This window comes from Synechococcus sp. HIMB2401, assembly GCF_042883245.1.
In the GTDB taxonomy this organism is placed as follows: Bacteria; Cyanobacteriota; Cyanobacteriia; order PCC-6307; family Cyanobiaceae; genus Parasynechococcus.
Map to the genome: position 1 here is coordinate 221,231 of NZ_JBDJKK010000002.1, position 56,175 is coordinate 277,405.

Here is a 56,175-nt window from a genome sequence, read left to right on the forward strand (position 1 = left end):
TTCAGGAAGCACATCCCGGGGAATGCCGAATCCCTGGAGCTGCCACTCAATCCGGCTGAGAAACAACCCGGCTCCCGCATCCGTGTGGTGATCGGCATGACGAATGCTGCCGCCATTGGCCGCCACCCAACCCGCCAATTCGCTGACCAGGCCCGGCCGATCGGGGCAGATCATCTGAAGGATGACCGTGGCGTCACTCACAACAACGCTTTGAAAAACAAAATTCTCCCGCGCAGGAGGGGCTGGTTAAAGTCGCAGAGAAATTTTCGATCACCATGCTGAAGGCTCTGAGCCGCCTTGCCGCGTTCTGCCTCTGCGTCGCTTTGAGCCTGGGTCTGATGGCCCCGGCTGCTGCCAATGCTGCCGGGATCAGTCCTGACGACCTGGGCGTGATCCGCCGCCAGGCCGCAGCCTTTGAAGACGCAAAGACCCGTCTGCCTGATCTGGCCCGGCTGGTGAGTGAAAAGGATTGGGTGTTCACCCGCAACCTCCTGCATGGCCCCATGCAGGAAGTGAGCCGGGAAATGTCATACATCAATCAGCGCCTCGACAAGAGCGAGCGCAAGGAAGCCACCAAGGTGGCCCGCTCCTTGAAAGAAGCTCTGGCCGATCTGGATGAAGCGGCACGCCTGCAGGACTTCAGCCGCCTGCAGAAGTCCTACAGCGCCGTGGCTGCCGGGTTTGATGCTTACAGCGATCTGATCCCCGCTGAGGCCTTCAACTGACCCGCTCCATTGGAGTGATTGGTGCCGGGGCCATCGGCCTCGGCATCGCCTGGCATCTGGCCCAGCAAGGGAACGATGTTTCTGTTTACGACCCTCGCCTGAACCATTCCGTTGATCGCGAGGGATCAGCAAACGATTTGAGTGGAACATCGGCATCCCTCGGGGTGCTGATGGGCCACGTGTTTCGCCGCAGCAGCGGGCGGGGCTGGAGGCTGCGCCGCCGGAGCATGGAGCTCTGGCCGCAATGGATCGAAACGCTGCAGGCTCACCAGCCAGATCTCAGGCTCCATGCGGGCCTGCTGCAAATCGCCGAGGACGAACAAGCGGCTGAGCGGATGGAAGCGCTGGCCGCCCAGCGCGTTGACCTGGGCCTGCAGATGGTCACCAACGCCGACCTGGCAGCGGTCTGGCCGACGGCCAGGCACGGTGGCCTGCACTCGCGCCACGACGGTCGTGTGGATCCCCTTCTGCTGCAACGGGCCCTGCGACAGGCGCTGGCAGAGCAAAGCGTGGAGCTGAATGCCACGGCGGTGATCCGTCTGGAGCGCAACGACAACCACTGGCATGTGCATCGCGCCGATGGAGACAGCACCGTTCACAACCTTGTGGTGCTCTGCACAGCCCTGAGCTCGGACGTCTTGCTGGAACCGCTGGGCCAGGCCCGACCGATGACACCGGTGTTGGGCCAGGCCCTGTTACTGGAACTGACAACGGGTCCGACAACGTGGAACAACTGGCCCTCAGTGCTGGTGGATCAGGGCTTCAATCTGATTCCAACCGCACCCGGGCGATTGCTGCTCGGGGCCACCGTAGAACCCGGCGATCGCGCTTCGGAGGATCCTCTGACCCTGATGCGCAACCTGAATGAGCGGGCACCAGAGTGGCTGCGCTCAGCCACGGTGGTTGGCCATTGGAGTGGCCTGCGAGCCCGGCCCGTGGATCGCCCGGCCCCTCTCCTGGAAGAACTGGAACCCGGGTTGATCCTTGCCAGTGGGCACTATCGCAACGGCGTTCTGCTCACGCCCGGCACCGCCGAGTGGGTCGCCGCTGAACTCGAGCAGAGATCACTCGAGCAGGCATAAAAAAAGGGCCCCGCAGGGCCCTAACGCGATGGTGAATTAACCGATCACTTGGTCTCGGTGAACTCCGCGTCGATGACGTCGTCACTGGCATCGCCACCACCGGCGTTGGCACCGGCGTCAGCACCAGGCGCACCAGCACCAGCTGCAGCCCCTTCCTGCTGATAGACGGACGCACCCACGGTGTAGAGCTCCTGCTGCAGTTCCTCCAGCAGGGTCTTCATCGCGTCGTAGTCGTCCTTCTCGGTGGCTTCTTTGAGCTTGAGGCGCTTCTCCTCCAGCTTCGCCTTGGCGTCGGCATCAACCTTGTCGCCCAGTTCGCCCATCTGCTTCTCAGCCTGGTAGACGAGGGTTTCGGCCTGGTTCTTGAGGTCGATCTTTTCGCGCTTCTCCTTGTCAGCGCTGGCGTTGGCCTCGGCGTCCTTGACCATCTTGTCGACCTCGGAATCCGAAAGGGTCGACGCACCGGTGATCGAGATGGACTGCTCCTTGCCGCTGCCCTTGTCCTTGGCGGTGACGCTGAGGATGCCGTTGGCGTCGATGTCGAAGGTCACTTCGATCTGAGGCACGCCACGGGGAGCCGGGGGAATGCCATCGAGACGGAAGGTTCCAAGCGACTTGTTGTCGGATGCCATCTCGCGCTCACCCTGGAGCACGTGGATTTCCACGTTGGTCTGACCATCCACAGCCGTGGAGTAGGTCTCGGTCTTCTTGGTGGGAACCGTGGTGTTGCGGGTGATCATCTTGGTCATCACACCACCGAGGGTTTCCACACCCAGGGAGAGGGGCGTGACGTCAAGCAGAAGGATGTCCTTCACCTCGCCAGCCAACACACCGCCCTGGATGGCAGCACCGACAGCCACCACCTCATCGGGATTCACCGTCTGGTTGGGGTCTTTGCCGGTGATGCGCTTGACCAGTTCGAGCACGGCCGGGATGCGGGTGGAACCACCCACCATCACGATTTCGTCCAGCTCGCCGGAGGACAGCTTGGCGTCCTTGAGCGCCTGCTCCACAGGCATGGCGCAGCGGTCGATCAGCTTGGAGGCCAGTTCCTCGAACTTGGCGCGGGTGAGGGTGAGATCCAGGTGCTTGGGACCCTCAGGCGTGGCCGTGATGAACGGCAGGTTGATCTCGCTCTGGGTGGCGTTGGACAGCTCAACCTTGGCTTTTTCAGCGGCTTCGGTGAGGCGTTGCAGGGCCTGCTTGTCCTGACGCAGATCGATGCCTTCGTTGGATTTGAAGGTCTCGGCCAGGTGATCAACGATCACCTTGTCGAAGTCGTCACCGCCGAGGTGCGTGTCACCAGCGGTGGACAACACCTCGAACACGCCGTCGCCAACTTCCAGAACGGACACGTCGAAGGTGCCACCGCCCAGGTCGAAAACCAGGATGCGCTCGTTGCTCTTCTTGTCGAGGCCGTAGGCCAGAGCCGCAGCGGTGGGCTCGTTGATGATGCGCAGCACCTCAAGGCCAGCGATCTTGCCGGCGTCCTTGGTGGCCTGGCGCTGGGAGTCGTTGAAGTAGGCGGGAACGGTGATTACCGCTTGGCTGACGGTTTCACCGAGGTACTTACCGGCGTCCTCGGCCAGCTTGCGCAGCACCTGGGCGGACACCTCTTCAGGCGCGAATTGCTTGTCGAGAACCGGGCACTTCACCTTCACGTTGGAGCCGGCCTTTTCGACGCCGTAGCTCACCTCTTTCGATTCCTCGTTCACCTCATCAACCCGACGGCCGATGAAACGCTTGACGGAATAGAAGGTGTTATCCGGGTTCATCACCGCCTGACGTTTGGCGATCTGACCCACCAGCTGATCCTGGTTCTTGGTGTAAGCAACCACGGAGGGCGTGGTGCGGAAGCCCTCGGCGTTCGCGATCACGGTGGGCTTGCCGCCCTCCATCACGGAAACACAGCTATTCGTGGTGCCAAGGTCAATGCCGACAACCTTGCCCATCGGTGCCCACCTCCAGAAATGGTGATTTGAATGGGCTCATCCTCCACAGCAGACCCGGTGACAGGCGAGGTGTGGTTCCCGAACAGGCAGGCTGGTGGAGCGATCCGGCCCTGGCAATGATCAACGGCGACACCAGCCTTGTGGGCCTGCTTGGCAATCCAGTGCGCCACTCGCTTTCGCCGGTGATGCAGAACGCCGCCATCGAAAGCATGGGGCTCAACTGGCGCTACCTGGCTCTGCCCTGCACAAGCGAAAACCTTGATCAGGTGTTGAACGGTCTCAGGGCCGTTGGCTGCCAGGGCCTCAACGTCACCATCCCCCACAAACAAGCCATCGCCGAGCTCTGCGAGGAGCTGAGCCCACTGGCGAAACGGCTCGGTGCCGTCAACACCCTGATTCCGGGAGCGGGCGGTGGCTGGTTCGGCACCAACACCGACGTGGAGGGCTTTCTGGCACCCCTCGGTACCAACGACACCTGGGCAGGACGCGATGCCGTGGTGATCGGCTGCGGCGGATCAGCTCGAGCCGTGGTCGCCGGTCTGCAGACCCTGAACCTCAGCAGCATCACCGTTGTGGGACGGCGAAGCGAGGCACTGCAAGCCTTCATCACTGATCTGCAGCAGAGCCACGCCCCCCTGACGGCCTGTCTCGACACCGCTGTTCAGCTCAACGAGAGCGTGGTTCAAGCAGCTCTCGTGGTGAATACCACCCCGGTGGGAATGGCCCAGCACGGTGACCCCGAGGCGATGCCACTGGGGGCCGAGCTCTGGACAAACCTGAACGGAGAAGCGGTGCTGTACGACCTGATCTACACACCAAGGCCCACCAGCTGGCTCGCCGCTGGGCAACAACGGGGCCATCGCTGCATCGATGGTCTTGAGATGCTGGTGCAGCAGGGCGCTGCCTCGCTGCGGCTCTGGAGTGGACGCGATGACGTTCCTGTCGAGGCGATGCGGAGCGCCGCCGCGACTGCTCTTGCGACCTAAGGTCCCAACAATCCCTAGCTCCACCGTGCAGATTCCCCTCTGGCAGCGGCTGCTTGCACCGCTGGTGTACCTGCTCCCCTGGAGTGATGCCATTCCCTTTGGCCTCGGGGCTGACGGCGTGTTCAACCAGATCCCGTTGCTGAGGCTGCTGATCGTTCCTGCAGTGCCGCTGATCCAATTGGATCGGGGGGTTCCCTTCGGTGGCCTGCTGCTGTTCTTCGTGCTGTTTCTGGCGGTGGTGCGTAATCCAGCCGTTCCCTACTTCCTGCGCTTCAACACCCTGCAGGCCCTGCTCACCGACATCGTGATCGTTGTGCTGAGCTTCGCGTTTGGGATCCTTCTCCAACCGATTGCCGGAGGCAGCCTGCTGCTGAGCACCCTGTCCAGCACGGTTGTGGTGGCGGTGCTGGCGATCCTTCTGTTCGCCCTGGTGGAGTGCTGGCGCGGTCGCGAACCGGATCTCCCCGGCATCAGCCAAGCCGTACGCATGCAGCTCTACTGAAGCTTCAGGGGCACGCCAGGGGATATGGTGTTGGATCCGTCGCTCACTTCGGTGAGCCTGATGCCCCTTCGGTGCTGCCCATGACGCACGATCCGTATTACGAAACCATGTACATCCTTCGTCCGGACATTCCGGAGGAGGAAGTTGAAAGCCATCTCACCAAGTACCGCGACATGCTCGTGGAAGCTGGTGCCGACGTGCTGGACAACCAGATGCGTGGCAAGCGCCGTCTGGCCTATCCGATTGCGAAGCACAAGGAAGGCATTTACGTGCAACTGAGCCACAACGGCGATGGCCAGCACGTTGCTGTTCTCGAGAAGGCAATGCGCCTCAGTGAGGATGTAATCCGCTATCTGACCGTGAAGCAGGAAGGTCCCCTTCCCGCACCTCGGGTGATGCCGGGCAGCGAAGCTGCTCAACAGCAACAGGCCGAAGCCGCTGCATCAGCTGACTGATCAGCATTGTTGGATTCGTGGGTGGGCGATACCGTCCGCCCATGGATTCGAATCACGACCAATCTCAGCCAACCGAACCTGTTTTGGAACGAGCGTCATGGCGACGCTGAAGTGATTCGGTTGTTGAAACAGAGAATTTCAGATCTCGAGGGCGAAATCGAGTCCTACAACGAGCTTTTGGCCGAATTGCCGGAGGTTTTTGAACGCCGCTTCCAACAGCGGCTTGAGCCATTGATGGAGCGTTATCAACTGCTGGCTGAGCAAGTTGATCAAGACCAGATCGAACGGCCTCAGCCGGCCCTGCCTGGAAGCTCAAAACCGGACAACGTTGTGCGTTTTCCGGGCCTGAGGCTTCCCAAATTCCTGCAGAGGCGGCAGCGTTCAGCTTGAACGGCGCTGGGATGCTGACCAGAGTCGGGTTGGCAGACCCCAGACGTAAATGAAGCCCTCTGCAGCGCGGTGATCGAACTGATCCTCACTGCCGTAGGAGGCCATTTCGGGGACGTACAGGCTGCTGTCTGCTGAGCCCCGGCCGGTGACCGTGGCCGTTCCTTTGTGCAGCCGAAGACGAACGACACCATTGACGGTGGTCTGGGTGCGGTCCATGAAGCCGTCCAGAGCATCTTTGAGGGGGCCAAACCAAAGGCCCTGGTAAACGAGGTCGGCCCACTGCATTTCCAACTGCCGCTTGCTGCGCAGCACATCAGCAGCAAGGGTCAGGCTTTCCAGTTCCTGGTGGGCCTGGATCAACAGCAAAAGGCCAGGCGTTTCATAGATCTCCCGGGATTTGATCCCCACCACGCGGTTCTCGATCATGTCGAGACGGCCAATGCCATGGGTGCCCGCCAGACGGTTGGCTTCACGGATCAAGGCCACGGGGTCCAGCTGCTGACCGTTGATCGCCACAGGATTGCCTGCTTCAAAAGCAATCTCGATCTCTTCGGAGGCATCTGGAGCAGCCTCCACCGATCGCGTCATCGCAAACACCTCCTCCGGAGGAGCCACCATCGGGTCTTCAAGGGGTCCGGCCTCAATGCTGCGGCCCAGCAGATTGAGATCGATCGAGTAAGGCGACTTCTTGCTTACCGGTGCGGGCAGACCAAAGCGTTCGCCGTAGGCGATGGTCTCCTCACGACTCATGCCCCACTCACGGGCTGGGGTAAGCACCTTGAGATCCGGTGCCAGCGCAGCAATGGCCACATCGAAACGCACCTGATCATTTCCCTTGCCTGTGCATCCATGGGCGACAGCATCGGCACCCACTTCCCGGGCCACTTCAACCAGGCGCTTCGCGATCAAAGGCCTCGCCAAGGCCGTGGAGAGGGGGTAACGGCCTTCGTAAAGAGCGTTGGCACGAATCGCCGGAAAGGCGAAATCCTTGATGAAGGGCTCGATCAGATCACCCACCAGCGACTGACTGGCACCGGCATCCAGCGCTTTCTGACGAATCGGCTCCAGCTCATCGCCCTGGCCGAGATCAGCGGCAAAGGTGATCACATCCTCGACACCCCATTCCTGCTTGAGGTAAGGGATGCAGACACTGGTATCCACTCCCCCGGAATAGGCGAGTACCACCTTCTTGGCGCGGCCCATCAATGGGTCTCCTGATCACAATCATCTGATTCTCTCGTCTCGCCGGCCGCCACCTGTGGAGAAGCAACGAGCAACCATGCAGCCAACGCCACAGCCGGTGAAAAAACCAGCAGCAACGCCAGGGTCCAGGAGGCCTGCAACGGTTCAGGCCGCTGCAAACCCCACCAATGCAAACCAAAGCTGATGATCAGGGCCAGGCCCCAGAGGAGAACGAGCAGAACAGATTTGTTCAGTAGCGGATCAAAAACAGCACATGGTCTATCTTGGTTGATTGGCCTGCGTCCCTCCCTGCATGAGCGCTCTGGTTGATTTAAACGCCCTGGACAGCGTCAACCCGTCCCTCACCCGCTACGGGCGCCGCGACCCTGCCCCCGTGCTGCCCCTGCGTGAGGAGCCTGACCTCCTGTCCTGGCTGGAAACCAGCGGTCGTCTCGTCGCTGAAGAAGAATCCGGTTCACCTGAAGTGAGCACCGTCGAAGAGGAGGAACTCTCCGCGCTCATGGGTGAGAAAGAGGATTACAACAAGGATGACGAGCAAAATGAGGAGCAGTGGGAGGACTGACGTCCCCCAACCACTGACTGGTCGCCACTGAGCGACTCACCTAGGGTCCCAGCGATCAGTCCAGTGCAGCTTTGCAATCCACGGATTCGAACCGCCGTCCTTGGTGGGAGAACGGCTCATTGAGTGCCAGTTTGCTGATGCTGGTGGTCTTGATGACCAGCTTTGCTGCCGACAAGTGGATCACCAATGCGCAACTGAGCCTGCCGCTCTTGATTTCAGCGGTCTGCGCAACCGCGACTGCAGCCTTGGGCATTCCCCTTCTGCGGCGCTTGAAGATGGGGCAGTTCATCCGTGAGGAAGGCCCCAAAGCCCATCAGAGCAAGGCGGGAACACCAACGATGGGAGGCCTTCTGGTGGTTCCCGTCGGGGTCATTCTCGGGAGCCTGATCACACGGGACGCCGTGGCATCACAACAACTGCTCTGCTTGGCAGCCCTGACCCTGGCGTTCATGCTGATCGGCGGCATCGATGACTGGAGCAGCCTCACCAAACACACCAATGCTGGCCTGACGGCACGAGGAAAATTGCTGCTGCAAACCATGGCAGCCGCAGCCTTTCTGGCCATCGCTGCCTGGCAGGGCTGGATCAGCAACAGCATTGCCCTGCCCTTTGGCCTTGAACTGCCCTTAGGGCTTCTGATCTGGCCGCTGGGGCTGTTTGTCGTTCTGGCGGAGAGCAACGCCACCAACCTCACCGATGGCCTGGATGGCTTGGCTAGCGGCTGCGGAGCACTGGTGTTTACCGGTCTGGCACTTCAACTGATGCTCCGAGGAGACAACGGAGATCCCGCCTTGGCTGGCTTCTGCATGACCATGGCCGGGGCATGGCTTGGGTTTCTCGTGCACAACCGAAACCCGGCTCGGGCCTTCATGGGCGATACGGGATCCCTGGCGATGGGGGCCGCCCTCAGCGGTGTGGCCCTGTTATCCAACAGCCTCTGGCCCCTGCTGGTGATGGGAGGCGTCTTCGTCGCGGAATCCCTCTCCGTGATCATCCAGGTTTGGGTGTTCAAGGCCACAAAAGGCCCTGATGGTCAGGGGCGACGCGTGTTCCGCATGGCGCCGCTGCATCACCACTTTGAGCTGGGCGGCACCGATGAACGAAGCGTGGTGCCCGCGTTCTGGCTGGTCACAGCAGGGCTTGTGCTTCTCGGACTGATGCTGCGTCCCTGAGCGCTGATCTTTGATCCAACACTGAGGACCATGACTTTGAAGTGAGCTGAAGATTGCAGTGTTCAGATCGCCAATGAAGTTGAACTTGGTTTCGTAGCGCAGAAAGTCAATACCTTCTTAGAAAAATTGGCCCTGATACAGAAAAGAATGACCTACATTTTCAAGCTTGTTGAGTGACCATAACGCAGTGCCTTTATGAAGGGAAACCTGAGCGACATAACCGGTAGTCAGGGGATTATTGATATCCAAAACGAACGCTTCGCGCCGCTAACATCCCTTAAAGTCGTGTTTTGGGGTGGCAAGGCAGGATGACCTACTTCACCTGGCGTGAATCCGGTCTCACAGCTGACTGCTCAAGCCTCGAGGCGATGGCTGCCCGCTTTGAGGAGTCGGCCAGTTTGATGCGACGCATGTCTAGCGAAGGGTTCAAACTGGAGCGCCATGGAACGGAGCAGCGCATCACGCATCCCGATCCCACCGTGTTTGAAGCCTGGGGTTTCGTCAGCGAAGAATCACCGGTCCGCCAACTCACGTTGATCCCCGATCTTCAGAACTAATGGATAACTTGCTTGCCAAAACCGCTGAGCTGCTCGCCAACGCCGCTGCGGATCCTGACCGGGTTCTGCGGTGGGTGCTCATCTACTTCGGTGTGTCGTCGCTTGGATTCATGGGCGTGTGGCTGATCGGCGAAGTGCGCCGTCAGAGCAGCACCGATTCGAACTAAACCCCAAGAGGCTCGCTTCCACCGAGCACTGCACCCCAGGCTGCGGAAAGTCTCAGGACTTGCGTTGATTGATGATGCAGGCAGGCCATTCAAGGATCACCATGCCGTCGTTTCCACGCACCGTGATGCTGCTGGGCAGCGGGGAGCTGGGCAAGGAGGTCGCCATTGCTGCCCAACGGCTTGGCTGCCGGGTGATCGCTTGCGATCGCTATGCCGCTGCCCCGGCCATGCAGGTAGCTGACGTGGCCGAAGTGCTGCCGATGACCGATGCCGATGCCTTGCTGGAGGTGGTCATGCGCCACCAACCCGATGTGGTGATCCCGGAGATCGAAGCACTCGCCGTTCATGCCCTGGCGGAACTCGAACAAGAGGGGATCACCGTGATTCCCACGGCCCGCGCGACGGCCATCACGATGAACCGAGACCGCATCCGCGACCTGGCGGCCGGCGAACTCGGTCTCCGCACCGCCCGGTTCGCCTATGCCTCCAGTGCTGAAGAACTCACAGCAGTGGCGGAACCACTGGGCTGGCCCGTCGTGGTGAAACCGGTGATGAGTTCCTCCGGCAAAGGCCAGAGCGTGGTGACCTGTGCAGACGATCTGCCCAAAGCCTGGGAGACCGCCATGGCCGGTGCACGGGGTACCTCAACCCAGGTAATCGTGGAGGAATTTCTCCATTTCGATCTGGAGATCACCCTGCTCACCATTCGTCAGCGCAATGGCGAAACCCTGTTCTGTGCGCCTATCGGCCACGAACAGGAAGGAGGGGACTATCAATGCAGCTGGCAGCCGGCTGAACTCACCGACCAACAACTGCGTCAGGCCCAGGCCATGGCCAAAACCGTCACCGACAACCTGGGCGGTGCCGGTCTCTTCGGTGTGGAATTTTTCCTCTGTGGCGATGAGGTGATTTTTTCTGAACTGTCGCCCCGACCGCACGACACAGGCCTGGTGACACTGATCAGCCAGAACCTGAGTGAGTTCGAACTGCACCTGCGCGCTGTTCTCGGTCTGCCGATCCCCACCATCACGGCAGCTGATGCGGCCGCCAGCCGCGTGATCCTGGCCCAAACGAACATGGACTCCGTCGTTTTTGAAGGAGTCGAACAAGCGCTCACAGAAGCTGACACCCAATTGCTGCTGTTCGGCAAGCCCACAGCCCGCCCCGGTCGACGCATGGGTGTGGCCCTAGCAAGGGGAGGAGATCAGAAGGAAGCACAAGCCAAGGCCGACAGGGCAGCCGCCTGTGTGACCGTGATTCCAGGATCAACGGCTGCCTGAAAACCGATAGTGGGTTAAGCCATCCAGCACGGCTCCAACACTGGGGCGTTTCGAGACGTACACCCGCTGCTGGGTCCGTTGGCCCAACAGGCAGGGATCGTGATCCGCAGGAACCACCGTGGCGGGCAAACCATCCAGCAACTCTCCATCCCCCTGCTGACTGGCCACCACCAGAACCTGCTGCAGGGGAAGCTGCCAAGACTGGGCCAGAAAACGGATGGCCTCACTGCGGGACGCGCGCTGGGGAAGAACATCCAGGAACCAATGGCAACGGAGCTGGGGTTCCGCCTGCAGACCGTGGCGGCGCAGGCACTGACGGGCCAAACCAATCAGACCGCGGTTGGGAGCACGCAACAGGTAGCTGACCTTGAAGGGACTCTGGTGATCCGGGTCCTGAAGCTGAAGGTGTTCCTGGAGTTGCCCCATCGCTGCGAGCACAGCCTCGCGATCCCAGGCTTGGCTGATGCGCTTCGCCCACACGGGATCTTCCGCGCTATCCGACGTGTGGTGAATCTCGGTTCCAGCACGGCAGATCCAGGCCTTGGGATCGGGAAGATGCAACTCCTGGTAGCGCTGACGCGCCTGATCTAGAGACCGCCCCGTGAGAATCACCAAGCCTGTCGAAGCGGCAAAGGGTTCAGCGTGAAGCCGATCGCGCAGATGCGCCAGGGAGCGTTCCTCCGGCAGCTCCAAGGAGCAGTCGAGATCCAGCACCAACAGCCTGGAGACGTGGCTGGGCCGCCGGACCACCGACATCCCACGCAAAGGTGACACGCGGACTTTCTGCTGCATCAGGGCGAGGTACTGACACACATGGGCATCCCAGCTGAAGTGCCGACTGATGGCCTCAACCCCGTTGTCACTCCAACGGCGCCAACGGGAGCAATCACTGCCGGCCAATTCCAAGGCTTCCTGAAGTGCCCCAGGATCGGTGACGTCTGCCAGAAGACCGTTGTCGCAACGGTGTTGGATATCCCGTGGGCCGCCATCGTCAGTAGCCACCATCGGCAAACCACAGGCCGCGGCCTCCAGAAGGGTGAGTCCAAAGGGTTCGGTCAACGCCGGGTTCACAAACAGCCCCCCACGACGCGCCGCCCAGCGATAAAGGGCAGGAATCTGGGCACGGCTGTGTTGTTTGGGATAGGCCACCTGGCCATAGAGATCAAAGCGATCCACCAGATCGAACACCTGCTGAAGCACATCGCGCTGCTGCTTCTCGAGCTCACGCGGGTCATCCCGACAGCCCAACACAAGCACCAGGTTGTGACGCTGCCGCAGCACCGGCGACTGACCAAAGGCTTCCACCAGAGCGGGAATGTTCTTGCGCCGCACCGCACGGGAAATCGCCAGCAGGGGCGGACGATCCGGCTCCCTGAGGAAAGGCTGCAACATGCTTTGTAATGCGGAGCATTCCTGCGATGAACCGTGGGGATGGAACCGGGAAGCATCAACGCCAGGGGGCACCACTGCCGCGTGATCCGCCTGAAAGTGGCCGTAGCGGCAGTACTGCTGATCCGCCTCCTGACGGGTGCTGGTGATCACCAGATCCGCCTGGGCCAGAGCACGTTCTTCGGCGTCGATGCGGCGGCTGATGGCGTAAGTCTGCTCAATCTGAGAGCGATCCAAGCCACCGGCCAGGAGACGTCGCTGTTTCTCCCGGCCGAGGGAATGGCCAGTGAAAACAAGCGGAATCCCCAACCGCTGACTGACGAGAGCACCCACTAGACCGGCGTCGGCGTAATGGGCATGAATCCAATCCACCCTCTGACCCGGCTGGCTCAGATGTTCCACCAACTGATCAGCCAGCTCCTCGAGATGGGGCCAAAGCAACTCCTTACGTAGATACCGCTTCGGACCAAATGGAAAGCGCAGGATGCGGGCCCCTGGAGCAATGGCTTCGACCCTTTGGCTGTAATCGAGATCTACTCGACGGTCCTGAATCAGCCGGGTGACCACATCAACCTGCTCAACCTCCGCCCGCTGCGCCAGGCTGCGCACGAGCTCCAGCACATACAACGTCTGACCACCGGTATCAGCATCCCGCCCAAGTTCGAGCTCATGGGAACGAAACAGACCGTGAAGGTGCAGATGCAACAACCGGATCCCCATTCGCTCCCCTCACAAACAACAACGGGACACGAATTCGGTGCCGTTGTTTTTTCTTTAGAGGCGGAAGAAGGGGTTAAAAATAAAAAAAACCTTAGAAGACTGAAAAGTGGAGCCCATCAAAAAAGCCGAGTCACCCTGTCTTGCAAAGGATCTCGGCCCAAGAGGTAACAGTCATAGCCCCGGCTTGATGTAACAAGCCAGCAACGTGAGAGTCAATCGCTCACATCAACAAAGCAAGGCTGCCCTGCTCTTCAACCCAACCACCCTCAGAGAAGGTGACGGAGCCGTCAACCTCAAGCCGCCAAGGGAACGGGCAATTCTGGTGGATGCTGCTCCAAAACCCTTGCGAGGTAGCGGCCGGTGTGACTGGTGGGGTGCTGGGCGACCTCCTCTGGAGTGCCGGTGACCAGGATCTCGCCACCCTTGTCACCGCCTTCGGGGCCGAGATCGATAATCCAGTCGCTGCAACGGATCACGTCAAGGTTGTGCTCGATGCAGATGATCGAATTGCCCTTGTCCACCAAACGCTGCATCACATCCATCAGCTTGTGCACGTCGTAGAAGCTGAGGCCAGTGGTGGGCTCATCAATCAAATAAAGGGTCTTGCCAGTGGCCCGCCGTGACAGCTCCGTTGCGAGCTTCACCCGCTGGGCCTCACCCCCCGAGAGGGTTGGTGCCGGCTGGCCGAGCTTCACGTAGCCCAGGCCCACATCCACCAAGGTGCGCAAGCGATCTGCCGCCTGAGGAATCGCATCAAACACCTCAGCGGCCTGCTCCACCGTCATCTGCAGCACATCCGCGATGGTGTAACCCTTGTATTTCACCTGCAGGGTTTCGCGGTTGAAGCGGGCGCCTTTGCAGACATCGCACTGGACGTACACATCCGGCAGGAAGTTCATCTCAATCACGTTCACGCCCTGACCACGGCAGGCCTCACATCGGCCACCCTTCACGTTGAAACTGAATTGCCCCACCTGATAACCGCGGGCCTTGGCCTCCACCGTGGCGGCGAACACCTGACGGATCGGATCAAAGGCACCGGTGTAGGTGGCTGGATTGGAGCGGGGCGTGCGTCCAATCGGGCTCTGGTCGATCACGATCACCTTGTCGATCGACTTCAACCCCCGCAGTTCACCCAGACCGTGCGGAAAGGGCACCTTGAGACCCAGTCCGTTCTCCAGGGCGGGATGCAGGAGCTCATTCACCAGGGTGCTCTTGCCACTGCCGCTCACCCCGGTGACGGACACCAACCGACCCAAGGGAAACTCAACCGAAACGTTCTTGAGGTTGTTGCGATTGCAATCGATCAACTTGAGCGAGCGCGACCCGCTCTGGCGACGTTCAGCCGGCGTTGGAATCGAGCGACGGCCACTCAGGTAAGCGCCGGTGAGCGATTCACTGCTCGCCACCAGGTCATCGAAACTTCCCTCAGCAACGATGTGGCCCCCATGGACGCCGGCACCAGGGCCGATGTCCACCACGTGATCGGCAGCACGGATGGTGTCTTCATCGTGTTCCACCACCACCAGGGTGTTTCCAAGATCCCTGAGCCGCACCAGGGTGTTTAGGAGACGGTCGTTATCCCGCTGATGCAGGCCGATGCTTGGCTCATCCAACACATAGAGCACCCCGGTGAGACCGGCACCGATCTGGGTTGCGAGACGGATGCGCTGGGCTTCACCGCCGGAGAGCGTCATCGCCGGTCGATCAAGGCTCAGGTAGTCGAGACCAACATCAAGCAGGAATTTCAAACGCAGGCGGATTTCCCTGAGCACCAGATCACCGATCTGGATCTGACGGGCATTCAGCAAGGGCTCTGAACCCTCGTAGGCGCCCACACCCATCAGTTTTTCGATCCGTTCCAGGGTCTGACCGACGCTGACGGCCGTAAGTTCTGGAATCCGGTACGGCCCCACTTTCACCGCCAGGGCTTCAGGGCGGAGCCGCTGTCCGCCACAGGCTTCACAGGGAACCAGCTCGAGATACTTCTCCAACTTCTGACGCTGGGCTTCACCACTGGCATCGCGGAGCTGCCGCTCGAGGATCGGAAGAATGCCTTCGAAGGGCCGGGTGTATCCCCCTTTGCCTTTGCGGTAACGGCTGTCGGCCTGGATCAGAATCGGTTCGCGGCTTCCGTTGAGCAGCACATCCCGCTGCTCATCCGTGAGTTCATTCCATGGGGTCTTGATCTCAAAGCCGAAGGCTTCACCCACCGAATACAACAGAGAGAAGTAGTAGCTGTTGTCTTTCTCGGCCCAGGGAGCGACCGCGGAATACACCGGCTGCGTTGGGTCCGGAATGACCCGGTCACAGGTGAACTTGCGCAGATGGCCGATGCCATGGCACGCCTCACAGGCGCCGTAAGGGCTGTTGAACGAAAACAGCCGCGGTGACAGCTCCTCCATCACAGCGCCGTGCACGGGGCAGGCGAAGTTCTCTGAGTAGAGACGCTCCCGCTCAACGCCCTCGGGGAGCTCCTCCCCCTTCTTGGGCACCACCTCCACCAAGGCCAGACCATCGCCGCGTTTGAGGGCCGTTCGCAACGAATCGGTCAGCCGTTCCTGGATCCCCTCACGGGCCACAAGACGATCGACCACCACCTCAATGTTGTGGCTGTGGTTCTTGTCGAGCTCGATGTTGTCGGCCAGCTCGCGCACCTCACCGTTGATGCGCACCCGAGCGAAACCTTCCGCCGCCAAACCACTGATCAACTTGGTATGGGTGCCCTTCTTGCCGCGCACCACCGGCGCCAACAACTGATAGCGGGTTCCCTCCGGCAACAGCAGGATCTGATCGACCATTTCGTCGATGCTCTGCGGCTTGATCGAACGGCCACACTTGGGGCAGTGGGGCTCGCCGGCACGGCCGAACAGCAGACGGAGATAGTCCTGAATCTCCGTGACGGTGCCCACCGTGGAACGGGGGTTGTGACTGGTGGATTTCTGATCAATTGAAATCGCCGGAGACAGCCCCTCGATGGCATCGACATCGGGCTTGTCAACCTGCCCGAGAAACTGGCGGGCATAAGCCGACAAACTTTCGACGTAGCGGCGCTGTCCCTCCGCAAAGATCGTGTCGAAGGCGAGTGAACTCTTGCCGCTGCCACTCACCCCGGTGAACACCACCAGCTTGTTGCGGGGAATGGTGACGTCGACATTCTTGAGGTTGTGCTGCCGGGCACCCCTCACTCGAATCACATCGTCCTGAGTCGCCAGTGGGCCAGCTGAGTCAGCGATCTTGGCAGCAGCTCGCGCCATCAGGACCCGTTGGAAAGCTCAAGAGTTTAGGAAGAACCGAAGCCTTCAAGCTGTTCGCTGGTCCAGCAGGCTTGCTGCATAGGCATCAGCCTGTTCGCCACCAGCGAGGTCTGCCAGCTCTTGGCGGCGTTCCTGAGTGTCCCGCAGTCGGGACACTCGCGAGTGGGTGACACCGTCTTCCACATGCTTGCTCACGCGGAAATGGTGATCGGCAACCGCTGCCACAAGCGGTTGGTGGGTGACGCAGAACACCTGACGCTGACGGGCCAGGGTCTGAAGCAGATCCGCCATGGCTCCACTAACGCGTCCACTGACGCCGGCATCAATCTCATCGAACAGCAGCGTGCTGGAGCCATCCACCGCGGCAAGGGTGGTCTTGAGCGAAAGCAGAAAACGGGACATCTCACCGCCGGACGCCACCTCCGTCAGCGGCGCCATCGGTTGGCCGGGATTGGCGGAAAACAGGAATTGAACAGCGTCCGCACCATGCTCAGCTGGGTCACAGGGGGTGAGATCCACCTTGAAACGCACATTGGCCAGGCCCATGGGCGGCAACAGTTTCAGCAACGAGGCCTCTAAAGCCTCCGCCGCCTTGGACCGCTCGCGACGCAAGGCCGCATTGGCTTGATCTCGCGTCTGGCGACGGACGGTCTCGGCCTGTTGCAGGCGGGCGAGATCCGCCGCGAAGCCTTCCGATCCCAAACGATGCAGCAGCTCGTCGCGCCGCTGAATCAAACCGGCCAGATCAAGGCCATAACGGCGCTGCAGGCGTTTTAAAACCGACAGACGGTCCTGAATCCGCTCCAGCTGGTCTGGATCGCTCTCCAGCGCCAGACCGTATTGATCGAGGGAGCGCAACAAACCGTCCACACCTGCTTCGAGATCCAGTGCCTGATCACGCAGGGGCTCAAGCGAACCATCCAGCTGCGCCATGGCCTGCAGCTCCTGGATGCACGCCGCGAAATGATCCTGCAGGGAAGGCGCCTGATCCACACCGTCGCGGAGACGCCCAAACAACAAGGCCAAACCCTCCAGCAACCTCACGCCATGGACGAGGCGGTCTTGATCCTGTTCCAGCCGCTGCTGCTCGTCGGGGTCGTCGAGATCGGCAGCTTGCAGCTGCTCCAACTGCTCTTCTTGTTCAGCCTGCTCCTGTTCGGAGCGCTGCTGCTCCTGCTCAAGTGCCGTCAGGGCAGCAGCGGCCTGGCGCCATTCGGTCCAGGCATCAGCCACCTGAACTTTGAGCTCAACCAATGCAGATCCACCGAGACGGTCAAGCCAGAGCCGTTGCTGCCCCGCCCGCGACAACAACTGGGTCTGTCCCTGAACCGTGAGATCAATCAACAGCGGCCTCAGCTCAAGCAACTGCTGACGGTTCACTGTGGAGCCATTCAGCCGACAGCGACTGGAATAACGATCACCCTCCTGCCGTTTCCATTCCCGGCTGATCAGAAGCTCTTCTTCGGGATCAAACTCCGCCGCAATCAACCACTGTTCTAGGGCTGGGTTGAGTTGAAACACAGCCTCGATCCTGGCGCGATCCGCACCCGTCCGCAGCAGACGAATGCCGCTGGAGCCCTGCGCTCCACCCAGCACCGCATCGAGGGCATCGAGAAGGATCGATTTACCGGCACCGGTCTCACCGGTGAGCACCGTGAAACCCGAGCTGAACTCCAGTTCAAGACTCTCAATCAGAGCGATGTTCTGCAGCAGCAGACCGGTGAGCACGTCCAGCCCTGTGATGATGCCGACCGTAGCGGCAGCTCGGTTCGTTTAGAAGGGGTGTCGGACATCCCGATGAATTGATGGCGCAGGAGCTCGGGGATTTCATCGAAGCCGCTGGGTTGCTCGAGTACGACCCCGCCGCCATCACACGTATTTATGCCGGCCATCCCCAGCGGCTGATCCGCCGGCTCTGGCAAACCCTCGTACCCATCGGCCTGTTGCTGCTGGGCGTCGCCTTCGACTGGATCTTCCAGTTGCTGAAGGATGAGGAACGGGCCCGGGCTCGAGCTCGCGAATGCGCTGAACTTCTCGTGGATCTTGGTCCCGCCTTCATCAAGGCCGGCCAGGCGCTCTCCACACGACCGGACATCGTCCCCCCGCTGCTGCTGGAAGAACTGGCCCAGCTCCAGGACCAACTGCCCGGCTTCGACAGCGGCCTGGCCATGGCCTGCATCGAGGAAGACCTGGGCGCACCAGTGGATGACATCTTCGAGCAGCTGGACCGGGAACCGATCTCAGCCGCTTCGTTGGGTCAGGTGCACAAGGGAACCCTCAAGGGTGGCGCAAGGGTGGCGGTGAAGGTGCAGCGCCCGGGGCTGCGCGAACAGATCACCCTGGATCTGTACATCGTGCGCAACATCGCCGCCTGGTTGAACAGCAACATCGGATTGATCCGCAGCGACCTCGTCGCCCTGATCGATGAACTGGGGCGACGGGTGTTCGAAGAGATGGACTACCTCAACGAAGCCTCCAACGCTGAGACCTTCGCTGAGCTGCATCAACACAACCCTCGCATCGCTGTTCCGACGATTTATCGCAACGCCACCAGCCGCCGGGTGCTGACGATGGAGTGGATCGACGGCGTCAAGCTCACCAACCTTGATGCGGTTCGCGAGCTCGGTGTGGACCCGGACGACATGGTGGAAGTGGGCGTGAACTGCAGCCTTCAACAGTTGCTTGAGCATGGCTTCTTCCATGCCGACCCCCACCCCGGCAATCTCCTGGCTCTGGAGGACGGTCGCCTCTGTTATCTCGACTTCGGGATGATGAGCGAAGTGAGCCGCGAGTCACGCACCGGCTTGATTCAGGCAGTGGTTCATCTGGTGAACCGGAACTTCGGGAAGCTCTCCAAAGACTTCGTCACCCTGGGGTTCCTGGCGGAAGACGTGAACCTGGAACCGATTGTTCCCGCCTTTGAAAAGGTCTTCAGCCAGGCCTTGGAAGCCGGCGTCAACCGCATGGATTTCAAAGCGGTCACCGACGACATGTCCGGTGTGATGTACAAATTCCCCTTCCGGGTGCCGCCTTATTACGCCCTGATCATTCGATCACTGGTCACCCTGGAAGGCATCGCCCTCAGTGTTGATCCGAACTTCAAGATCCTCGGTGCTGCCTACCCCTACTTCGCCAGGCGGCTGATGGAGGACCCCGATCCCCAGTTGCGTCAGAGCCTTAAGGAGATGCTGTTCGACGGGGACGCGTTCCGTTGGACCCGTCTGGAAAATCTGGTGTCCAGTGCTGCAAGTCAGGCCCAGCTGGATCTGGAGGCCTTGCTCGATCAACTGCTCGACTTCCTCTTTTCACCCAAGGCAGGACTGCTTCGGGATCAACTGGTGACCGCCACGGTTGATCGTCTGGATGCTCTGGGTTGGTCGACGATGCAACGCCTGGGTCGACGCCTCCCCAAACGACTGCAACCCTCCGCCCTTACCCAAACACCTCCCGGGCTCTCCGATCCACTGATGCAACTGGAGCCGGTGCGAGAGTTGATCCAGGTGTTGCAATCCTTGCCGGGATTCACACCTGAGCTTCTGCTGCGTCGAATGCCAAGGGTGCTCAATGAACCAGACACCAGGCGCATGGGCTTCAAGGTGGCTCAGGGGCTGGCCGAACGGGGAGTTGTCCGCCTGGTGCGGGTCGCCGCTGGAGTTCCGGCCTAACTTCCGGCCAACACCTTCAGCGTGATGCTCCCCAAGCCCTTCACCCGTTCCTCTCTGCTAGGCGTGGCGGCAGGGCTGGGACTGAGTTGGAGCTGCGTCATGCAACCCCTGCATGCCGCCACGGAGGTCGCCCTGGTGAGTGGTGCCTTCCGCCGCTCCATTCCAGTGAAAGAAATCGAACACCTCGCCGAAACCGGTGATGCCACTGGTCTGCTGGAGGATCTGCTGGAGCTCTCCGGGCAGGACCCCCACGAGGTGGCGCAGATGCTCAACCAGAGCCTTGAGCTTCCCCTGGTGCTCACAAGCCGTCTAATCAATACACGGATCGGTGAAGCCATCCTGCGCCGTGTTGCACGCATCATTCATCCGATCTACACACCGGAACCTGAGGTGAGTGTTCCGGCGATCCGCGCCGGAGTGATCAGTGGATTGCAGAGCGAAGAGGGCCTCACGGCAGTGAGCTTTTTGAAGGGCTACCCCAATGCCGTCATGGCGGTGAATCTTCCGGCTCTGTTTGGAGTGATCGAAAAAGCGGAATCCATCGCCGGTCTGGTGCAGTTTTTCTCCGACTCCCCCTTGGACGGATTGAAGGAAGCGCAACCCTGACCAAGCCCTGAACGGACGCCGCCTAGATTCCGGCAATCCCCCCATCCCAGCCGGTGTCCCTGTTTCAGAACCTCCGTCGGCGTTTCACTGCCACCCCTGTGATGCAGGACTGGCCTGGACTGATTGAGGCCTATCGCAGCTGGCTGCCCGTCAGCGATGCAACGCCAGTGATCAGCCTGCGTGAAGGCGCGACCCCTCTGATCCCCGTGCCATCGGTTGCGGAACAAATCGGCAAGGGCGTGAAGGTATTCGTGAAATACGACGGCCTGAACCCCACAGGGTCCTTCAAAGACCGGGGCATGACCATGGCCATCAGCAAAGCCAAGGAAGCCGGTTGTGAAGCGGTGATTTGTGCCAGCACGGGCAACACCAGTGCTGCGGCTGCGGCCTATGCCAGGCGGGGTGGGATGCGTGCCTTCGTCTTAATTCCGGATGGCTATGTCGCCCAGGGAAAACTGGCTCAGGCGTTGGTTTACGGCGCTGAGGTGTTGGCGATCCGCGGCAACTTCGACCGCGCCCTCGACATCGTTCGGGAAGCAGCAGAGAAGTATCCCGTCACCCTCGTGAACTCGGTGAATCCCTACCGGCTGCAGGGCCAGAAAACGGCGGCCTTCGAAATCGTGGATGCCCTCGGTGATGCACCCGACTGGCTGTGCATTCCCATGGGCAACGCCGGAAACATCACCGCCTATTGGATGGGTTTCCAGGAATATCAACAGGCTGGCAGGAGCCGCAGCCTGCCCCGAATGATGGGATTCCAGGCCAGCGGATCCGCCCCTCTGGTGAACAACACCACGGTGACGGACCCCGAAACCATCGCCACCGCCATCCGCATTGGCAACCCGGTCAACCGAGCCAAAGCCCTGGCAGCACGCGAAGCCAGCAATGGCGCGTTCCTGGATGTGACCGACGCGGAGATCATCGCGGCCTACAAGCTTCTAGGCGGCCAGGAGGGAATCTTCTGTGAACCGGCCAGCGCTGCCTCTGTGGCAGGCCTGCTCAAGCGCAAAGATGAAGTGCCAGCCGGCGCCACGGTGGTCTGCGTTCTGACCGGCAACGGCCTCAAGGATCCCGACTGCGCCATCAGCAACAACGACGCTGCCTTCCACACCGACCTCAATCCTGATCTGGGCACCGTCGCCAGTGTGATGGGCTTCTGACACACCGCCTTGCATCAACGCACTTCTGCCCCCGTCAGGGGGCTTTTTTATGGCCGCAAGACAAAACCAACCGACAAAGCGGCTGCGGAAGACGCCCGAAAACCATCCCAACACGCTGTGGAAAACAGGCGAGAACTATCCACCCGTTTACCGCGCGAGTTTTCCACCCGCTGTGAAGAAGGGGAAAACAAGGTCTCACTCCCCATCCTGTGAAAAATTCTCCTCGGCCTTGGTTCATCGAGAACTGTTATGAGCACTAGGTTCTGAGCTCCTTTCCCCCTTTTCCCCAGGCACTACGACGGCTGTTTTTGTTTTTTATTTTTTAAATCCATAAGAACCAAACAGCCGAACAGAAGCTCCCGAACCGTTGGCCATTGCACTTCCCCTCAGCCTGTGAAACCGTGGGACACCTCAGCGCGCTCAGGTCTTCAGGACGATGAAGGTGGTCTGTTCACAGTCCGAACTGAATAGCGCTCTGCAATTGGTGAGCCGTGCAGTCGCCACACGCCCCACGCACCCGGTTCTGGCCAATGTGTTGCTCACCGCCGATGCCGGCAGCAATCGCCTCAGCCTGACCGGTTTTGACCTGAGCCTGGGAATTCAGACGTCCCTCGCCGCCAGTGTGGAAACCAGCGGGGCCATCACACTGCCGGCCCGGCTGCTGGGAGAGATCGTGTCGCGCTTGTCCAGCGATTCTCCGGTCACCCTCGCCGTAGACGATTCCGGTGAGCAGGTTCAGCTCACCAGCCTCAGCGGCAGTTATCAGATGCGCGGCATGAGTGCCGACGACTACCCCGATCTTCCGATGGTGGAGAGCGGCATGACGCTCAAGCTGCAACCTGAACGGTTGGTGCAGGCGCTCAAAGGCACCCTGTTTGCCAGCAGTGCTGATGAAGCGAAGCAACTGCTCACCGGCGTGCATCTCAAGTTCAACCAGCGGGCTCTGGAAGCGGCTGCCACCGATGGTCACCGCCTTGCCGTGCTCAATGTTGAGGATGCCCTGCAGGATGCGGCCGTGACCGATGCGGTGGACGACGACGGTTTCGCCGTGACACTTCCATCGCGCTCACTTCGGGAGGTGGAGCGGCTGATGGCTTCCTGGCGGTCCGATGAACCGGTCAGTTTGTTCTGTGATCGCGGCCAGGTGGTGTTTCTTGCGGCCGATCAAATGGTCACCAGCCGCACCTTGGAAGGCACCTATCCCAATTACGGCCAGCTGATCCCTGACGGTTTCACCCGCACCTTTGGAATGGACCGTCGCGCCCTGATCGCTGCTTTGGAGCGGATTGCTGTGCTCGCTGATCAACACAACAACGTTGTCAAATTCAGCAGTCAGCCCGAGGACGGTGTTGTCCAGATCAGTGCCGATGCGCAGGATGTGGGCAGTGGCTCTGAATCGCTTCCCTCCAACTTGGAGGGTGACGCCATGCAGATTGCCTTCAATGTTCGCTATCTGCTGGATGGCCTGAAAGCCATGGGCTCTGATCGGATTGTTCTGCACTGCAACGCTCCCACCACACCGGCTGTGCTCCGTTCCGAGGAAGCGTCCGAAGCCTTCACCTATCTGGTGATGCCTGTTCAGATTCGTTCCTGATGTGTCGCTACCAGATCAGCTGCTCCTCAGTGATCTTCTGAGTCATACGGTTCGTTGTGATCTGGGTCTGGATCACGGGCCTGGGGTCATGGCCTGGATGCATCCGCCGGTGCATCGTCTTCTGGGCTGGGTCAGCCGTCCATCAGCCCTGCGCATGTCACGGGATGTCTGGCGTTTGAACCAGTGTTGTGGTTTGAGCGATCAACAGGTGTTTGTCCGTGGCGAGCCGGCGGTCACCGATCAGGTGACCCTGGAGCGCTTGCCCACGCTGATGGATGCAGCCTTGCTGGACCGTGACGGTGAGCGGATCGGCAGCGTTGTGGACCTTGATTTTCGACCTGCCGATGGCGCGATTCTTCACTACCTGATCGCCCGCAGCGACCCGCGGTTGCCGGGGAGTTCCCGATGGCGTTTGGCTCCCGATCGCATCCTTGATCAACAACCGGGTCAGATCCAAACCGGCCTGATGGGATTGGACGATCTGCCCATGGCCCGCGCCAGCGTTCGGCACGATCTGCTCCAACGCACCCAACACTGGCGGGACCAGTTGCGTTCCATGGGTGATCGGGCCAGCGATCGCCTGGAGGGTTGGTTGGACGACTCGCCCATCGATGAGCTGCGATCGGAAAGCGTGCGCTTCAGATCCGACGACGAGGACGAACCAAGAGAGGTGTGTGGACCTGAAGTCTGGGACGACGAAAGCTGGGATGAGCCCTCCTCTCGCCGCCGTCGCGAGGACGAAGATCCCTGGGTCTGACGGGCGGTCGGCAACACTGGGGGGAGGTGCTCCGCGATTCGTGGTTTCCTCCCCTGCGTACGACATAGCTGCAGCCTTGAAGCAGGAAGGGCTCAAGCCCAGTGACTGGGATGAGATCTGTCGGCGTCTCGGCCGCGAGCCGAATCGAGCCGAACTGGGCATGTTCGGCGTGATGTGGTCCGAACACTGCTGTTATCGCAATTCCCGGCCTTTGCTGAGTGGCTTCCCCACGGAGGGAGCACGCATCCTTGTGGGACCCGGCGAAAACGCTGGTGTGGTGGATCTCGGTGGGGGCCATCGGTTGGCCTTCAAGATCGAAAGCCACAACCACCCCTCCGCCGTCGAACCCTTTCAGGGGGCGGCCACAGGGGTTGGCGGCATCCTGCGTGACATCTTCACGATGGGGGCCCGTCCGATCGCGCTGCTGAACGCTCTGCGCTTCGGCCCTCTTGAGGATCCTGCCAACGTTGGCCTGATGGAAGGCGTTGTGGCCGGCATTGCCCATTACGGCAACTGCGTTGGGGTGCCGACGGTGGGTGGCGAGGTGGCTTTTGATCCCTCCTATTCCGGCAATCCGCTGGTGAATGCCATGGCCCTTGGCCTGATGGAGACCGAGGAGATCGTCAAATCCGGTGCGATCGGCGTGGGCAATCCTGTGGTGTATGTGGGCAGCACCACCGGTCGGGACGGCATGGGGGGAGCCAGCTTTGCCAGTGCTGAGCTCAGTGCAGATTCCTTGGATGATCGTCCTGCCGTGCAAGTGGGCGATCCGTTTTTGGAGAAAGGGCTGATCGAAGCCTGCCTTGAGGCCTTCGCCAGTGGTGATGTGGTGGCAGCGCAGGATATGGGCGCCGCTGGTCTCACCTGCAGCTGTTCGGAAATGGCTGCCAAAGGGGGCCTGGGGGTGGAACTGGATCTGGACCGTGTTCCGGCCCGTGAAACCGGGATGACGGCTTATGAGTTCCTGTTGTCGGAATCCCAGGAACGGATGTTGTTCGTGGTGAAGGCCGGTCGGCAGGACGCCTTGATGCAGCGCTTCCGTCGCTGGGGCTTGCAGGCGGCGGTTGTGGGCAAGGTGCTTCAGGAACCGATTGTGCGGGTGTTGCATCACGGTGCCGTCGCCGCTGAGGTGCCGGCCACGGCTCTTGCCGACGACACCCCAATCGAAAAACATGCCCTATTGCAGGAGCCCCCGGCAGACCTTCAGGCGCTCTGGAGCTGGACCGAGCAGGAGCTTCCGGAGCTGAGTGATGCAGCGGCAGCCCTGCTTCAGCTTCTGGATGACCCCACCATTGCGAGCAAGCAGTGGATTCACCGTCAGTACGACCAGCAGGTGCTGGCCAACACGGTGGTCTCGTCTGGAGCCGCTGATGCCGCCGTGGTGCGGTTGAGACCTCAGCAAGGCGATGGATCCATGGCTGCATCCAATCGTGGTGTTGCTGCCACGGTGGACTGCCCCAACCGTTGGGTTGCCCTGGATCCCGAACGCGGCGCTCAGGCGGCCGTTGCCGAAGCGGCACGCAACCTGAGTTGTGTGGGGGCGGAGCCCCTGGCGGTGACCGACAACCTCAATTTCCCGTCACCGGAAACACCCAAGGGCTTCTGGCAGCTGGCCATGGCCTGCCGCGGGATCTCCGATGCCTGCCGTGCCCTCAACACTCCCGTTACTGGAGGCAATGTCTCGCTCTACAACGAGACCAAACAGGACGACGGCACGATGCAACCGATCCACCCCACGCCGGTGATCGGCATGGTTGGTGGTGTGGATGACATCAGCCGTGTGACTGGCTTGGCCTGGCAACAGCCCGGCGATGCGATCTTCCTCATCGGTGTTCCCCCGGAGGATGGTGCCGATCCCAGCCTTGGTTTGGCCGGCAGTGCCTATCAGCAGCAGACCCTTGGCTCCTTGGCCGGACGACCGCCCAAGCCCGATCTTGCCCTCGAAGCAGCGGTGGGGCATTTGGTGCGTGAGGCCATTGCTCAAGGTTTGTTGGCCTCAGCTCACGATTGCAGTGATGGCGGCTTGGCCGTGGCGTTGGCCGAATCCTGCATCGCTTCTGATCTGGGCATCAGCGTGACCTTGTCCACAGGCTCAGCGCGCCTGGAGCGGGTTCTGTTCGCCGAAGGTGGCAGCCGGGTGATTGTGTCGGTGAATGCAGCATCCCTTCCTGCATGGGAGCAGTTGAGCGGATCCAAGCCAGCGCTTTGCGTCACCCAGCTGGGCAGCGTGACGGCGGAGCCTCGATTGGTGATCCGATCCGAATCAGCCGTTCAGCTTGATCTTGAGGTGCAACGCTGTGCTGCTGTTTTCCGTGATGCGTTGCCCCGACGGATGCATTCGGAGTGATTGAGTCAGGTGTTGCCTGACGGTCGTTTCTCTTCCTTATCTCTCTGACTTCGGATTCATCATGTGCGGCATTATCGGAATGTTCTGTGTTGACTCGGTCAACCAACAGATCTACGACAATCTGCTTCTGCTTCAGCACCGCGGTCAGGACTCGGCAGGGATTGTCACGATGGACAATCACACCTTCCACGTGCACAAACAAAGGGGACGTGTGCGTGAAGCCTTTCGCACAAGAGACATGCGAAAGCTGCTGGGCAATGCCGGGATCGGTCACGTTCGTTATGCCACCCGTGGAGCTGCTGCGTCAGAAGAGGAAGTTCAGCCGTTCTATGTGAATGCCCCCTATGGCATCACTTTCGTTCACAACGGCAATCTCACCAACACCCTTCAGCTTGAGCAGGATCTGTTCAAGATTGATCGTCGTCATACCAATTCCACCAGCGATACGGAGATGCTGGTCAATGTGTTGGCCACGGAGATTCAATCTCAACTGACAGGGCGTGATTTAACACCGGATCAGTTGTTTGATGCGGTGGCGTCACTCCATCACCGCGTTCAGGGCTCCTACGCGGCGATTGCTTTGATTGCGGGCCACGGAATGCTGGCCTTCCGGGATCCCTATGGAATTCGTCCCCTGATTCTCGGCAGGCGGTTGTCCGACCAGGGTCGTGAGGAGTGGATTGTCGCCAGCGAATCACTTGTGATTGAAAACAGTGGTTACGAGATCATTCGCGATGTTGATCCCGGCGAGGCGGTGTTCATCGACGCTGATTCGAACTTGCACCAGCGTCAGTGTGCTGAGTCTCCTCGTTTGATTCCCTGTGCTTTTGAGTACGTGTATTTGGCGCGGCCGGATTCCGTTATGAACGGCATATCGGTGTACGAGTCGCGTCTACGGATGGGTGATCGTCTGGCTCAAACTATCGCTGAAACATTGCCGGCTGGTGATATTGATGTTGTGATGCCGATTCCTGATTCAGCAAGACCTTCGGCGATGCAGGTGGCCAAGCAATTGGGTCTTGAGTATCGAGAAGGGTTTTACAAAAACCGCTATGTCGGCCGCACCTTCATCATGCCGGGTCAAGCTGAAAGGAAGAAGTCAGTGCGGCAGAAGCTTAATGCTCTCGGAACTGAATTCGCCGGGAAGAATGTTCTGATTGTCGATGATTCGATTGTTCGTGGAACAACATCCCGCGAGATTGTTCAGATGGCACGCAGCGCTGGTGCCAACAAGGTGACATTCACCTCGGCTGCTCCACCGGTTCGCTATCCCAATGTTTATGGGATCAACATGCCAACCCGGGCGGAACTTCTTGCCCACGGCCGAACCAGTCAGCAGATCTCAGATGTTCTCGGGGCCGATCATGTTGTTTATCAGACCGTTGAGAACCTGCTGGAAAGCATTGTGGAGAACACTGAGATCAAGGATCTCGAGATGTCTTGTTTCGACGGCCACTATGTGACCGGTGGAATCGATGAAGATTATTTCCAGTGGTTGGAGCAGAATTGCCGCTCCTGATCGGATCGGGGCTTAGGGATTCGGTTGAATGGCGTTGATCACATCAACGATGGCCTCTCCCTTCTGAAGAGACGCCTGTTCCGTGGGTTTGTCTCCGGGTTTTGAGATCTTGATGTTGTCCGCATCCAGGCGCCCGTGACGATCCTTGCTGGTGCGTACACCAACCAGACCGGGTCCAGTGCTGATGCCCACCAGGCGATCCGATTCCGCATCAATCTGCACCGCCATGCTGCCGAGATCGCCCCGCTGGTTGTAGCGCAGGCCTGAACAGTCGATTCGCCCGATCATTCCCTGCCTGGTGATCAGCATCAGTGGTGCCTGTTCCGTGCAGACGGCTCCAACGATCTGTTCCCCGGAGAGCAATCGCATGGTCATGGGTCCCTGTGCCAATCGACCCATCAACGGAAGTGAATCTTCAGTGACTCGCAGTCGTAGAAGGCGACCGATGTCGCTGATCAGCACCAGTGTTCCCTGATCGCGGCAGATCACTGCACTGTTGAGCTCGACTCCTTCTTTCAACTTGAGAACGCTGGTGGCTCGACCGGAAAGGTCCACCACGTCGCTGAGGGGGAGCCGCTTAAAGCGTCCATCGCTGCTGAGCAAGCCCAGACTCAGGTCCTCGATGTTCTGGCTGGGCAGCGACAGCAGCGAAACGATGGGGTCCCCGTCGAGGCCCGTGGGCAGGAATCGGTCAATCGGGCCGGGTTGCTGTCCAGCAAATTCCCAGCGCACCTGGGCGATGCGTCCTCCCGCACTCACCGCCAACAGTCGTGGTGGTGGCTCGATCGGAAGGATCACCCGTGCCGGAGATGGTGCATCACCAATGGGGCAAGGATCATTGAGGTGCAGTCGGCCCAGCACCTGGGGGGTGACGATCTTCACTTGGCCATCGGCCTGGATCAGCACCCGACCATCTCCGGGCAGTGCAGCCAGGGCCTGCTGACGCAGCAGTTCCGTGTTCGGCCGTTGGCTGGCCGCCCGTTCGGCCATCAGGGCGTCACCGCCCTCCACCAGACGGGTTCGACGCGGTGTGCTGAAGCGTTTTTTCAACGCCTTGAGCTCTGTCACCATCGCGTCCAGCAGCTGATCCCGGTTGTCTAGGAGCAACTTCAGGCGTTGACGTTCCGCTCGAAGCTCATCCAGCTCCTGGCGCAGGCTTTCCTGTTCGAGTCCGGTCAGGCGCCTCAGGGGCATGGCTAACACCGCATCCGCCTGCCGTTCGCTGAGGTCGAGGCGCACCATCAGGCTGGCGCGGGCTGAGGCGGCGTCATTCGCCTCCTGAATCATGGCGATCACAGCCTGAAGATTGTTCAGGGCTGTGATCAGTCCTTCCACCACCTCAAGCCGGTCTTCGGTCTTGCGCAGGGCATGACTGGTGCGCCGGATCAGGGTCAGTTCCCTGAAATCGAGGAAGGTCTGCAGCAGTTGGCGCAGCGACAGTTGCTGGGGTTGTCCATCCACCAGGGCGAGAAGGATGGCTCCGAAGTTGCTCTGCAGTGCCGTTCGCCGTTGCAGATCCTTCAGCACCTTCTCCGGATCTGCATCGCGACGCAGCTCCACCACCACACGCATGCCTTCGCGATCGCTTTCATCGCGGATGTCTGCAATTCCGCCGATTTTTCCGTCGTTGACGGACTCCGCCAGTTTTTCGATCCAGCCGGCCTTGCTGAGCTGGTACGGCAATTCGGTGACGACCACGGCATTGCGTTTGTGGCGTCCTTTGCCCGGTTGCACCTCTTCGGTGTGGGCTACGCCGCGCATCGGGATGCTGCCGCGTCCATGCAGGTAGGTGTCCCGCAGGCCCGAGCTGATCAGCACTTCACCGCCTGTGGGGAAGTCGGGCCCTGGGATCAGCTCCAGCAGTTTTTCGTCACTCAGCTCCGGTTTGCGGATCAGGGCGATCAGGCCATCCACCACCTCTCCCAGGTTGTGCGGGGGAATGCTGGTGGCCATGCCAACGGCGATGCCGGAGCAGCCGTTCAGCAGCAGGAAGGGAAGCTGGGCTGGAAGAACGGTGGGTTCCTGTTGGGACCCATCGAAGTTCGGTGCGAAATCAACCGTGTCCTCACCGATCTCCTCCAGCATCGCCTGGTGAGAGATCGGCGCCAGGCGGGTTTCGGTGTACCGCATGGCCGCCGGTGGGTCGTCATCCACCGAGCCGAAATTGCCATGGCCGTCGAGCAGTGGATGACGGCTGGAGAAGCTCTGAACAAGCCGCACCAAGGCGTCGTAAACGGCCTGATCACCGTGGGGGTGGTATTTGCCGAGGACGTCACCGACAACCCTCGCGCATTTCCGATAGGGACGGTCTGGGGTGAGCCCCAGTTCCTGCATCGCGTAAAGAATCCTCCGCTGGACGGGTTTGAGACCATCGCGGGCATCGGGCAACGCCCGACCCACGATCACGCTCATCGCGTATTCGAGGTAGGAGCGCTGCATCTCCTGATGCAGGGCGATCGGTTCAACGCGCTCCTCAGCCATTCGGTCTGTCGCTCTCCGACCGGAAGGCGCTCAGCCTACAGATGATCACTGGCTTTTCTTCCACGTTGCGTTGGCTTGGGCTCGTTCCACGCTGTTGGTGAGCTGCGGCTCGCTTAGCAATTCTGCCGTCGCCTCACGGATGCGCACACCCCAAAGCTGTTCGGCTTGATGCAGGGGCAGAACGTAGTTGGGGTCCTTGGTCAATGCTATGGATGCCAGCTGGATCGCCTCGGTCTGCTCACCCTGTTGATGCAGCGCTGCGGCCAGGGCCAGCATCGGTTCTGCGTTGGTCTCCAGCTTCAACACCCGGCGCCAACGCCGCACGGCTTCCTGCCGCTGGCCCATCTCAAAAAGCACCAGGGCCTGGTTGTTCAGGGCTTCCCAGAACTCCGGCTTCAGGGCCGTGGCTTGTTCGAACGACTTCAGGGCCAGAGGGAGTTCGCCCTGCATGATCCTGGCGTTGCCGAGGTCGAAATAGGCCGAAGCGTTGTTCGGATCCAATTGGAGTCCGCGGGTAATCAAGGGAACGGCATCGTCCGGTCGCTCTGCCCGCAGGGCGATCGCTGCTTCGGCGAACCACAAGCCGGCTTTTTCAGGATTCAGCTGCTTGGCCCGGGCCAGAGATCGGCTTGCGTCCTTGAGGTCGTTGTTGCGCAGTTGAGCTTCCGCAAGGATCGACCAGAACCGTTCGTCATTGGGGTTGAGCCGCACCGCCAGAGCCGCCAGTCGTGCTGCTTCCTTGGCCTGCCCCAGCTGAAGCAGCTGTGCAGCGGTCCGACCGATGCCGATCGATGAGCCCTTGAGTTCCGCTTCGGTGGGCAGATAGACGTAGGGGATCAGGGCGTTGGCTGCCGGGGCGCCGAACCAACCCCCCAGAACGACCAGTGCAGCCGCCAGCGTTCGACGCAAGCCAATTCGACGCAGCACTGGAGCGAGGGTGGAGTCGCTAAAGCGTAGGTGTGGGATCCGGTTGTGCTGCAGCGGCGTTGCGACGCCACATCCAGGGTTTGATCCGTCGCAACGCCGATCCCCGCAGGTTTTGGTCCCAGACGCTGTCGTCCCAGCTCTGGATCTGCTCCTTCTGCAGATTCAGAAGCCATGGGCGTGGCTGCACCTCGGGATCACTGCTTTGGGGCAAGCTTCGGTGGTTCCAGGGGCAGACGTCCTGGCAGATGTCACAGCCCGCCACCCACGCTCCAAGGGCGGCGCGAATGTTTTCCGGTAAGTCGTCCTCACGATTTTCGATCGTGTGAAAGGCCAAGCAACGCCTTGCATCCACCACAAAAGGTTCACGGATCGCATGCGTGGGGCAGGCATCGATGCAGGCGCTGCAGCGTCCACAGAGGCTGCGGGCTGGTGGGTCGGCGTTCAAGGGCTCCGTTGTCAGCAGATGGCCGATCACCATCCAGGAGCCCCGTTCGGGGTGAATCAGGTTGCTGTGTTTGCCGATCCAGCCCAGGCCGGCTTCCTCAGCCCAGGCCTTGTCCAGCAGCGGTGTGGCGTCAACACAGGCGCGCCAACCGCAGTCGGGCCGTTGTTCCGAAAGCCAGCGACCGATCCGTCGCAGCCGTTGATCCACAACCCGGTGATAGTCACGCCCCCAGCCGTAACGGGCGACTTTGAGGGAGCCGGGGGAGGGTTCAGCGTCGACGTAATAGTTGAGGCCAACGGCGAGAAGGCTGTTGGCACCGTCCAACAGCAGCCTGGGGTCTCGCCGACGGGGGGCGGCCATCCAGGCCATGTCAGCTTGATGACCATGGTCCAACCAGCGCTGCAGAGCTTTGGTGCGCAGCTGCAGCCGAGGACTTCCCGGGATTCTGGCAATGCCAACGGGATTGAACCCTTCCTCAGCGGCGCGGCGCTTCAGAGCCTTGCTTAAACGAGTTTGTTGATCGGTGACATGCCCTTGCATCGACCTTAAGGTTGGGCGCTTATCAGCATCTTCTCTGTGACCGGCACTGAGACAGGACGGCTTGCTCCCTTGCTGCGCTGGCTTGGTTTGACCCTCGTGGTGATCCTCGTCCTGCAGATGCTGGCTGTTCTTGTCGGTGTCGACTGGGGTGCGGATGCTCCACGCCCGCAGGTCACCGGACCGCTGGTGGCCCTTGCTCCTCTGGGATTTGCCGGTTTGTTGATCTGCCTGATCGGATCACGGCTGGATCACCCCCATCAGCAGCGCACTCCTTTGCGTCTGCTGATCTCCGTCCTTTCAGCGCTGTTGGCCCTCGGCATGGTGATTGCCGTGCCCATGTCCCTGGATGTGGGTGCGGGTGACGTGGCCCGTCAGCGCAATCTGGACCAGGGCCGCGAAGCGCTGAAGGATGCTCGAGCCTTCCGAGCCGATGCAGCGCAGGTCACCTCCCTTGGTGAGCAGCTGGCCCAGGCCGGTCAACTCGCTGCCGATGCCACCGAGGACGACAAGCTGCGGGCGGCACAAAAGATGGTGGACGATCAGATCGCCCAGATGGAGGCCCAGCTCAAGACCGTTGAGGCTGGCCAGGCCCGTGAATCCCAGCAGCGGTTCATCGGTGGAACCATCACGGCTGTGGTACTTGCGATTGCCTTTGCGCTCCTTGCGTTCACGGCAGTGCTCTGACCGCTGGTTAGGTTAGTCAGACTTCACTCAAAGCTGGGCGCAGTAGCTCCTTGGTCCAGTCCAATCCCAGACCTGATCTGCCGCTGTCCGCAAGGCTTCGGCAGGATCTGAAAAACGACCTGATTGCAGGGTTGCTGGTGGTCATCCCGCTGGCGACAACGATTTGGCTGTCAACGATCGTCAGTCGCTTTGTTCTGGCGTTCCTGACCTCGATACCGAAGCAGTTCAATCCGTTCATCACCCTGAATCCACTGCTTCAGGATCTGATCAATCTGGCTCTCGGTCTCACGGTGCCTCTGATGGGCATCCTTCTGATCGGCTTGATGGCCCGAAACATCGTTGGTCGCTGGCTGTTGGAGTTCGGTGAAGGCACCTTGAGCCGGATTCCCCTGGCTGGATCGGTTTACAAGACGCTGAAGCAGCTGCTTGAGACCTTTTTCCGCGACAACTCCTCCCGCTTCCGTCGTGTTGTTCTCGTTGAGTACCCACGGGAGGGATTGTTCAGCGTTGGTTTTGTCACCGGGGAGGTGGGGCCTTCCCTTCAATCCGATCTGAAGGAGCCCCTGTTGAGTGTTTTCATTCCCACCGCTCCGAATCCCACCACCGGTTGGTACACCCTTGTTCCAGCTGGATCCGTCCGAGAGCTTGAGATCAGCGTTGAAGAAGCTTTCCGAACGATTATTTCGGCCGGCATCGTCAACCCTGATGATCGTGAAGCTCCTGTGAATCGGAGTTTCTCCAGCCTCATAGCCCAGTTACGGGCTTCTGCATCTCCTTCCAGTTGAGTCATGGCCACACGATCCCTTACACGCGAGCTGGCCTTGCTGGTGCTTGGTCAGGTGCCGGAACAGAAGTCAGCCTCAGTCGCTGACCTGGCCCTTGATTCGATCCTGGACCAGGCCCTCGACACCCTCACCCAGCACTGGCGTGAGTCGCTTGATGCCAGTGCTGCAGAGCTCGATCAGGCGCAGCAGTCCCTGCTGGACAGCGAGCTACAGCAGGGCGAACCAGGAACCCATGACACCGTCCGCACCCATCTGCGCGCCTCTTTGAGTTCCGCTGAACAGGTGCTGAATGGTTTGTCCGCCAGTCTTGAGTTGCCTCGGCTGTTGCTGCTTGGCGACCAGGAGCAGATTCGCCGCGGCGCAATGGAGCGGGTTCAGAAGGTGCTCACCCAGCGCGAGGGCATCGACAAACGGTTGGATCACGTGATGGAGGGCTGGAGACTGACCCGGCTTCCGCGGATCGATCGAGACATCCTCCGGTTGGCTGTCGTTGACTTGGAAAGCCTGCGTACTCCCGCTCCGGTGGCGTTCAACGAGGCGGTTGAGCTGGCCAACCGTTACAGCGATGAGCAGGGTCGCCGGATGATCAATGGTGTGTTGCGTCGCTTCCATGACGCTCAATCGAAAGCATCGGCCTGATGGTGTTCAACTGGTTCGAACGACAGGTTGAGGAGTCACCGACGCCGGAGCCGACGCCCACCCCCGCGCCGACGCCGGAACCGATGGCTGGTGGGACTGATGCCCCCGTTTCAGCGGCGCCGGAGCCGACTCCAGCTCCTGCAGCCAGTGAGGAAGAGGATGAGGCTCTGGTTTGGGCCCGTGAGGCCTATGCCCGGCTGAAGGCTCAACAACAGGCCGCGGCCTCTCTCGCCGAAGCGGCCCCCCAGCCCACCCCTGCGCCCAGTCCAGAACCAGCGCCTACACCTTCACCAACCCCAACTCCAGGACCGGCACCGTTAGCAACGCCGTCTCCATCACCTCTACCCACGCCGTCTCCAGCACCAGCCCCTGGACTGTCGCTGTTGGAGCAGGCCGCGGCTCAACGCCAGCAGCGTCAGCAGGATCTGGATGAACGGGCTCTCGAGGCTCCCCCTGCACCCACGCCGGCTCCCACCCCTGCGCCAGCTGTCGACTCAGAAGAGCCGCAGTTGGGTGACTTTGATCAGGATTTCACCTGGTCTGCCGAAGTGCTTGCAGCCCAGGGCCGTCGCGTCGATCAAGTTTCCCTCGAGGAAATCGATTGGTTGGGTCGGCTTCGCCGCGGTCTTGAAAAGACCCGTCAGGGCTTTGTCACCAGCCTTCTGGAGAATCTCGGTGACGACCCGCTGACGCCGGAGGTTCTCGATGATCTCGAAACCCTCCTGCTGAGGGCGGACGCTGGCGTCCAGGCCACCGATCAGGTGCTGGATGCCTTGCGACAGCGGATGAATGAGGAGGTGGTGGATCCTGCGGAGGGTATTCGCTTCCTCAAGGATCAACTGCGTGGCCTGCTGGATGCCCCGATCCAGGCCAGTGGTGTTCCTCTTCTGGCGCCCGAACGGGATCGCCTCAACATCTGGTTGATGGTGGGGGTGAATGGGGTTGGTAAGACCACCACCCTTGGAAAACTTGCCAACCTTGCTGTTCGTAGCGGCTATTCAGCTCTGATCGCGGCCGCCGACACCTTCCGGGCTGCAGCTGTCCAGCAGGTTGAGGTCTGGGGAGAGCGCAGTGATGTTCCAGTGGTGTCCAACCCCAGCAGCAATGCTGACCCCGCTGCCGTTGTCTTCGACGCGATTGGTGCCGCTCGATCGCGCAAGTCTGATCTGCTGTTGGTGGACACCGCCGGACGCTTGCAGACCAAGCACAACCTGATGGAGGAACTCCAAAAAGTTAGAAAGATCATCGACCGTTTGGCGCCGGAGGCGAAGGTTGAATCCCTGCTGGTTCTTGATGCCAGTCAGGGTCAGAACGGGCTTCGCCAGGCCATGGCCTTTGCCCAGGCGGCCGGTCTTACCGGCGTTGTGATCACCAAACTCGATGGCACGGCCCGTGGCGGCGTCGCGCTGGCGGTGTCGTCTGAGGCTGGATTGCCGATTCGTTTTATCGGTGCTGGGGAAGGGATTCGCGATTTGCGCCCCTTCAACAGTTTTGAATTCGTTGAGGCTCTGCTGGCTGGACGCTGAAGCGTTGCTACCTTGCGGACCCTGGGGGTGCGAGGTTGAGCAGCAAGCCGCCCGGACGTCATCCCAGCTCTGCGCAGCGGACCGGGAACCCCTCGCCAGAGGCGATGGCCTCGTTGCGTCAGCTGTTTGACAGCCTCAGCAGCGAACAGCGCCGCAATCAGGATCTGTTGGTCTCCCTGGGGTTTGCCCTCCGCAGCTTCACCAACCTCCAGCGCTTTCTTGAGCTTGTGCCTGTGGTGGCATCGCGTCTGGTGGGTGTAGAGGGGTCCTTGCTTGTTCCGTTTCAGTCGGATGGTCGCCTCTGGCGTGATCAGCTGCATGGGAGTCCAGCAGAGCCGTCCCAGGATCTGCTGCGGCGTTTGGCAGCCTTTGAACCCGGCTCTGCCGTGGGCTTCGGCAGCGACGATCAGCAGCAGCTGGCGCTCGACCGGCTGGTGCAACGCTGCCTTCCCAAAGCGGCTTTGTTTGCCACGTCTCTGACGGCTCGTGGTCTGACGCGGGGCCGCCTTTACGTGTACGCCCGCAACGGCTCGATGGTCTGGACCGAGGTGCACCGTCGGCACGTTCAGTTGGTGGCGGATCTTGCTGGCGTTGCGATCGAAAACGATCAGATGCTGCAGGACGCCCGCCGCCATGAGCGGGTGGATCGACAACTCAGCATCGGTGCAGAGATTCAGGCCCAGTTGTTGCCGGACCGTTGCCCCGTGATCGAGGGTGTTGATCTGGCCGCGCGCTGTCGGCCTGCATTTCAGGTGGGCGGTGACTACTACGACTTCATTCCCACCCGTCCGGAACTCATCGGTCGACGCCGTGAGCGGGGTCGCTGGGCCCTGGTGATGGGTGATGTCATGGGCAAGGGTGTGCCTGCTGGTCTGCTGATGACGATGTTGCGCGGGATGCTGCGCGCGGAGGTTCTCAGCGGTCTGCCACCGGATCGGATTCTTCACGACCTCAACCAGCTGGCGCAGGAAGACCTGGCGCAGTCGCACCGGTTTGTGACGCTGTTTTATTCCGACCTGGATCCGCGCACGCTGCGGCTGCGTTATGCCAATGCGGCCCACAACCCGCCCCTGCTTTGGCGTGCCGAGCGACGGTTGATCATGCGGCTCGATGCGGCTGGGCTGCTGATCGGTCTCCAACCCGAAGCTGAGTTCGCCCTTGGCGAGATTCGCCTTGAACCGGGAGACGTGTTGCTCTACTACACCGATGGCGTCACCGAAGCACCGGGGATCACGGGCGATCGTTTCGACGAAGCGCGGCTGATTCGTGCCCTTGAAACGGCCTGTCGCAGTGGTCAGGGAGCGCAGGGAATTCTTGAAAGCCTGTTTGAACGCTTGGACCGTTTTGTTGGTCCGGATCGTCAGCTGGAGGACGACGCGTCGCTTGTGGTGCTGAAAGTTCCGGAGGCGGTCACGTTGCCGAGTGTGCAGGGACGGTCAATCGCCTGACAAGCTGAGGAAATCGACGGATGAATTGATGGCTGGTGGGGTGACCGGTGGTGCAGCAGGCACCTGGAGCGATCGTTTTGAGCAGGGTCTGCATCCCTTCATCGAGGCGTTCAACGCTTCTATCGGTTTTGACCTGACCCTTCTTCAGGAGGATCTTGATGGGTCGATCGCCCATGCCCGGATGCTCGCCAGCGTGGGAGTGATCACGGAAGCGGAGGCTGAGCAGCTGGTGGAGGGTCTGGAGACCGTTCGTGCTGAGGCGGCATCCGGCAGTTTCCAGCCCGGCCTGGCAGATGAGGACGTTCATTTCGCCGTGGAACGCCGGCTGATTGCCTTGCTCGGTCCCGTGGGCAAGAAGTTGCACACCGGACGCAGCCGCAACGATCAGGTTGGGACTGACCTCCGCCTCTGGCTGCGGCGACGGCTGGATGGCCTGGATCAGGATCTGCAGCGGTTGCAGGGGGCGTTGTTGACCCAGGCGGATCGCCATCGCCGCACCATGATTCCTGGGTACACCCACCTGCAGCGGGCCCAGCCGCTCTGTCTCGCTCATCACCTGCTCGCCTATGTCGAGATGCTGGAGCGCGACCGTGAGCGACTTCAGGATGTGCGGAAACGCGTGAACATCTGCCCGCTTGGCGCTGCCGCCCTGGCGGGCACGCCGGTCCCGATTGATCGCCAGCGCACCGCGAAGGAGCTCGGTTTTTCAGCGGTTTATGCCAACAGCCTCGATGCGGTCAGTGACCGCGATTTCTGCGTTGAGTTCTCCGCTGCCGCCTCCTTGGTGATGGTGCACCTCAGCCGTCTGGCGGAAGAGGTGATCGCCTGGGCATCCGAGGAATTCGGCTTCGTGCGGCTCAGCGACCGCTGTGCCACGGGCAGCAGCCTGATGCCCCAGAAGAAGAATCCCGATGTGCCTGAGTTGGTTCGGGGCAAGACCGGACGGGTCTTCGGACATCTCCAGGGATTGCTGACCATGATCAAGGGTCTTCCTCTGGCTTACAACAAGGATTTTCAGGAAGACAAGGAGGCGCTGTTTGATGCGTTCCGCACAACCCGTGATTGTGTTGAGGCGATGGCGATTTTGTTTGAGGAAGGCCTTGATTTCAGGGTCGAGCGCCTCAATGAAGCGGTGGAGCAGGATTTCTCCAACGCAACGGATGTTGCTGACTATCTGGTGTCTCGCGGTGTTCCATTTCGCGAGGCTTATCAATTGGTCGGTGCTGTCGTCCGGCGCTGTCTCGAGCAGGGATGTCTGTTGCGGGACCTTGATCTGAGTGCCTGGAAGGAACTCCACCCGGCCTTTGAGGCAGATCTGCACGACGCCTTGGCTCCCCGTGCTGTTGTGGCCGCCCGTCGCAGTGAAGGGGGGACAGGATTTGAGCGTGTTGATGAACAGCTTCAGCGCTGGTTACAGCGTTTCAACGGAACTCAGCCGGTGGGATGACTCTCACCCATAACCGGGTCTACGCTTGATCAGCCAGAGGTATGTCACTTCGTTCCGGAGTCATGGCCCGATGGCAATGTTCAAGGGCTTATCGGTCCACTGTTTCGTACCCGGTCCACGCAAAACGTGAGCATTTTTGTCGGCAACCTTCCCTTCCGCGCTGAGCAGGAAGATGTGATCGAACTGTTTGCCCAGTTCGGTGAAGTGACCAACTGCGCGCTGCCCCTCGAGCGGGATACAGGCCGCAAGCGTGGTTTTGCCTTCATTGAGATGGCCGATGAGTCCACCGAAGAGGCAGCGATTGAGGGGCTGCAGGGTGCCGAACTGATGGGCCGTCCTCTGCGGATCAACAAAGCGGAGCCCCGCGGCAGCGCCCCCCGTCGTGGCGGCGGCGGCTATGGCGGTGGCGGCTACGGCGGCGGTGGTGGCGGTTATCGCGGTGGTGGTGGTGGCTACGGCGGTGGCGGTGGCGATCGTCCCTCCGGTGCACGGGGCTGGGAAGACCGCAGCTATGGCGCCCGCGATAACGCTGGGGAGGGTAATGCCTACGACGAAGGTCGCAGCCGTCGTCGCCGTGGATCGTCCAGTGGCGGTGGCGATGACTATTCCGGTTACGGCGGAGCTGAGGGCTGACCTCAGCCGTTGATCAGAGCCCTGCGTTCTTGAGCTGCTGCCCGGCATTGAGCAGCACATCCAGATCTGCCCCGGGGCGCTGGGCTTTCTCTCCCAGCTCCCGGCGCCAGTGCCGCGCTCCTCGGACGCCTTCCACCAGTTGCACCAGGTGACGGCAGAGGTCCCAGATTCGGCCTCCTCGCTCCAGATGGGCGGCCGCATGGGGAAGCAGTCCGTTCACAACGTCTGACGCCAGGATCTGGCGTGATTCCTCCCCGAAAATGAGGGCATCGACGCTGGTCCAGCGCAGTGGATGGCTGTAGGCCGCTCGGCCCACCATGGCGCCATCGCACCCTTCCAGTGCCTGAAGGCAGTCTTCAGGGGATTCCAGCCCCCCGTTGAGTTCAATCACCAGGTCGGGGCGGCGTTGCTTCAGCGCCACCACGCGCTCATGCTGCAGCGGAGGAATCGTCCGGTTCTGCTTGGGATCGAGGCCCTCCAGCCAGGCCTTACGGGCATGAACAGCGAAGCGGCTGGCCCCCGCCAGCGCCACCCGATCCACGAAGTTCGTCAGCAGCGCATCGCTGTCGAGATCGTCAATGCCGATCCGATGCTTCACGGTCACGGGGAGTCCCCCTGCGTCCACCATGGCTTCCACGCAGCGGGCGACCAGATCCGGTTCCGCCATCAGGCAGGCTCCGAAATTTCCGGCCTGCACCTTCTGGCTGGGGCAACCCACATTGAGGTTGATCTCGTCGTAGCCCCAGTCCTGCGCCAGTCGTGCCGCTTCGGCCAGCAGGGCTGGGTCGTCCCCCCCCACCTGCAGGGCGATGGGATGCTCCACAGGATCGAAGTCCAGCAGCTTGTTGCGTCGCTTGCTGTGGTGCAGCGCCTGGGCCACCACCATTTCGCTGTAGAGCAGGGCCCTGCGGCTGATCTGCCGCATCAGCACCCGGAAGTGGCGGTCGGTGCAATCCAGCATCGGGGCCACACTGAAGCGGTAGGCAGCGGTGGATCCGGAGGCAGTCATCAATCCATTAGAACCGCCCGAGATTCCCGCTTCAGCACCGATGAGCTTGAGTGTTGCCGTTCTGTCCCGTCGATCGTTGCTGTTGGCGGCAATGGCAGGGGTTTTTGGCAGTCTATGGAGACCTCAGCCTGTGCTGGCCGCATCCAAAGCTGGCGATCCCTCGTGGGATCTCAAGGCTGACCAGTGGCGTGAGCGGTTGTCTCCCCAGGCCTATGACGTGTTGCGCAATGAGGGAACGGAGCGCCCCTTCACCAGTCCGCTCAATGGAGAGAAGCGTTCCGGCACGTATCACTGCGCTGGTTGTGATGCAGCCTTGTTTTCGTCGGAGGCCAAATTCGACAGCGGCACCGGCTGGCCCAGCTTCTGGCAGCCCCTGGATGGAGCTATCGCCACGAAAGTAGATTTCAAACTGATCCTGCCGCGCACGGAATACCACTGCAGCCGTTGTGGTGGGCATCAGGGCCACGTGTTCAATGACGGACCGCGACCCACCGGCAAGCGCTATTGCAACAACGGTGTCGCCCTCCGCTTCCAGCCCGCTTGATCTGATCGTTGTTGGCGGTGGTCCTGCCGGCTATATGGCGGCGATCACTGCAGCCGAGCAGGGGGTTCGGCGGGTGCTGGTTCTGGAAGGCACCCCCGAGCCTCTCCAGAAGGTGCGCATCAGCGGTGGCGGTCGCTGCAATGTGACCCATGCCTGCTGGGACCCCCGTGAATTGGCAACCCATTACCCCCGTGGCAGTCGACCCCTGCGGGGTCCCTTCAGTCGCTTCGCCTGCGGCGATGCGATCGCCTGGTTTGACGAGCATGGGCTCACGCTGGTGGAGGAACCCGATGGACGGATGTTCCCGCAGCAGAACCGTTCCGAGGCTGTGATTCAGTGCCTGCAGAAAGCGGCAAGGGAGTCGGGTGTTCAGCTGCGCACGAAGGCCATGGTTCAGCAGGTGCGCGTTCACCCCGAGGGGGGGTTTGTGCTCGAGGGCCGCGGCCTCGAGCCTTTGCATGGGGGCTGCTTGATGCTGGCCACGGGTGGGCATCCCAGTGGCCGAAACCTGGCGGCAGCCCTCGGCCACCAGGTGGTGCCGCCGGTGCCATCGCTGTTCAGCCTTGCCCTGCAGGCACCGGCCCTTTCGGCCTGCAGTGGCATTGCCATCGACGATGTGGGTCTTGATCTCAAGCTGGGCGATCAGCGCTTCCGCCAGACCGGGCGGGTCCTGATCACCCACCGTGGTCTGAGTGGACCCGCCACGTTGCGCCTCTCAGCCTTTGCCGCCAGGGCCCTGTATCAGAACCGCTACAGGGGTGAGCTGAAGTTGGATTGGAGCGCAGGGTTGGGACGGTCGGGGCTGACCGAGCGGTTTCAGCAATGGCGACAGGAGCATGCCCGGCGAACCCTTGCAGCCGCGAAGCCCTTCGAACATTTGCCGCGGCGGTTGTGGCAAGCCTTTTTGACCATGGCTGGGGTGGAGCCAGAGCGCCGTTGGGCGGATCTGCCAATCAAGGCGGAGCGTCGATTGGTGGAGCTGCTCTGTGCGCAGCGTGTGCCGATCCAGGGACGTGGACCCTTTGGGGAGGAGTTCGTCACCGCCGGCGGTGTCGCCTTGGGGGAGGTCAACCTGGCCACGATGGAGAGCCGGCGCTGTCCCGGTCTTTACCTGGCGGGTGAACTGCTGGATGTGGATGGGGTGACCGGCGGTTTCAACTTTCAGGCTTGCTGGAGCGGTGGTTGGTTGGCGGGCCAGGCCATCGCTGCAGTGCTCACTGGATCTGATCAAACACGGTGAACATCGGCAGGTACATCGCCAGCAGGATGGATCCCACGATTCCGCCCACCACCACAATCATCGCGGGCTCCAGCATCGAGGTGAGCGCCTTGACCATGGCGCCGACTTCGTCTTCGTAGAAGTCCGCCACCTTGCTGAGCATTTTGTCCATCTCGCCGGTTTCCTCGCCGATGGCCAGCATGTTCAGGGCCATGTCGGGCAGCACCTTTTGACGGATCAGCGCATTGCTCAGGAGCACCCCCTCCTGAACCATGCCCCGCGAGGCAAGGATGGCATCGGAAATGATCGCGTTGCCGGCGGTTTCGCTCGAGATCTCCATCGACATCAGGATCGGCACACCGGCCCGCGTCAGCGAACTGAAGATGCGGCAGAACTGAGCTGTCGCTGTCATCAGGATCAGTTCGCCGAACAGTGGCAGCTTCAGCATCAGGCGGTCGATCGTTCGACGACCGTTGTGGGTGGCGTAGAACCGGTTCAACATCCAGATCGCCAGCAGGATCACTCCGCTCGCATAAAGCGAGGCCGAGGAACGCAGCAGAGAGCTCAGATCAACGAGCAGCCTGGTGAAGGCCGGCAGCTCGGCGCCCAGATCTTCGAAGATCCCCGCGAACGTCGGGATCAGAAAGATGGTCATCCCCAGGAACACCAGGATGGCGATCACCAGCACGGCGATGGGATAGCCCAAGGCTCCCTTGATCTGGTTCTGAAGTTTGGCGTTGTCTTCCAGCAGCTTGGCCAGTCGCTTCAGGGCCTCATCCAGGACGCCGCCAGCTTCCCCGGCTTCCACCATGGCGATGCTGAGCTGACCAAACACTTTCGGCCACTGACGCAGGGCTGTTGCCAGGGCAATGCCCTCATTGACGTCGAGGCTCACCTTGGTGAGCGCACGTTTGAACATCGGCAGATTCTGCTGCGTCGCCATCAGATCGAGGCTGCGCACGATCGGCACGCCGGCATCGACCAGGGCCGCCAGCTTGCTGGCGAACACGGCCTTCTCCTTGACGCCCGGCGTCTTCTCAAACATGCGGTTGAGGTCGATCGATTTGAGCCCTGCCGTGTCGGCCCCGTCAGCTTTGCCGTCCTGGGTGTTTCCAGCGCTGACGGTCCGAAGCTCTTCGGCGCGAATGCCCCGACGCCGCAGCAGCTTTCTGGCTTCAGCCAGGTTGGCTGCCTTGATCGTCACCGTTCGTGGTTGTCCGGTGGGCCCGGCGTAGGAGGCAATGAAGGCGGTCATCGATGCTTACCCCCTGGTTTCAGATTTCACCGATCAAGCGCTGCAATTCGCCTGGTTTGCTGGCTTTGCCCATCGCTTCAGCGCGGGACACATCCCCATTGAGCACAAGGTTGGCCAAGGCCCGCTGCAGATCCGCCTCGATGGCGGGGTGCAGGCGGATCGTGCGGTGTTGGTCCGGCAGCTGATCGATCAGGTGTTGCCATTCCTGGTCTCGCCACTGGCTGGGGATCGCGATGTCCAGGTGGTCTGCACCGATGGCGATCGGCATGGCCTGCATTGCCTGCCATTGATCCGGGCTGACGTCCGGGAGGGCGTCGCTGAGCAGATTGCGGCTTGCCAGCAGTTGCTCTGGGCCCGGAACCGGTTGCTGCAACAGCAATTCAAGGGCGAAACGCTGCCGTGCCGTGTCGCCGGCATCGGGGGTGGGCAGCGTCAGAGTCATGGATGGCGAACGAGGTGCGGGCTTCCGCAGCTTGTGGGAGGTCAGCGTTGCCCTTCAACATGTCTAGACAGCAATCCCTGAGCGGTCAGCATGAGCGGCGACGCCTCCACCCCAGAGCAGGACCAGACCGTTGAGTCCGGTGCTGTTCCAGCCACGCCGGAGTCCGCTTCTGATGCGCCCGAGGTGACGTCTGAACAGGCTCCTGCAGCGGTGGATCCGGCGGATCGGATGCAGCAGCTCGAGCAGGAGTTGAGCGCGTTGAAGCAGGAGCACGAGACGCTCAACAGCCAATACATGCGCATTGCGGCGGATTTCGACAACTTCCGCAAGCGCCAGAGCCGCGACCAGGACGACATGCGTCAGCAGCTGGTCTGCTCGACCCTCACGGAGATCCTGCCCGTCGTCGACAACTTCGAGCGGGCCCGTCAGCAGCTGAATCCTGAAGGTGAGGAGGCCCAGGCGCTGCACCGCAGTTACCAGGGTCTGTATAAGCAACTGGTGGAGGTGCTGAAGCAGCAGGGGGTGGCCCGCATGGAAGTGGTTGGCCAGGAGTTCGATCCCAACCTGCATGAGGCCGTGCTCCGGGAGGAAAGCAGCGAGTTCGCTGAGGATGTGGTCTGCGAGGAGCTCCAGCGCGGCTACCACCGCGACGGGCGTGTGCTGCGCCACGCCATGGTGAAGGTGTCGATGGGTCCAGGACCATCCGATCCGGCGTCAGCGCCCGCTGAGACCGCAGCGGCACCGGATCAGACGGCGGAGGAGGCCTGATGGCCGACTTCTACGACCTGCTCGGTGTCAGCCGGGATGTCGATCCCGACAGCCTCAAGCGGGCTTATCGGCGCATGGCGCGTCAGTACCACCCCGACATCAACAAGGATCCGGGAGCTGAAGACCGTTTCAAGGAAATCGGCCGCGCCTACGAGGTGCTCAGTGATCCCCAGACCCGGGCCCGTTATGACCAGTTCGGCGAAGCCGGACTTGGTGGTGCGGCCGGTGCCCCCGACATGGGGGACATGGGCGGATTTGCGGATCTGTTCGAGACGTTTTTCCAGGGCTTTGGTGGACCCGGGGGTGCTGGAGCTGGTCGGCCGCGGCGTCAGGGCCCTCAGCAGGGGGATGACCTTCGTTACGACCTGACGATTGATTTCGAGCAGGCGGTGTTCGGTCAGGAGCAGGAGATCAAGATCCCGCATCTGGAGACCTGCGACACCTGCGGCGGCAGCGGTGCCAAAGCGGGCAGTGGACCCACCACCTGCGGCACCTGTGGCGGCGCCGGGCAGGTGCGCCGTGCCACCCGAACTCCCTTTGGCAGTTTCACTCAGGTCGCCGAGTGCCCCAACTGTGGAGGCACGGGCCAGGTGATTTCGGATCCCTGCGGGTCCTGTGGTGGCCAGGGTGTCAAACAGGTGCGCAAGAAGCTGCGGATCAACATTCCTGCCGGGGTGGACACCGGAACACGGCTGCGTGTGACCGGCGAAGGCAACGCCGGACCCCGGGGAGGCCCGTCCGGTGACCTTTACGTGTTCCTCACCGTTCGCAATCACCCGCGCTTGCAGCGGGATGGCCTGAACATCTTCTCGGAGGTCAAGGTCAGCTACCTCCAGGCGATTCTTGGCGACACCATTGAGGTGGAAACCGTGGATGGCAGCAAGGAGCTGGAGATCCCCGCCGGCACCCAGCCCGGCACGGTGCTCACCCTGCCGAACCTGGGCATTCCCAAGCTCGGGAATCCGGTGGCACGGGGCGATCAGCGCGTGACGGTCACCGTGGATCTGCCCAAGCGGATCAGTGATGTGGAGCGGGAGCTCCTCGAGCAGTTGGCGGGTCACCATTCCGCCCGCGGCAAGCAACACCACCACCACAACAGTGGTCTGTTTGCTCGCTTGTTCGGTCAGAAGGGATGAGCAGGCGTTCCCTGGATCTGCGGGGAACGCCCTGTCCGGTGAATTTCATTCGCTGCAAGCTCACCCTTGAGCAGATGAACAGCGGTGACTGTCTGGAGGTCTGTCTCGATCGGGGGGAGCCTGAGGCCATGGTTCTTCCAGGCCTGAGGGATGCAGGCCATCGTGTGGAGTGCATTGATCAAATGCCGGATGCCATCACCATCGAGGTGATCTGCGGTGGCTGACACCGGCCGTTCGGTGGCATCAGGGATGGTGGTGGCGCTCCAGGCCAACTACCTGGAGGTTGAGTTGGATGTCGCACCCGATGGATGCCCAGGGCGGCTGCTCTGCACCCGTCGCACCCGGCTCAGCCATCGGGGTGAAGCCGTTTATGTGGGCGATCGGGTTCGCGTCGAGGCGATTGATCCAGGCCAGGGGCGTGCCGTGGTGGCCGAGGTCGAGCCACGCCACAGTTTTCTCACACGCCCACCGGTGGCCAACGTTTCCTTGGTGGCTGTGGTGTTGGCAGTGGAACAGCCCAGCTTTGATCCTGATCAGGCCAGTCGCTTTCTGTTGACGGCGGAACGGACCGGGCTGGAGGTGATCCTTCTGCTTACCAAGACAGACCTTCTTTCAGCTGCAGCGCTCGATCGGCTGGTGACCCGGTTGCAGGGGTGGGGCTATGAACCGCTGGCGCTGTCCAGTGCAGCCGGAACCGGCATTGATGCTTTACGGCAGCGTCTGGCTGGTGCGCAGCTGTCGGTGCTGTGTGGGCCTTCTGGGGTGGGCAAGAGCAGCCTGCTGAACCAGTTGCGCCCTGACCTTCAACTGCGCACGGCTGCGGTGTCCGGTCGACTGCAGCGCGGGCGCCACACCACCCGCCATGTCGAGCTGTTTCCCCTGGGGCCGAGCGCGAGGGTGGCTGATACCCCCGGGTTCAACCGCCCTGATCTGCCGGATGACCCCCAGGAACTGGGGGTCCTCTTTCCGGAGCTGCGTCAGCAACTTGATGCCTGGCCCTGTCGCTTCCGCGACTGCCTGCATCGCGGTGAGCCCGGCTGCGGTGTGTCCACGGACTGGGAACGCTATGCCCTTTACAAGGCCGCGTTGATCGAGCAGAGCAGCCTCAGCCGCCCATCCCGGGGAGGTTGAGATTCAGGCCACCGGTGAGTTCTTCCATCCGGCCCTTCATCGTGGCGGTGGATTGCTCATAGGCCGCCTGCAGGGCTTCAAGGGTGGCCGTTTCGCTGGCCTGTTGGCCCTCCTGAAGCAGGGTTGGGTCCAGTCGTACCCGCAGCGGTTGCTGGTTGCCCGACAGCCAAACGCTGGCGCGGCCATCGCTGCTCTTGCCTTCGATCTCCATCCCGTCCAGTTCGTCCTGCAGGGCCTGAGCGTTCTGCTGAATCTCCTGAGCCTTCTTGAAGGCTTCGGTGAGCTGGCCGAAATTGGGGAGTCCGAACCCTGCCATGGCGATCCTGTGGGAGCCGGAAGGTTAAGCCGCCGAAGCGAATCCCAGCCGCTTCACTTCGGGGTGCAGACGGATTCCGTGTTCGGCTTCGATGCGGTCCTGCACCAGCTGGATCAACTGGGCGATGTCCTTCGCCTCGGCATCACCGGTGTTGACGATGAAATTGGCATGCACGGTTGAGATTTCGGCGCCGCCGATCCGGGTTCCCTTCAGTCCTTGCTCTTCGATCAGCCGTCCGGCCTTGAGCGGTTCGGGATTGCGGAAGACACTGCCGCAGCTGGGTTGTTGGTAGGGCTGCGTGGTGGTGCGGTGACTGAGGTTCGCCGTGGTGACCCGCTTCAGTTCATCCGGATCGTGACCGGGCTGCAAGCGGAACCGTGCCGACAACACCACGAGGTTGTCGTCTTGAAGACGGCTGTGCCGGTAGGCGAAGTCCAGTTGATCCCGCTGCAGCTCAAAGCAGTTGCCCCCTTCCATGGGCATGACCCGCACCGACTCCAGCCATTCCGCTGTGCAGCCTCCCTGGGCTCCTGCATTCATCACAGCCGCACCGCCAGCGGTTCCCGGGATGCCAACCGACCACTCCAGACCATGCAATCCAGCGCGGGCAGCGCGTCTTGCCAGTGACGGGATCGGTTCGCCGGCGAGTACCTCAACGGTCCCCGTGGTGGCATCAAGCTGCAGCCCCTGAAGTTTGCGCAGACAGAGCGAGAGCCCCGGCAGGCCGTCATCGTGAATCAGCAGGTTCGACCCAGCGCCGATGATGCGGCAGGGCATGCCTTGGTGAGCGGCCCATTCGATCCAGGCCTGAGTTTCCTCAAGGCTGGCGGGTTCGGCCAGCCATTCGGCCGCTCCTCCCACCCGCCAGGTGGTGTAGTCCGCCAGTTTGACTCGGGCCTGCGGTAGGCGGGCATCACACTGCTGGGTCATGACGTCAGCCTTGACCACAGTCCATTCACGTCGCCAGCACCCATGGCCAGAACAAGATCGTTCTCGCGGCTGTGCTGAATCACCAGCTCGGTGAGTTGATCGAGGTTGTCTGCGACGGCGATTTCAAGATTCGGTTTCAGCTTGCGCACCCGATCCGCCAGGACGTTGCTGCTGATGCCCTGCAGCGGTTGCTCGCCTGCGGGATAGACGGGAGCCAGCAGCAGCAGATCACAGTTCTGTAGGGCTTTGGCGAAGCCATCGAGGAACTGCTTGGTGCGGCTGTAGCGGTGCGGCTGGAACACCGCCAGGAGCCGCTGTGGTGCTGTGGGGAGCGGACTGCGGCCACTGCGCACCATCAGGCGTGCCATCTCCAGGGTTGCCTGCACCTCACTGGGATGGTGGGCGTAGTCATCAACGATGTGACGGCCCTTCCAGGTGCCCCGAAGATCAAATCGGCGGCCCGGTGCCTTCAGGCCAGCGAGGCCCTCCACCAATTGGTCAAAGGGGAGACCTTCCATGCGGCAGGCGGCCAAGGCGCCTGTGGCATTGCTGAGGTTGTGCAGCCCGGCCATCGGCAGGGTGAAGTCGCCGACGGGGTGGCCGGCTTCATAGAAACGGGCGACGCACCGATCGCCTTCAAGGCTCAAGGGCAGGGCGGCGAAGTCAACTGATTCGGCGCTCTGGTTGGACCACCAGGCCGTTGGCTGGAAGTGTTCCTGAAGGATCGGGCAGTCGTGATTGGCCAGCACGCGATCGCAACCCCCTGCGAAGCGTTGCAGGGTGGAGATCAGCTCGTCGAGGCTGGAGTAGTGATCGGTGTGATCCAGCTCCAGGTTGGTGATCACCCCCAGGCTGGGGCTGAACTTCACCAGGGACCCGTCGGATTCATCCGCCTCGGCCACGAGCAGCTTCCCCTGGCCAGCGTGACCATTGCTGCCGAGGCTGGGGACGATGCCTCCAATCACAGCTGTTGGGTCCTGATCGGCCTCCAGCAGCAAGGTGGTGATCAAGGTGCTGGTGGTGGTCTTGCCGTGGCTGCCGGCGACTGCAATGGAGGGTTGCTGCTCGATCAGAGCCGCCAGTAGATCGGAGCGATGCCAGATCTCCAGCCCCTGCTGACGGGCTCGTTGCAGTTCCGGATTGCTCTCTGGGATGGCTGTGCTGATCACCACCACCGGCGAGCCAGCGGCTGTTGCTTCCGTGACGGCATCAATGCAGGTGGCGTCCTGCTGACGGAAGACCTTCACCCCGAGGGTCTTCAGCTGTCGCGTTGTCGCATTGTCACGCGGGTCTGAGCCGCTGACGAAGTGACCGCGGTCAATGAGAATCCTTGCCAAAGCCGACATACCTATTCCGCCGACACCGATGAAGTGGACTGGTGTCTGACGGTCGAGCAGGCGCGGCAACGGAGGGCTTCAGTCGGAAGAAAGATAAGTCAGTTGCCGCTGCTTGTCTGCCGTGCTGAGGGCAGGATCGAGCTGATTGAAGCGGGGTGGAACAAGGTATTTCTGCTGATTTCTGTATGATCGGCGCCCAAAACCTTGCGCGGCTTTGCCGCTTCTGCCATGACCCTGCGCGTTGCGATCAATGGATTCGGCCGGATCGGTCGCAATGTTTTGCGGGGATGGATCAGCCGGGGTGCTGACACCGGCCTGGAAATCGTGGGGATGAACTCCACGTCCGACCCCGCCACCAGCGCTCACCTGCTGACCTACGACTCCATCCTTGGGCGTCTCGATCCCTCCGTGGACATCAAGACCACGGACACCTCGATGTTCGTCAACGGTAAGGAGATCAAATTCTTCGCCGACCGCAATCCCCTCAACTGCCCCTGGAAGGAGTGGGGCGTTGACCTGGTGATCGAGTCCACCGGTGTGTTCAACACCGATGAGAAAGCCAGCATGCACATCCAGGCTGGCGCCAAGAAGGTGATCCTCACCGCCCCTGGTAAGGGTGATCGCGTCGGCACCTTCGTTGTGGGCGTCAACGACGACCAGTACCGCCACGAGGACTGGGACATCCTCAGCAACGCCAGCTGCACCACCAACTGCCTGGCACCGATCGTCAAGGTTCTGGATCAGAACTTCGGCCTCGACTGGGGTCTGATGACCACCATTCACAGCTACACCGGCGACCAGCGGATCCTGGACAACAGCCACCGCGACCTGCGCCGCGCCCGTGCTGCAGCTCTTAACATGGTTCCCACCACCACCGGTGCAGCCAAGGCCGTGGCTCTGGTTTACCCCGAGGTGAAGGGCAAGCTCACCGGCTTCGCCATGCGCGTTCCCACCCCGAACGTCTCCGCTGTTGACCTCACCTTCGGTCCCTCCCGCGCCGCCAGCGTCGACGACATCAAGGCCGCCATCAAGTCGGCTTCCGAGAACGGCATGAAGGGGATCATCAAGTACAGCGATCTGCCCCTGGTGTCCACCGACTACGCCGGCACCAACGAGTCCACCATCTTTGATGCCGACCTCACCTACGCCATGGGTGACAAGGCTGTGAAGATCCTGGCCTGGTACGACAACGAGTGGGGCTACAGCCAGCGTGTTGTTGACCTCGCCGAAGTGGTGGCCAAGAACTGGAAGTGATCGCCCGTTGATCGCTTTTTTGATCCCTCCCGACCTGGGGGGGATTTTTTTGGTTAGGCACGGTCGCTTAGGGGGTCGCTCAGGGCTGAGCGAAGTGATCAAATCCGCTCGTGGCCACTGGCTTGTGGTTGTGGGCCCAGCGGATGACGCCCGCTTCAGCATTGATCTGGCCGATGCGCTGGCTTTCGGGGATGCATCGCTGCCATGCATCGGCCCAGGCTTCGGGAAGGCTCAGCACCAACTCAAAGTCCTCTCCTCCGGCGAGGCACCAATCCGTCCATCGAGCTCCCTCAGGCCAGCCTTCGGCCGTTGGAAGCTGGTCGTTGTGCAGCACCGCTCCGCAGCCGCTGCTGCTGCAGAGACCTGCGACGGCAGAGAGCAGTCCGTCGCTGCTGTCGGTTCCCCCGGCCCGCCAGGGCAGATGCTCCGGTTTGCAGGCCAGCAGCTGCTGGACGTCCTTCAGCCGAGGTGTCGGGCGTTGGTGGCGTGCGATCGACTGGTCCCGCAGGGTTGAGCACAAAGCGATCTCACGCACGCTTGGTTCGTCCTGCAGAAGGGCGAGGCCCAGTCGGCTGAGCCCATGGGGCCCACTGGTGACCAGCACATCGCCAGGGCGGGCTGCGTTGCGATGCAGACGCAGGGGTCCGAGGCGGCCGAGTGCCGTGATCGAGAGCAGCCTCTGCTCTCCTTTGGAGCAGTCACCCCCCAGCAGAACGCCGCCGTACTGCCCCAGGGCGGCACTGATGCCTTGATACACCCCGTCCACCCAGTCCCAATGGGTGTGGCTTGGGGCGACCAGGGCCACGGTGATTCCATCGATGTCGACGGCACCACTGGCGGCCAAGTCGGACAGGTTGGCGGCAACGGCGCGCCAGCCCACATCCATGGCGGTTGTGGTGGCATCGCTGAAATGGATGCCATCCACCAGAACGTCGGTGTTGATCAGTAGCGGCCGGACGTCGGCGGCCAGGGCTGCAGTGTCGTCACTGAGCTGATCGGGCGGAGCGAAGCGAGCCAGCCGCCTGAGCAGCTCCGCTTCAGTCAGTTCCGCCAGGGTCGGGCTCATGCGTGGGCTTTGAGCTGCTCCGCTCCCTCAACAACCTTCACGGCGGTGATCCGGTCATCGACGCCCAATTCCTCCACAACATCGAATCCATCCACCACGTAGCCGAAGGCTGCATTGCGGCCATCCACGAGGTTCAGACCAGCCGGGGTGAGCTCTGCCTCGTAGAGAAACATGAAGAACTGCGAGGATCCGTCGTCGAGGGCTTGGTCTGAATGGGCCCAGCCAAGGGTGCCCAGGGTTGCGAACGGAAGGGTCGGTGTGGCCATGAACAGGCCCACGTCTTCAAAGGTTTCGTTGTAGATCGTGTCGTCTTCGCCCGGCACGCGGATCTCCAGGGGCACATGGCGCTCCTGCTTGGTCTTTGGATCCACGTAGCCGATCTCCGGACCTTCCGGATCACCGCTCTGAAGCACGTAGAAGTCTTCGGCCCGGATGAAGGGCAGTCCGTCATAGAAGCCCTTGAGGGCGAGATCGACGAAGGCGCCTGCGGTGAGTGGGGCGTTGTAGCCATCCACCACGGTGGTCAGCTCCCCCTGGGTGGTGCTGATGTTGAGGGTGGCTCGTCCCTGCAGCCGTGGCAGGGCGTCGAAGTCTGCGGGGATCTCCCGTTCAAAGCCGTCGGGCACCAGAAGGGCCTCTACATCACCGATGAAGCTCAGCGTCCGGCGTCGATCAGCGATGAAGCCTGGTTTGTCGGTGGCTTTGACCTTCTCTTTGAGGTCTTCAAGGCCCTGATCCACGCGCTCAAACAGTGCTTCAGCCGTACCGCGTTTGGCTTCAGGGACCGCGTTCAGGATGGTGTCGCGGCGAGTGTTGAGCAGTGATTCAGTGCGTGACACCGTCTTGCCGAGGGCTGTCCAGCGTTTGGCCCGCAGATCGTCACTGGTGAGTTCCAGCCGATGCTGCAGTTCGCGGATGTCGTCCTGATCGAAGGGAAGCGCGTCCCGAAGAATCGCGGCAGGGTCCTTCACAGCATTGCCCTGGGGCAATGCGGCCCAGGCAGGGGCGGCGATTGTGATCAGAGCAAAGCTGATCAGAACAGCAAGGACGGCGTTCAAACGCTGATGGACCAAGGGGGAACCCCAGTGCTGACGGGACTTTGGCACAGCCGTATAGTCCGATGAACCGTTCGGTGGGAATGATCTCCAGTAACGACTTCCGCACCGGCACCACGATTGAGATCGATGGGGCCGTCTGGCGTGTTGTCGAGTTCTTGCACGTCAAGCCCGGCAAGGGATCTGCCTTCGTGCGCACCAAGCTCAAGGCGGTGAAGTCCGGCAACGTGGTGGAGAAGACCTTCCGCGCCGGGGAAATGCTTCCCCAGGCGATGTTGGAGAAATCCTCGCTTCAGCACACCTACATGGAAGGTGAGGACTATGTCTTCATGGACATGGCCACCTACGAGGAGACCCGCCTCAGCGCCGACCAGATCGGCGAGAGCCGCAAATACCTCAAAGAGGGTATGGAAGTGAACGTGGTGTCCTGGAACGACACCCCCCTCGAGGTTGAACTGCCCAACTCCGTGGTTCTGGAGATCAAAGAAACCGACCCTGGCGTCAAAGGCGACACCGCCACCGGTGGCACCAAGCCCGCCATTCTTGAGACCGGTGCACAAGTGATGGTTCCGCTCTTCCTTTCTGTGGGAGAAAAGATCAAAGTGGACACCCGCAACGACAGTTACCTCGGGCGCGAAAACGGATGACCATGCAGCTGGATCACGAACAACTGCACCGCTTGCTGGAAGCGCTCGGCGAGAGCGACATCCAGGAGTTCCGGTTGGAAGGGGACGACTTCCGTCTGGAAATCCGTCGCAACCTGCCGGCCCAGGCCGTCATGGCCCCGGTCATGCCCGCTCCCGTTGCTGCTGCACCAGCGCCTGTTGCGCCCGCTGAGCATGCAGCTGCACCGCCTGCATCCACCGCAACCCGCAGTGACCTGCTCGAAGTCACGGCTCCGATGGTGGGTACCTTCTACCGCGCTCCCGCTCCGGGCGAACCTGCCTTTGTTGAGGTGGGCAGCCGCATCAATGTCGGCCAGACCGTCTGCATCCTTGAGGCGATGAAGCTGATGAACGAGCTGGAGTCTGAGGTTGGCGGTGAAGTGATGGAGATCCTGGTCGACAACGGCACTCCCGTTGAATTTGGTCAGGTGCTGATGCGGGTCAAGCCGGCCTGAGTCAGCTCAGGTCCCAGGCGGCCTGAATGGCTGCCGTCGTGCTCTCAGGGCTGGCGATCCCTTGGCCTGCAATGTCGAAGGCGGTGCCGTGGTCGGGGGAGGTGCGTAGGAACGGCAGTTCCAAAGTGGTGTTCACCGCTGCGTCGAAGGCCAGCAGCTTCACGGGAATGAGCCCCTGGTCGTGATACAAGGCCAGGATCCCGTCAGGACCAGGCTGGTTTGGCGACTGCCAAGCGCGAGCAGCGCTGATCCAGCAGGTGTCCGGAGGAACAGGACCCACTAGCTGCACCTGAGGATGGTCCTTCCGCCATTGATCCAGCAGCGGCAGCATCCATTCGGCTTCTTCGTGGCCCAGTTGACCGGCTTCACCGGCATGGGGATTCAGACCGGCAATGCGCAGATGGGGTGTGCTCGTGAAGCGTCGACAGAACCCCTCCAGCACGTTCAGTTTGTGCTGCACCAGGTCTGGGCTCAGCGCCTCAGGGACCTGGCTGAGGGGGATGTGGGTGGTGGCCAGCAAGGTGTTCAGGCGCCAGCCGCTGGTGGGAGAGACGGCGGTGAACAGCATTGAGGAGCGCTGGCGTCCAGCCAACTCAGCCAGCCGTTCGGTCTGCCCGGGATAGCGGTGGCCAGCCGCATGCCAGAGGTGTTTGGCGATGGGGGCGGTGACCAGGGCGCGGGACCCCCGTTCCTGCAGCAGTTCGACGGCGCGAGTCAGCCAGCGAAACCCCGCATCGGCTCCGCTGGTGGTGGGCTGTCCTGGCTGAACGCTGGCTTTTAGCGGTTGATCGTCGATCCTGAGGGCTGCGGGGTCGGCAAGGGGGTGGCTCGTTTGCTGCTGCAGTCGCGCGTGGGTGCTGACCAGCGTGCGCCGGCAACCCACCAGCAGGGGTTGGAGCTCTGGGGGGAGCGTGGCTGAGGCGAGAGCTTTGAGTACCACTTCCATGCCGATGCCCGCGGGATCGCCGAGAGCGATCACCAGCTCATGCCTAGGGTTCGTGGAATCGTGGGGGCCCATCGCTGTGCTGCGTTTGCTGCTGCTGGGGTTTTTGTTGGTGGGATTGGCCGCTGGCCTGAGCAATGGCTGGATCGAACTGCATCTCTCCCGTTTCCTTGAGGATGTGGAGCTATCCCTGCCTGAGGAAGGCGAGGGTTTCGATTTCAACCGTTGGCTGATTGAGGGGGAGAACTCAGGTCAGACAGATTGAGTTTGTCCTGGTTCAGGCAATCCTGCAGCCCAACGCGGTAGTTCGGATGCAGCAACGCGTAACCGAGCTCATGGCAGAGCCTGTGGTTGCTGACGCGGCGGTTCTCGCTCCAGAACGACTGCGCCATTGGACTCATGCTGTCCACGATCTGGTCGAACGGCTCCAGCGGCGGCAGGGCACAACCCAACAGGTCTGCCGCATACCGCATCAGTTCGGCGGTGGGAGCCGGGAGGTCATCCACCACATTCACGATGCTTCCATGGCCCGGGCTTGCCGGAGCGTCCTGTCCGGCGCGATGCATCAGGTGCCAGCAGGCCCCTGCGATGTCTTCCACATGGATGCGGCAGAACACCTGGCCAGGCTTGTCGATCAAGCGGGCCCGCCCTTGCTGCAAGCCGTTGAGCACTGACCGGCTCGGTCCATAAATGCCTGGCAGACGCAGAATCTGGATCGGCAGACCTGAGCGCAACCAAGCTTGTTCGCAGTTGAGGCGGCGCATGCTGCGGTCCAGCGCTGGTGCCGGGTCGTCCTGTTCCGACACCCAACCGCCCTGACGATCGCCGTAAACCCCTGTGGTGGAGAGATAGCCCGCCCAGCGCAGCGGCAGGCTTCTGAGCGTTGGCAGCAGCTTCAACAAGACAGGATCGTTGCCTTCGCGATCCGGGGGGATGGTGGACAGCAGATGGGTCACGCCCTCCAGGGCGGCAGGGTCGAGCTGGTCCTGACCGTTGCTGTCGAAGAGCAGATCCGCCTCAGGAGAGTCGAGGGAACGGCGGGTGCAGA

The 56,175-nt window shown here is 61.4% G+C and carries 55 protein-coding genes (2 of these 55 only partly in view); 35 read left to right on the forward strand and 20 right to left on the reverse strand.

The window, feature by feature from the left end; genetic code table 11:
- Window positions 1–201, reverse strand: partial view of a formyltetrahydrofolate deformylase gene (gene purU, locus AAXE93_RS06090; protein ID WP_390129081.1) — the 5' portion only. Its footprint begins 654 nt before the window's first position; the window shows 201 of its 855 coding nt (coding positions 1–201); it begins with the start codon at window positions 199–201; its stop codon lies beyond the left edge, outside the window.
- 74 nt (window positions 202–275) lie between these two features.
- On the opposite strand from purU, the gene psbQ reads away from it, so the two are divergent.
- Both psbQ and AAXE93_RS06100 read left to right on the forward strand, forming a co-directional pair.
- The gene (gene psbQ, locus AAXE93_RS06095) at window positions 276–725 is read left to right on the forward strand and encodes a photosystem II protein PsbQ (RefSeq protein ID WP_115161013.1); all 450 of its coding nucleotides are present in this window, start codon (window positions 276–278) and stop codon (window positions 723–725) included.
- A 14-nt stretch (window positions 726–739) separates the two neighbouring features.
- A complete protein-coding gene (locus tag AAXE93_RS06100) occupies window positions 740–1,807 on the forward strand; it encodes an NAD(P)/FAD-dependent oxidoreductase (protein WP_390129085.1) in 1,068 nt (355 codons plus the stop codon).
- Window positions 1,808–1,851: 44 nt separating this feature from the next.
- On the opposite strand, the gene dnaK is transcribed toward AAXE93_RS06100, so the two are convergent.
- Entirely contained in the window at window positions 1,852–3,759 is a 1,908-nt protein-coding gene (dnaK, locus tag AAXE93_RS06105) for a molecular chaperone DnaK (protein ID WP_390129086.1), read from the reverse strand.
- Between the two features lie 116 nt (window positions 3,760–3,875).
- On the opposite strand from dnaK, the gene AAXE93_RS06110 reads away from it, so the two are divergent.
- The 4 genes from AAXE93_RS06110 to AAXE93_RS06125 all read left to right on the forward strand — a co-directional run bounded on the left by AAXE93_RS06110 (window position 3,876) and on the right by AAXE93_RS06125 (window position 6,092).
- A complete protein-coding gene (locus AAXE93_RS06110) occupies window positions 3,876–4,745 on the forward strand; it encodes a shikimate dehydrogenase (protein ID WP_390129764.1) in 870 nt (289 codons plus the stop codon).
- On the forward strand, window positions 4,735–5,247 hold the full coding sequence (locus AAXE93_RS06115; RefSeq protein WP_255446152.1) for a Tic20 family protein: 513 nt from the start codon (window positions 4,735–4,737) through the stop codon (window positions 5,245–5,247). Before AAXE93_RS06110 ends, AAXE93_RS06115 begins: the two co-directional genes overlap by 11 nt.
- A gap of 80 nt (window positions 5,248–5,327) precedes the next feature.
- Window positions 5,328–5,702, forward strand: coding sequence for a 30S ribosomal protein S6 (gene rpsF / locus AAXE93_RS06120; protein ID WP_114988800.1), 375 nt, complete (start codon window positions 5,328–5,330; stop codon window positions 5,700–5,702).
- Between the two features lie 21 nt (window positions 5,703–5,723).
- Entirely contained in the window at window positions 5,724–6,092 is a 369-nt protein-coding gene (locus AAXE93_RS06125) for a hypothetical protein (RefSeq protein WP_390129091.1), read from the forward strand.
- On the opposite strand, the gene AAXE93_RS06130 is transcribed toward AAXE93_RS06125, so the two are convergent.
- A complete protein-coding gene (locus tag AAXE93_RS06130) occupies window positions 6,084–7,295 on the reverse strand; it encodes an argininosuccinate synthase (RefSeq protein ID WP_114988802.1) in 1,212 nt (403 codons plus the stop codon). The two genes, AAXE93_RS06125 and AAXE93_RS06130, sit on opposite strands and share 9 nt — an antisense overlap.
- A 292-nt stretch (window positions 7,296–7,587) precedes the next feature.
- Here AAXE93_RS06130 and AAXE93_RS06135 point away from each other — a divergent pair, with 292 nt between their 5' ends.
- The 5 genes from AAXE93_RS06135 to purT all read left to right on the forward strand — a co-directional run bounded on the left by AAXE93_RS06135 (window position 7,588) and on the right by purT (window position 11,033).
- The gene (locus AAXE93_RS06135) at window positions 7,588–7,857 is read left to right on the forward strand and encodes a DUF3134 domain-containing protein (RefSeq protein WP_390129095.1); all 270 of its coding nucleotides are present in this window, start codon (window positions 7,588–7,590) and stop codon (window positions 7,855–7,857) included.
- Between the two features lie 137 nt (window positions 7,858–7,994).
- Window positions 7,995–9,029, forward strand: a complete 1,035-nt coding sequence (gene mraY / locus AAXE93_RS06140; protein ID WP_390129766.1) for a phospho-N-acetylmuramoyl-pentapeptide-transferase — start codon at window positions 7,995–7,997, stop codon at window positions 9,027–9,029.
- A 308-nt stretch (window positions 9,030–9,337) separates the two neighbouring features.
- The gene (locus tag AAXE93_RS06145; protein ID WP_390129097.1) at window positions 9,338–9,586 is read left to right on the forward strand and encodes a hypothetical protein; all 249 of its coding nucleotides are present in this window, start codon (window positions 9,338–9,340) and stop codon (window positions 9,584–9,586) included.
- Window positions 9,586–9,753: a hypothetical protein gene (locus tag AAXE93_RS06150; RefSeq protein ID WP_006851462.1), complete on the forward strand. Its 168-nt coding sequence runs from the start codon at window positions 9,586–9,588 to the stop codon at window positions 9,751–9,753. The genes AAXE93_RS06145 and AAXE93_RS06150 overlap by 1 nt, the downstream gene beginning before the upstream one ends.
- 101 nt (window positions 9,754–9,854) lie before the next feature.
- The gene (gene purT / locus AAXE93_RS06155; RefSeq protein ID WP_390129099.1) at window positions 9,855–11,033 is read left to right on the forward strand and encodes a formate-dependent phosphoribosylglycinamide formyltransferase; all 1,179 of its coding nucleotides are present in this window, start codon (window positions 9,855–9,857) and stop codon (window positions 11,031–11,033) included.
- Here purT and AAXE93_RS06160 read toward each other — a convergent pair.
- The 3 genes from AAXE93_RS06160 to recN all read right to left on the reverse strand — a co-directional run bounded on the left by AAXE93_RS06160 (window position 11,019) and on the right by recN (window position 18,127).
- Window positions 11,019–13,142 carry an HAD family hydrolase gene (locus AAXE93_RS06160; protein ID WP_390129101.1) on the reverse strand — a complete coding sequence of 708 codons (2,124 nt, stop codon included), beginning with the start codon at window positions 13,140–13,142 and terminating at the stop codon, window positions 11,019–11,021. The two genes, purT and AAXE93_RS06160, sit on opposite strands and share 15 nt — an antisense overlap.
- Window positions 13,143–13,435: 293 nt before the next feature.
- Window positions 13,436–16,399, reverse strand: a complete 2,964-nt coding sequence (gene uvrA / locus AAXE93_RS06165; protein ID WP_390129103.1) for an excinuclease ABC subunit UvrA — start codon at window positions 16,397–16,399, stop codon at window positions 13,436–13,438.
- A gap of 45 nt (window positions 16,400–16,444) precedes the next feature.
- A complete protein-coding gene (gene recN, locus AAXE93_RS06170; RefSeq protein ID WP_390129105.1) occupies window positions 16,445–18,127 on the reverse strand; it encodes a DNA repair protein RecN in 1,683 nt (560 codons plus the stop codon).
- 77 nt (window positions 18,128–18,204) lie between these two features.
- On the opposite strand from recN, the gene AAXE93_RS06175 reads away from it, so the two are divergent.
- The 7 genes from AAXE93_RS06175 (at window position 18,205) to purF (ending at window position 28,047) form a co-directional block, all read left to right on the forward strand.
- On the forward strand, window positions 18,205–20,064 hold the full coding sequence (locus tag AAXE93_RS06175) for an ABC1 kinase family protein (protein ID WP_390129107.1): 1,860 nt from the start codon (window positions 18,205–18,207) through the stop codon (window positions 20,062–20,064).
- A 24-nt stretch (window positions 20,065–20,088) separates the two neighbouring features.
- Complete coding sequence (locus tag AAXE93_RS06180; RefSeq protein WP_390129109.1) at window positions 20,089–20,670, forward strand: alpha/beta hydrolase; 582 nt, start codon at window positions 20,089–20,091, stop codon at window positions 20,668–20,670.
- A 101-nt stretch (window positions 20,671–20,771) separates the two neighbouring features.
- On the forward strand, window positions 20,772–21,830 hold the full coding sequence (thrC, locus tag AAXE93_RS06185) for a threonine synthase (RefSeq protein WP_115131646.1): 1,059 nt from the start codon (window positions 20,772–20,774) through the stop codon (window positions 21,828–21,830).
- A 436-nt stretch (window positions 21,831–22,266) separates the two neighbouring features.
- Window positions 22,267–23,424 (forward strand): DNA polymerase III subunit beta, encoded by a 1,158-nt coding sequence (gene dnaN, locus AAXE93_RS06190; protein WP_390129112.1) that lies wholly within the window; start codon window positions 22,267–22,269, stop codon window positions 23,422–23,424.
- A 1-nt stretch (window position 23,425) separates the two neighbouring features.
- Window positions 23,426–24,181: an RNA methyltransferase gene (locus AAXE93_RS06195; RefSeq protein ID WP_390129114.1), complete on the forward strand. Its 756-nt coding sequence runs from the start codon at window positions 23,426–23,428 to the stop codon at window positions 24,179–24,181.
- A 40-nt stretch (window positions 24,182–24,221) separates the two neighbouring features.
- The gene (purL, locus tag AAXE93_RS06200; protein ID WP_390129116.1) at window positions 24,222–26,528 is read left to right on the forward strand and encodes a phosphoribosylformylglycinamidine synthase subunit PurL; all 2,307 of its coding nucleotides are present in this window, start codon (window positions 24,222–24,224) and stop codon (window positions 26,526–26,528) included.
- A 61-nt stretch (window positions 26,529–26,589) separates the two neighbouring features.
- Window positions 26,590–28,047 carry an amidophosphoribosyltransferase gene (purF, locus tag AAXE93_RS06205; RefSeq protein WP_390129118.1) on the forward strand — a complete coding sequence of 486 codons (1,458 nt, stop codon included), beginning with the start codon at window positions 26,590–26,592 and terminating at the stop codon, window positions 28,045–28,047.
- Window positions 28,048–28,059: 12 nt separating this feature from the next.
- Here purF and AAXE93_RS06210 read toward each other — a convergent pair whose 3' ends face one another.
- The 3 genes from AAXE93_RS06210 to queG are packed head-to-tail and all read right to left on the reverse strand — an operon-like array spanning window position 28,060 to window position 32,440.
- Window positions 28,060–30,528 (reverse strand): DNA topoisomerase (ATP-hydrolyzing) subunit A, encoded by a 2,469-nt coding sequence (locus tag AAXE93_RS06210; RefSeq protein ID WP_390129120.1) that lies wholly within the window; start codon window positions 30,526–30,528, stop codon window positions 28,060–28,062.
- A gap of 45 nt (window positions 30,529–30,573) precedes the next feature.
- Window positions 30,574–31,455, reverse strand: coding sequence for a tetratricopeptide repeat protein (locus AAXE93_RS06215; RefSeq protein ID WP_390129123.1), 882 nt, complete (start codon window positions 31,453–31,455; stop codon window positions 30,574–30,576).
- A 19-nt stretch (window positions 31,456–31,474) separates the two neighbouring features.
- A complete protein-coding gene (gene queG, locus AAXE93_RS06220; RefSeq protein ID WP_390129126.1) occupies window positions 31,475–32,440 on the reverse strand; it encodes a tRNA epoxyqueuosine(34) reductase QueG in 966 nt (321 codons plus the stop codon).
- Between the two features lie 36 nt (window positions 32,441–32,476).
- Between queG and AAXE93_RS06225 the strand changes: the two genes are divergently transcribed.
- From AAXE93_RS06225 to AAXE93_RS06255, 7 genes are all read left to right on the forward strand, one after another.
- The gene (locus AAXE93_RS06225; RefSeq protein ID WP_390129128.1) at window positions 32,477–33,124 is read left to right on the forward strand and encodes an HpsJ family protein; all 648 of its coding nucleotides are present in this window, start codon (window positions 32,477–32,479) and stop codon (window positions 33,122–33,124) included.
- A 50-nt stretch (window positions 33,125–33,174) separates the two neighbouring features.
- The gene (locus AAXE93_RS06230; protein ID WP_115131428.1) at window positions 33,175–33,909 is read left to right on the forward strand and encodes a DUF502 domain-containing protein; all 735 of its coding nucleotides are present in this window, start codon (window positions 33,175–33,177) and stop codon (window positions 33,907–33,909) included.
- 3 nt (window positions 33,910–33,912) lie between these two features.
- Entirely contained in the window at window positions 33,913–34,548 is a 636-nt protein-coding gene (nusB, locus tag AAXE93_RS06235; RefSeq protein ID WP_115131429.1) for a transcription antitermination factor NusB, read from the forward strand.
- Window positions 34,548–36,074 (forward strand): signal recognition particle-docking protein FtsY, encoded by a 1,527-nt coding sequence (ftsY, locus tag AAXE93_RS06240; protein WP_390129131.1) that lies wholly within the window; start codon window positions 34,548–34,550, stop codon window positions 36,072–36,074. Before nusB ends, ftsY begins: the two co-directional genes overlap by 1 nt.
- Window positions 36,075–36,109: 35 nt before the next feature.
- Window positions 36,110–37,522: a PP2C family protein-serine/threonine phosphatase gene (locus AAXE93_RS06245; RefSeq protein WP_390129133.1), complete on the forward strand. Its 1,413-nt coding sequence runs from the start codon at window positions 36,110–36,112 to the stop codon at window positions 37,520–37,522.
- 28 nt (window positions 37,523–37,550) lie between these two features.
- Window positions 37,551–38,969 (forward strand): argininosuccinate lyase, encoded by a 1,419-nt coding sequence (gene argH, locus AAXE93_RS06250; RefSeq protein WP_390129136.1) that lies wholly within the window; start codon window positions 37,551–37,553, stop codon window positions 38,967–38,969.
- 126 nt (window positions 38,970–39,095) lie between these two features.
- The gene (locus AAXE93_RS06255) at window positions 39,096–39,602 is read left to right on the forward strand and encodes an RNA recognition motif domain-containing protein (RefSeq protein ID WP_390129138.1); all 507 of its coding nucleotides are present in this window, start codon (window positions 39,096–39,098) and stop codon (window positions 39,600–39,602) included.
- Between the two features lie 13 nt (window positions 39,603–39,615).
- Here AAXE93_RS06255 and dusA read toward each other — a convergent pair whose 3' ends face one another.
- Window positions 39,616–40,611, reverse strand: a complete 996-nt coding sequence (gene dusA / locus AAXE93_RS06260) for a tRNA dihydrouridine(20/20a) synthase DusA (protein WP_115131433.1) — start codon at window positions 40,609–40,611, stop codon at window positions 39,616–39,618.
- Window positions 40,612–40,651: 40 nt separating this feature from the next.
- On the opposite strand from dusA, the gene msrB reads away from it, so the two are divergent.
- Window positions 40,652–41,155, forward strand: coding sequence for a peptide-methionine (R)-S-oxide reductase MsrB (gene msrB, locus AAXE93_RS06265; protein ID WP_115131434.1), 504 nt, complete (start codon window positions 40,652–40,654; stop codon window positions 41,153–41,155).
- Window positions 41,127–42,395: an NAD(P)/FAD-dependent oxidoreductase gene (locus AAXE93_RS06270; RefSeq protein ID WP_390129141.1), complete on the forward strand. Its 1,269-nt coding sequence runs from the start codon at window positions 41,127–41,129 to the stop codon at window positions 42,393–42,395. Before msrB ends, AAXE93_RS06270 begins: the two co-directional genes overlap by 29 nt.
- On the opposite strand, the gene AAXE93_RS06275 is transcribed toward AAXE93_RS06270, so the two are convergent.
- The gene (locus AAXE93_RS06275) at window positions 42,370–43,629 is read right to left on the reverse strand and encodes a type II secretion system F family protein (RefSeq protein ID WP_390129144.1); all 1,260 of its coding nucleotides are present in this window, start codon (window positions 43,627–43,629) and stop codon (window positions 42,370–42,372) included. The genes AAXE93_RS06270 and AAXE93_RS06275 overlap by 26 nt on opposite strands.
- A gap of 19 nt (window positions 43,630–43,648) precedes the next feature.
- A complete protein-coding gene (locus AAXE93_RS06280; protein WP_390129146.1) occupies window positions 43,649–44,071 on the reverse strand; it encodes a hypothetical protein in 423 nt (140 codons plus the stop codon).
- A 90-nt stretch (window positions 44,072–44,161) separates the two neighbouring features.
- Between AAXE93_RS06280 and grpE the strand changes: the two genes are divergently transcribed.
- From grpE to rsgA, 4 genes are read left to right on the forward strand one after another with little or no spacing between them, the layout of a single operon-like run.
- Window positions 44,162–44,839, forward strand: a complete 678-nt coding sequence (grpE, locus tag AAXE93_RS06285) for a nucleotide exchange factor GrpE (protein WP_390129148.1) — start codon at window positions 44,162–44,164, stop codon at window positions 44,837–44,839.
- On the forward strand, window positions 44,839–45,975 hold the full coding sequence (gene dnaJ, locus AAXE93_RS06290; RefSeq protein ID WP_186496614.1) for a molecular chaperone DnaJ: 1,137 nt from the start codon (window positions 44,839–44,841) through the stop codon (window positions 45,973–45,975). The genes grpE and dnaJ overlap by 1 nt, the downstream gene beginning before the upstream one ends.
- Complete coding sequence (locus tag AAXE93_RS06295; protein ID WP_390129152.1) at window positions 45,972–46,199, forward strand: sulfurtransferase TusA family protein; 228 nt, start codon at window positions 45,972–45,974, stop codon at window positions 46,197–46,199. The genes dnaJ and AAXE93_RS06295 overlap by 4 nt, the downstream gene beginning before the upstream one ends.
- Before the next feature lie 25 nt (window positions 46,200–46,224).
- A complete protein-coding gene (gene rsgA / locus AAXE93_RS06300) occupies window positions 46,225–47,106 on the forward strand; it encodes a ribosome small subunit-dependent GTPase A (protein ID WP_390129769.1) in 882 nt (293 codons plus the stop codon).
- Here rsgA and AAXE93_RS06305 read toward each other — a convergent pair.
- Genes AAXE93_RS06305 through AAXE93_RS06320 form a run of 4 tightly spaced genes read right to left on the reverse strand, consistent with a single transcriptional unit; the run spans window position 47,081 to window position 49,919 of the window.
- A complete protein-coding gene (locus AAXE93_RS06305; RefSeq protein WP_115131440.1) occupies window positions 47,081–47,422 on the reverse strand; it encodes a YbaB/EbfC family nucleoid-associated protein in 342 nt (113 codons plus the stop codon). The genes rsgA and AAXE93_RS06305 overlap by 26 nt on opposite strands.
- A 24-nt stretch (window positions 47,423–47,446) precedes the next feature.
- On the reverse strand, window positions 47,447–48,352 hold the full coding sequence (murB, locus tag AAXE93_RS06310) for a UDP-N-acetylmuramate dehydrogenase (protein ID WP_390129154.1): 906 nt from the start codon (window positions 48,350–48,352) through the stop codon (window positions 47,447–47,449).
- Window positions 48,349–49,758 (reverse strand): UDP-N-acetylmuramate--L-alanine ligase, encoded by a 1,410-nt coding sequence (murC, locus tag AAXE93_RS06315; RefSeq protein ID WP_115131441.1) that lies wholly within the window; start codon window positions 49,756–49,758, stop codon window positions 48,349–48,351. The genes murB and murC overlap by 4 nt, the downstream gene beginning before the upstream one ends.
- 29 nt (window positions 49,759–49,787) lie before the next feature.
- Window positions 49,788–49,919 (reverse strand): hypothetical protein, encoded by a 132-nt coding sequence (locus AAXE93_RS06320; protein WP_390129157.1) that lies wholly within the window; start codon window positions 49,917–49,919, stop codon window positions 49,788–49,790.
- Here AAXE93_RS06320 and gap point away from each other — a divergent pair.
- Window positions 49,918–50,943: a type I glyceraldehyde-3-phosphate dehydrogenase gene (gene gap / locus AAXE93_RS06325; RefSeq protein WP_115131442.1), complete on the forward strand. Its 1,026-nt coding sequence runs from the start codon at window positions 49,918–49,920 to the stop codon at window positions 50,941–50,943. The genes AAXE93_RS06320 and gap overlap by 2 nt on opposite strands.
- Window positions 50,944–51,022: 79 nt before the next feature.
- Here the strand turns inward: gap and thiL are convergent, their stop codons facing one another.
- Entirely contained in the window at window positions 51,023–52,009 is a 987-nt protein-coding gene (gene thiL / locus AAXE93_RS06330) for a thiamine-phosphate kinase (RefSeq protein WP_390129160.1), read from the reverse strand.
- Window positions 52,006–53,082, reverse strand: a complete 1,077-nt coding sequence (locus AAXE93_RS06335; protein ID WP_390129162.1) for a peptidylprolyl isomerase — start codon at window positions 53,080–53,082, stop codon at window positions 52,006–52,008. The genes thiL and AAXE93_RS06335 overlap by 4 nt, the downstream gene beginning before the upstream one ends.
- Before the next feature lie 65 nt (window positions 53,083–53,147).
- Here AAXE93_RS06335 and efp point away from each other — a divergent pair, with 65 nt between their 5' ends.
- Together efp and accB are read left to right on the forward strand one after the other, a co-directional pair.
- On the forward strand, window positions 53,148–53,711 hold the full coding sequence (gene efp / locus AAXE93_RS06340; RefSeq protein WP_011363074.1) for an elongation factor P: 564 nt from the start codon (window positions 53,148–53,150) through the stop codon (window positions 53,709–53,711).
- Window positions 53,708–54,184, forward strand: coding sequence for an acetyl-CoA carboxylase biotin carboxyl carrier protein (gene accB / locus AAXE93_RS06345; RefSeq protein ID WP_390129164.1), 477 nt, complete (start codon window positions 53,708–53,710; stop codon window positions 54,182–54,184). Before efp ends, accB begins: the two co-directional genes overlap by 4 nt.
- 1 nt (window position 54,185) lies before the next feature.
- On the opposite strand, the gene pdxA is transcribed toward accB, so the two are convergent.
- Window positions 54,186–55,202 (reverse strand): 4-hydroxythreonine-4-phosphate dehydrogenase PdxA, encoded by a 1,017-nt coding sequence (pdxA, locus tag AAXE93_RS06350; protein WP_390129166.1) that lies wholly within the window; start codon window positions 55,200–55,202, stop codon window positions 54,186–54,188.
- A gap of 4 nt (window positions 55,203–55,206) precedes the next feature.
- Between pdxA and AAXE93_RS06355 the strand changes: the two genes are divergently transcribed.
- Complete coding sequence (locus AAXE93_RS06355; RefSeq protein WP_390129168.1) at window positions 55,207–55,392, forward strand: hypothetical protein; 186 nt, start codon at window positions 55,207–55,209, stop codon at window positions 55,390–55,392.
- Here the strand turns inward: AAXE93_RS06355 and AAXE93_RS06360 are convergent.
- A protein-coding gene (locus tag AAXE93_RS06360; protein ID WP_390129171.1) for an SDR family oxidoreductase crosses the window boundary here: on the reverse strand, window positions 55,346–56,175 show its 3' portion. Its footprint extends 124 nt past the window's final position; the window shows 830 of its 954 coding nt (coding positions 125–954); the start codon falls outside the window, past its right edge — the gene reads right to left on this strand; the stop codon is at window positions 55,346–55,348. The two genes, AAXE93_RS06355 and AAXE93_RS06360, sit on opposite strands and share 47 nt — an antisense overlap.

Bases quoted from the DNA above. Each gene is read 5' to 3' on its own strand.
- grpE (WP_390129148.1), top strand. From the start codon at position 44,162: ATGAGCGGCGACGCCTCCACCCCAGAGCAGGACCAGACCGTTGAGTCC.
- dnaN (WP_390129112.1), top strand. From the start codon at position 22,267: ATGAAGGTGGTCTGTTCACAGTCCGAACTGAATAGCGCTCTGCAATTG.
- nusB (WP_115131429.1), top strand. From the start codon at position 33,913: ATGGCCACACGATCCCTTACACGCGAGCTGGCCTTGCTGGTGCTTGGT.
- rpsF (WP_114988800.1), top strand. From the start codon at position 5,328: ATGACGCACGATCCGTATTACGAAACCATGTACATCCTTCGTCCGGAC.
- argH (WP_390129136.1), top strand. From the start codon at position 37,551: ATGGCTGGTGGGGTGACCGGTGGTGCAGCAGGCACCTGGAGCGATCGT.
- AAXE93_RS06210 (WP_390129120.1), bottom strand. From the start codon at position 30,528: ATGGCTGAGGAGCGCGTTGAACCGATCGCCCTGCATCAGGAGATGCAG.
- thiL (WP_390129160.1), bottom strand. From the start codon at position 52,009: ATGAGCCCGACCCTGGCGGAACTGACTGAAGCGGAGCTGCTCAGGCGG.
- uvrA (WP_390129103.1), bottom strand. From the start codon at position 16,399: ATGGCGCGAGCTGCTGCCAAGATCGCTGACTCAGCTGGCCCACTGGCG.
- dusA (WP_115131433.1), bottom strand. From the start codon at position 40,611: ATGACTGCCTCCGGATCCACCGCTGCCTACCGCTTCAGTGTGGCCCCG.
- dnaJ (WP_186496614.1), top strand. From the start codon at position 44,839: ATGGCCGACTTCTACGACCTGCTCGGTGTCAGCCGGGATGTCGATCCC.
- ftsY (WP_390129131.1), top strand. From the start codon at position 34,548: ATGGTGTTCAACTGGTTCGAACGACAGGTTGAGGAGTCACCGACGCCG.
- AAXE93_RS06280 (WP_390129146.1), bottom strand. From the start codon at position 44,071: ATGACTCTGACGCTGCCCACCCCCGATGCCGGCGACACGGCACGGCAG.
- AAXE93_RS06110 (WP_390129764.1), top strand. From the start codon at position 3,876: ATGATCAACGGCGACACCAGCCTTGTGGGCCTGCTTGGCAATCCAGTG.
- AAXE93_RS06130 (WP_114988802.1), bottom strand. From the start codon at position 7,295: ATGGGCCGCGCCAAGAAGGTGGTACTCGCCTATTCCGGGGGAGTGGAT.
- efp (WP_011363074.1), top strand. From the start codon at position 53,148: ATGATCTCCAGTAACGACTTCCGCACCGGCACCACGATTGAGATCGAT.
- AAXE93_RS06320 (WP_390129157.1), bottom strand. From the start codon at position 49,919: ATGGCAGAAGCGGCAAAGCCGCGCAAGGTTTTGGGCGCCGATCATACA.
- AAXE93_RS06305 (WP_115131440.1), bottom strand. From the start codon at position 47,422: ATGGCAGGGTTCGGACTCCCCAATTTCGGCCAGCTCACCGAAGCCTTC.
- msrB (WP_115131434.1), top strand. From the start codon at position 40,652: ATGAGCTTGAGTGTTGCCGTTCTGTCCCGTCGATCGTTGCTGTTGGCG.
- thrC (WP_115131646.1), top strand. From the start codon at position 20,772: ATGCAGGACTGGCCTGGACTGATTGAGGCCTATCGCAGCTGGCTGCCC.
- AAXE93_RS06180 (WP_390129109.1), top strand. From the start codon at position 20,089: ATGCTCCCCAAGCCCTTCACCCGTTCCTCTCTGCTAGGCGTGGCGGCA.
- AAXE93_RS06175 (WP_390129107.1), top strand. From the start codon at position 18,205: ATGGCGCAGGAGCTCGGGGATTTCATCGAAGCCGCTGGGTTGCTCGAG.
- AAXE93_RS06135 (WP_390129095.1), top strand. From the start codon at position 7,588: ATGAGCGCTCTGGTTGATTTAAACGCCCTGGACAGCGTCAACCCGTCC.
- AAXE93_RS06295 (WP_390129152.1), top strand. From the start codon at position 45,972: ATGAGCAGGCGTTCCCTGGATCTGCGGGGAACGCCCTGTCCGGTGAAT.
- murB (WP_390129154.1), bottom strand. From the start codon at position 48,352: ATGACCCAGCAGTGTGATGCCCGCCTACCGCAGGCCCGAGTCAAACTG.
- purF (WP_390129118.1), top strand. From the start codon at position 26,590: ATGTGCGGCATTATCGGAATGTTCTGTGTTGACTCGGTCAACCAACAG.
- psbQ (WP_115161013.1), top strand. From the start codon at position 276: ATGCTGAAGGCTCTGAGCCGCCTTGCCGCGTTCTGCCTCTGCGTCGCT.
- accB (WP_390129164.1), top strand. From the start codon at position 53,708: ATGACCATGCAGCTGGATCACGAACAACTGCACCGCTTGCTGGAAGCG.
- purT (WP_390129099.1), top strand. From the start codon at position 9,855: ATGCCGTCGTTTCCACGCACCGTGATGCTGCTGGGCAGCGGGGAGCTG.
- AAXE93_RS06160 (WP_390129101.1), bottom strand. From the start codon at position 13,142: ATGGGGATCCGGTTGTTGCATCTGCACCTTCACGGTCTGTTTCGTTCC.
- AAXE93_RS06145 (WP_390129097.1), top strand. From the start codon at position 9,338: ATGACCTACTTCACCTGGCGTGAATCCGGTCTCACAGCTGACTGCTCA.
- AAXE93_RS06150 (WP_006851462.1), top strand. From the start codon at position 9,586: ATGGATAACTTGCTTGCCAAAACCGCTGAGCTGCTCGCCAACGCCGCT.
- dnaK (WP_390129086.1), bottom strand. From the start codon at position 3,759: ATGGGCAAGGTTGTCGGCATTGACCTTGGCACCACGAATAGCTGTGTT.
- mraY (WP_390129766.1), top strand. From the start codon at position 7,995: ATGCTGGTGGTCTTGATGACCAGCTTTGCTGCCGACAAGTGGATCACC.
- queG (WP_390129126.1), bottom strand. From the start codon at position 32,440: ATGCAAGGGCATGTCACCGATCAACAAACTCGTTTAAGCAAGGCTCTG.
- AAXE93_RS06275 (WP_390129144.1), bottom strand. From the start codon at position 43,629: ATGACCGCCTTCATTGCCTCCTACGCCGGGCCCACCGGACAACCACGA.
- pdxA (WP_390129166.1), bottom strand. From the start codon at position 55,202: ATGGGCCCCCACGATTCCACGAACCCTAGGCATGAGCTGGTGATCGCT.
- rsgA (WP_390129769.1), top strand. From the start codon at position 46,225: ATGGTGGTGGCGCTCCAGGCCAACTACCTGGAGGTTGAGTTGGATGTC.
- gap (WP_115131442.1), top strand. From the start codon at position 49,918: ATGACCCTGCGCGTTGCGATCAATGGATTCGGCCGGATCGGTCGCAAT.